Annotated in this window: 32 protein-coding genes and 1 pseudogene; 24 read left to right on the forward strand and 9 right to left on the reverse strand. The window is 59.3% G+C overall.

Going from position 1 to position 42,080, the window contains the following annotated elements:
* The first annotated feature begins 115 nt into the window (after positions 1-115).
* The 12 genes from VFO93_RS02060 to VFO93_RS02115 all read left to right on the forward strand — a co-directional run bounded on the left by VFO93_RS02060 (position 116) and on the right by VFO93_RS02115 (position 15,488).
* Positions 116-625, forward strand: a complete 510-nt coding sequence (locus VFO93_RS02060) for a GNAT family N-acetyltransferase (RefSeq protein WP_325132645.1) — start codon at positions 116-118, stop codon at positions 623-625.
* 145 nt (positions 626-770) lie between these two features.
* Complete coding sequence (locus VFO93_RS02065) at positions 771-1,982, forward strand: glycosyltransferase family 1 protein (RefSeq protein ID WP_325132646.1); 1,212 nt, start codon at positions 771-773, stop codon at positions 1,980-1,982.
* A gap of 110 nt (positions 1,983-2,092) precedes the next feature.
* Entirely contained in the window at positions 2,093-3,274 is a 1,182-nt protein-coding gene (gene glf, locus VFO93_RS02070; protein ID WP_325132647.1) for a UDP-galactopyranose mutase, read from the forward strand.
* A 457-nt stretch (positions 3,275-3,731) separates the two neighbouring features.
* Positions 3,732-4,019 (forward strand): hypothetical protein, encoded by a 288-nt coding sequence (locus VFO93_RS02075; RefSeq protein WP_325132648.1) that lies wholly within the window; start codon positions 3,732-3,734, stop codon positions 4,017-4,019.
* 147 nt (positions 4,020-4,166) lie between these two features.
* The gene (gene secA, locus VFO93_RS02080) at positions 4,167-7,592 is read left to right on the forward strand and encodes a preprotein translocase subunit SecA (protein WP_325132649.1); all 3,426 of its coding nucleotides are present in this window, start codon (positions 4,167-4,169) and stop codon (positions 7,590-7,592) included.
* 186 nt (positions 7,593-7,778) lie between these two features.
* The gene (locus tag VFO93_RS02085; RefSeq protein ID WP_325132650.1) at positions 7,779-9,437 is read left to right on the forward strand and encodes a T9SS type A sorting domain-containing protein; all 1,659 of its coding nucleotides are present in this window, start codon (positions 7,779-7,781) and stop codon (positions 9,435-9,437) included.
* A 220-nt stretch (positions 9,438-9,657) separates the two neighbouring features.
* A complete protein-coding gene (deoC, locus tag VFO93_RS02090) occupies positions 9,658-10,332 on the forward strand; it encodes a deoxyribose-phosphate aldolase (protein ID WP_325132651.1) in 675 nt (224 codons plus the stop codon).
* A gap of 4 nt (positions 10,333-10,336) precedes the next feature.
* A complete protein-coding gene (locus VFO93_RS02095; protein WP_325132652.1) occupies positions 10,337-10,897 on the forward strand; it encodes a hypothetical protein in 561 nt (186 codons plus the stop codon).
* Between the two features lie 84 nt (positions 10,898-10,981).
* On the forward strand, positions 10,982-12,169 hold the full coding sequence (locus tag VFO93_RS02100; protein ID WP_325132653.1) for a M20 family metallopeptidase: 1,188 nt from the start codon (positions 10,982-10,984) through the stop codon (positions 12,167-12,169).
* Between the two features lie 15 nt (positions 12,170-12,184).
* A complete protein-coding gene (locus VFO93_RS02105) occupies positions 12,185-13,066 on the forward strand; it encodes a hypothetical protein (protein ID WP_325132654.1) in 882 nt (293 codons plus the stop codon).
* 229 nt (positions 13,067-13,295) lie between these two features.
* Positions 13,296-13,739 carry an Hsp20/alpha crystallin family protein gene (locus VFO93_RS02110; protein WP_325132655.1) on the forward strand — a complete coding sequence of 148 codons (444 nt, stop codon included), beginning with the start codon at positions 13,296-13,298 and terminating at the stop codon, positions 13,737-13,739.
* A gap of 237 nt (positions 13,740-13,976) precedes the next feature.
* Complete coding sequence (locus VFO93_RS02115) at positions 13,977-15,488, forward strand: Do family serine endopeptidase (RefSeq protein WP_325132656.1); 1,512 nt, start codon at positions 13,977-13,979, stop codon at positions 15,486-15,488.
* Between the two features lie 151 nt (positions 15,489-15,639).
* Here the strand turns inward: VFO93_RS02115 and VFO93_RS02120 are convergent, their stop codons facing one another.
* Entirely contained in the window at positions 15,640-15,903 is a 264-nt protein-coding gene (locus tag VFO93_RS02120; protein ID WP_325132657.1) for a hypothetical protein, read from the reverse strand.
* Here VFO93_RS02120 and VFO93_RS02125 point away from each other — a divergent pair.
* Both VFO93_RS02125 and VFO93_RS02130 read left to right on the forward strand, forming a co-directional pair.
* Complete coding sequence (locus VFO93_RS02125) at positions 15,902-16,324, forward strand: hypothetical protein (RefSeq protein WP_325132658.1); 423 nt, start codon at positions 15,902-15,904, stop codon at positions 16,322-16,324. The genes VFO93_RS02120 and VFO93_RS02125 overlap by 2 nt on opposite strands.
* Before the next feature lie 133 nt (positions 16,325-16,457).
* Positions 16,458-18,056, forward strand: coding sequence for an aldehyde dehydrogenase family protein (locus VFO93_RS02130; protein ID WP_325132659.1), 1,599 nt, complete (start codon positions 16,458-16,460; stop codon positions 18,054-18,056).
* A 54-nt stretch (positions 18,057-18,110) separates the two neighbouring features.
* On the opposite strand, the gene VFO93_RS02135 is transcribed toward VFO93_RS02130, so the two are convergent.
* The 3 genes from VFO93_RS02135 to VFO93_RS02145 all read right to left on the reverse strand — a co-directional run bounded on the left by VFO93_RS02135 (position 18,111) and on the right by VFO93_RS02145 (position 19,782).
* Complete coding sequence (locus tag VFO93_RS02135; protein WP_325132660.1) at positions 18,111-18,668, reverse strand: hypothetical protein; 558 nt, start codon at positions 18,666-18,668, stop codon at positions 18,111-18,113.
* Positions 18,669-18,803: 135 nt separating this feature from the next.
* Complete coding sequence (locus VFO93_RS02140; RefSeq protein WP_325132661.1) at positions 18,804-19,391, reverse strand: DUF4252 domain-containing protein; 588 nt, start codon at positions 19,389-19,391, stop codon at positions 18,804-18,806.
* A gap of 103 nt (positions 19,392-19,494) precedes the next feature.
* On the reverse strand, positions 19,495-19,782 hold the full coding sequence (locus VFO93_RS02145; RefSeq protein ID WP_325132662.1) for a hypothetical protein: 288 nt from the start codon (positions 19,780-19,782) through the stop codon (positions 19,495-19,497).
* 105 nt (positions 19,783-19,887) lie between these two features.
* On the opposite strand from VFO93_RS02145, the gene VFO93_RS02150 reads away from it, so the two are divergent.
* The 8 genes from VFO93_RS02150 to prfB all read left to right on the forward strand — a co-directional run bounded on the left by VFO93_RS02150 (position 19,888) and on the right by prfB (position 28,840).
* A complete protein-coding gene (locus VFO93_RS02150) occupies positions 19,888-20,469 on the forward strand; it encodes an NUDIX hydrolase (protein ID WP_325132663.1) in 582 nt (193 codons plus the stop codon).
* A gap of 219 nt (positions 20,470-20,688) precedes the next feature.
* A complete protein-coding gene (locus VFO93_RS02155; RefSeq protein ID WP_325132664.1) occupies positions 20,689-21,459 on the forward strand; it encodes a lysophospholipid acyltransferase family protein in 771 nt (256 codons plus the stop codon).
* A 245-nt stretch (positions 21,460-21,704) separates the two neighbouring features.
* Positions 21,705-21,986 (forward strand): Asp-tRNA(Asn)/Glu-tRNA(Gln) amidotransferase subunit GatC, encoded by a 282-nt coding sequence (gene gatC, locus VFO93_RS02160; protein ID WP_325132665.1) that lies wholly within the window; start codon positions 21,705-21,707, stop codon positions 21,984-21,986.
* 152 nt (positions 21,987-22,138) lie between these two features.
* Complete coding sequence (locus VFO93_RS02165) at positions 22,139-24,907, forward strand: hypothetical protein (RefSeq protein WP_325132666.1); 2,769 nt, start codon at positions 22,139-22,141, stop codon at positions 24,905-24,907.
* Between the two features lie 24 nt (positions 24,908-24,931).
* Positions 24,932-25,672 carry an ABC transporter ATP-binding protein gene (locus VFO93_RS02170; RefSeq protein ID WP_325132667.1) on the forward strand — a complete coding sequence of 247 codons (741 nt, stop codon included), beginning with the start codon at positions 24,932-24,934 and terminating at the stop codon, positions 25,670-25,672.
* A 149-nt stretch (positions 25,673-25,821) separates the two neighbouring features.
* Positions 25,822-26,373 (forward strand): cob(I)yrinic acid a,c-diamide adenosyltransferase, encoded by a 552-nt coding sequence (locus VFO93_RS02175; protein WP_325132668.1) that lies wholly within the window; start codon positions 25,822-25,824, stop codon positions 26,371-26,373.
* A gap of 154 nt (positions 26,374-26,527) precedes the next feature.
* Entirely contained in the window at positions 26,528-27,595 is a 1,068-nt protein-coding gene (locus VFO93_RS02180) for a branched-chain amino acid aminotransferase (RefSeq protein ID WP_325132669.1), read from the forward strand.
* 167 nt (positions 27,596-27,762) lie between these two features.
* Positions 27,763-28,840 (forward strand): peptide chain release factor 2 gene (prfB, locus tag VFO93_RS02185; RefSeq protein WP_325132670.1). Its coding sequence is split into 2 segments (ribosomal slippage): positions 27,763-27,822 and positions 27,824-28,840, totalling 1,077 coding nucleotides; the frame shifts between segments, so codons are not numbered across the junction.
* A gap of 71 nt (positions 28,841-28,911) precedes the next feature.
* On the opposite strand, the gene VFO93_RS02190 is transcribed toward prfB, so the two are convergent.
* A complete protein-coding gene (locus VFO93_RS02190) occupies positions 28,912-30,582 on the reverse strand; it encodes a SusD/RagB family nutrient-binding outer membrane lipoprotein (protein ID WP_325132671.1) in 1,671 nt (556 codons plus the stop codon).
* Between the two features lie 13 nt (positions 30,583-30,595).
* Entirely contained in the window at positions 30,596-33,838 is a 3,243-nt protein-coding gene (locus VFO93_RS02195) for a SusC/RagA family TonB-linked outer membrane protein (protein WP_325132672.1), read from the reverse strand.
* Between the two features lie 761 nt (positions 33,839-34,599).
* On the opposite strand from VFO93_RS02195, the gene VFO93_RS02200 reads away from it, so the two are divergent.
* Both VFO93_RS02200 and VFO93_RS02205 read left to right on the forward strand, forming a co-directional pair.
* Entirely contained in the window at positions 34,600-37,755 is a 3,156-nt protein-coding gene (locus VFO93_RS02200) for a SusC/RagA family TonB-linked outer membrane protein (RefSeq protein ID WP_325132673.1), read from the forward strand.
* 31 nt (positions 37,756-37,786) lie between these two features.
* Entirely contained in the window at positions 37,787-39,385 is a 1,599-nt protein-coding gene (locus VFO93_RS02205; protein ID WP_325132674.1) for a SusD/RagB family nutrient-binding outer membrane lipoprotein, read from the forward strand.
* A gap of 79 nt (positions 39,386-39,464) precedes the next feature.
* Here VFO93_RS02205 and VFO93_RS02210 read toward each other — a convergent pair whose 3' ends face one another.
* The 3 genes and pseudogenes from VFO93_RS02210 to VFO93_RS02220 form a co-directional block, all read right to left on the reverse strand.
* Positions 39,465-40,214 carry an SDR family NAD(P)-dependent oxidoreductase gene (locus tag VFO93_RS02210; protein WP_325132675.1) on the reverse strand — a complete coding sequence of 250 codons (750 nt, stop codon included), beginning with the start codon at positions 40,212-40,214 and terminating at the stop codon, positions 39,465-39,467.
* 102 nt (positions 40,215-40,316) lie between these two features.
* Positions 40,317-41,729, reverse strand: a complete 1,413-nt coding sequence (gene hslU, locus VFO93_RS02215) for an ATP-dependent protease ATPase subunit HslU (RefSeq protein WP_325132676.1) — start codon at positions 41,727-41,729, stop codon at positions 40,317-40,319.
* A 114-nt stretch (positions 41,730-41,843) separates the two neighbouring features.
* Positions 41,844-42,080 (reverse strand): annotated as a pseudogene (locus tag VFO93_RS02220) (hypothetical protein); the annotation flags it as partial.

The raw sequence follows: 42,080 nt of genomic DNA on the forward strand, positions 1-42,080 counted from the left end.
AGCGGAGTCGAAGCATCTCTACCGCTTCGTTGCTAAACGTAAAGGTTAGTTCAGCGATAGAGATGCTTCGACTCCGCTGCGCTCCGCTCAGCATGACAACTAAAAGCCGAGTACCATGACTTTAAGAGCCCTCGAACCCGACGATTTAGAATTTTTATTTGCCCTCGAAAACGACCCCGACCTCTGGGCCGTTTCCGACGTGCTACCGGCCCCTATTTCGCGGCACGCGCTGCGCGAATACCTGCGCCACAGCGCCGCCAGCCTCGCCGAAGCTGGACAGATGCGCTTGATTATCAGTAGTGAGGAAGATAAGCCCGTGGGTACGCTCGACCTCTATGACTACTCGGCCCTGCACCAGCGGGCGGGCGTAGGCATCACAGTGCTCAAAAACGAGCGGCGGCGCGGCTATGCCCAAAAAGCCCTGCTGCAACTGCTGCCGTATGCCCGTGAGGCCCTGCGGCTACACCAGCTTTACTGCACCATTTCTGAAGACAATCTGGCTAGTATCAGCCTGTTCGCTAAAATTGGGTTTCAGAAAGTAGGCGTGCGCCGCGACTGGCTTCGTGCTGCAACCCCCGGCAGGTGGATAAATACAGTGGAAATGCAATTACTACTGAGCGAGTAGGAGGAAGGCTACGCAAAAACTACTATTTTACGTCCAAGTGTATCCTTTTGGACAATAGTATCGTAGAATTACACAAGCGTTGCCCGATAGCCGGACGATTTACCCGGCCCCGCAGCTCCCAAAGCCATTTCCTGTCCTTTTTTTCATGCCGCTTTCTACTCCGGCAGAAGCACCTGCGCGTGCCGATGCTACCGCTCCGGCTGCGGGCCAAGCCGACTCAACCCCCTTTACTTACTCTCTGCCCGACCTGGTTTGCTTCGCGCATTTGCACTGGGATTTTGTGTGGCAGCGCCCCCAGCACCTGCTGTCGCGCTTCGCGCAGCACGGCCGCGTTTTCTACGTCGAAGATGCCTTCTACCACGCCGATGACCTCATCGAGCCGCACCTGGAAGTGAAGGAGCGCCAGAATGGCGTGAAAGTACTGGTAGTACACCTGCCCCAGCGCCTGCGCGGCGACGAAGCCGCCGCCGACGCGGCCCAGGTGGAAGTTCTCAAGCAGTATTTCGCCGAAAACGAAGTTGATACTTACGTTTTCTGGATTTACACGCCGATGGCCATGAGCCGGGCGCGTGATTTTCAGCCGGTGCTCACCGTGTACGATTGCATGGATGAGCTGGCCCAATTCAAGTTTGCGCCGCCCGAGTTGCGCCAGCGCGAACAGGAATTATTTGAGAAGGCCGACCTCGTGTTCACGGGTGGTCAGCGCCTCTACGAAGCCAAGCGCGAGCAGCACGATGATGCTCACGCTTTTCCGAGCAGCATTGATAAGCAACACTTTGGCCAGGCCCGCAACCCCGAGCTGGCCGAGCCGGCCGACCAGGCCAGCATTCCGCACCCGCGCGTCGGCTTCTTCGGCGTGGTCGATGAGCGATTGGACATTGACCTGCTGGGCCAGTTGGCAACCAACCATCCCGAATGGCAATTCGTAATAATCGGGCCGGTGGTTAAAATCGACCCCGCCACGCTGCCGCACAACGCCAACATCCACTACCTCGGCGGCAAAAACTACCAGGAACTGCCCGCCTACCTGCGCGGCTGGGACGTGGCTACGCTTCTATTCGCTCGCAACGAGAGCACCGAGTTTATCTCGCCCACCAAAACGCCCGAGTACCTGGCCGCCGGCCGGCCCGTTGTCAGCACCAGCATCCGCGATGTGGTGCGTCCCTACGGCGACATGAACCTTGTGCAGATTGCCGACGACCCCAAGGAGTTTGGCCAAGCCATCGCTACTGCACTCGAGCAGGGCAAAGACGCCAACTGGCGCACCCGCACCGACGACTACCTGGCCACCATCAGCTGGGATTTGACCTGGCAGAACATGGTGAACCTCATGCAGGACCGCCTCGCTAAGAAATAGGTTTCTGGTTTCTCGTTGCTGGTTTCTGGTTAAAATTTTCAACCAGAAACCAGCAACGAGAAACCAGAAACAACAAAAAATACACTCCCCCATTTTCTAACTCCCCATTTATGTTCGATTATCTCATCGTCGGGGCCGGCTTCGCTGGCAGCGTCCTGGCCGAGCGCCTGGCTACCCGCAGCAACAAAAAAGTGCTCATCATCGACAAGCGGAGCCACATTGCGGGTAATGCCTACGACTGCTACAACGACGATGGGATTCTGATTCATAAATACGGCCCGCACATCTTTCACACCAACTCGAAAGACGTGTTCGACTACCTTGGTAACTTCACCGAGTGGCGTCCTTACGAGCACCGCGTGCTTGCCTCGGTAGATGGCCAATTGGTGCCGATGCCGATTAACCTCGACACCATCAACAAGCTGTACGGCCTGAACCTGACCAGCTTCCAGGTGGAGGAGTTCTTCCAGTCGGTAGCCGAAGACGTAGCGGAAATCAAAACGTCGGAAGACGTGGTGGTGAGCAAAGTAGGCCGCGAGCTGTACAACAAATTCTTCAAGAACTACACCAACAAGCAGTGGGGCCTCGACCCCTCGCAGCTGGATAAGTCGGTGACGAGCCGCGTGCCCACCCGCACCAACCGCGACGACCGCTACTTTACCGATACCTACCAGGCCATGCCCCTACACGGCTATACCCGGATGTTTGAGAACATGCTCAACCATCCGAATATTAAGGTAATGCTGAACACCGACTACCACGAGGTAGTGAAGTTCATTCCTTTCAAGGAGATGATTTTCACTGGCCCGGTAGACGAGTATTTCGACTTCAAATTCGGCAAGCTGCCCTACCGCTCGCTCGAGTTCAAGCACGACACGCTGAATAAAGAGCAGCACCTCGCCGCCCCGGTCGTAAACTACCCCAACGAGCACGCATATACCCGCATCACGGAGTTTAAGGCCCTCACCGGCCAGAGCCACCCCAAAACGGCCATTGTGTACGAGTACCCGCAGGCCGAGGGCGACCCCTACTACCCGATTCCGATGCCGGAGAATGCCGAACTGTATGCCAAGTACAAGAAGGCCGCCGACGAAACGCCGGGCGTGCACTTCGTAGGCCGCCTCGCTACCTACAAGTACTATAACATGGACCAGGTGGTAGCCCAGGCCCTGACGCTTTACAAGAAGCTGACGGAGAAGGAAGAAGCCGCTAAGCCCGTGCGCCCGACCATCGTAGCCGGCTCGACAGCCTTGGTGGAGAAGCTCATCAACCGCGAGCCCGCCAAGGAGTAGCAGGTGTTATACCGATTGTCTGAGAAATGCCCAGCCGCAAGGCGGGGCATTTTTTATTATCCTAGATGCCTAGCTGAAAAGTGCTTCATGCTTTAAGTCATAATAATTATCGTTTTCTGCCTAAATTCAGGTATGAAACGGCTGCTTATCTGTTGGTTGCTCTTTTTTATCGGGTGCGCTTATTGCAGCCCGGTTTTGGCGCAGCGCCGGCCAGGACCGGCAATGCGGACGCGGCCCTCGGGGGCGCGCTACCAGCGCTCGGCGGCCTACCGCGATTATTTCCGGCCGGGTGGCCAGCGCTATCAGTACGGGCCATCGCGCCGGGCCTATCACAATCGGCAGCCCTACCAGCCGCACACGTATTATCGCCGCCGGGCTGCTCCCCGGCTTCAGCCACCGCAACCAAAATCACGTTTAAAGTAGTTGGCGGCGCTTTCTTACTTTAACGATTAAGAATATGGTGCGTGTACTTGTAATGTTGCTGCTGGCGGCCGGGCTGCTACTGGCCGATGCCGGCCCCGCCCAGGCCCAGCGCGGCCGGGGCTACTACCGGGGGCGGGGCCACTATGGTCGGCCGGGACCGCGCTACTACGCGCCGCGTCCCCGCTATTATGGTCCGCCGCGTTATTATGCGCCGCGCTACTACCATGCGCCGCCCTATCGCTACTATGGCCGCCGCTACTACTACCGGCCCCGGCCGCGCTACTACGGGCCGCCCGGCCCGGGCATTATTATCCGGCCCTGACGTTACTGCCAATATTGCCGGCTCGTAAAACCCTGCACTCTTTTTGAGTGTGCGGGGTTTTATAGTTTACGGCGGGTGGCCCGGTTCGGCGGGCAGGCCTTAAATTTGTCCAGAACGCGCTGTCTTTTTTAGTCAATTCTTTACCCAATGTTAGATTTCTTCGGCAAAACCGTCGCCAAGCTGTTTGGCTCCAAAGCAGAAAAGGACCTCAAGGGCGTGGTGCCCTACGTGGCCCTCATCAATGCGGAATATGCCAAACTGGCCGACCTGAGCGACGACCAGCTGCGCCAGCGCACCCAGGAGGTGCGCCAGCAAATCGACGGCAAGCTCGCCGGCATCGACGGCCAGATTGCCGGTTTGCAGGGGCAGATTGACTCGCAGCCCAACCTCGACGTGAGCCGCAAGGAGGCGATTTTTGAGCAAATCGACGCCCTCGAAAAGCAGCGCAACAAAGACCTCGAAGTAGCCCTCACCGACGCGCTGCCCCAGGCCTTTGCCATCGTAAAAGAAACCGCCCGCCGCTACGCCCAAAACGGCCAGCTCGTGGTAACGGCCACCGACGCCGACCGCGAAATCGCCCGCACCAAGGGCAACGTGACCATCCAGGGCGACAAGGCTACTTGGAGCAACAAGTGGCTCGCGGCCGGCGCGGAAATCACTTGGGACATGGTGCACTACGACGTGCAGCTCATCGGCGGCGTGGTGCTGCACCAGGGCAAAATCGCGGAGATGGCCACGGGTGAAGGTAAAACGCTGGTTTCAACCCTGCCGGCCTTCCTCAACGCGCTCGGCGGCCGTGGCGTGCACTTGGTGACCGTCAACGACTACCTCGCCAAGCGTGACTCGGAGTGGAATGCGCCGCTGTTCGAGTTCCACGGCCTCACGGTGGACTGCATCGACAAGCACCAGCCTAACACTGATGCGCGCCGCAACGCCTACCTGGCCGACATTACCTACGGCACCAACAACGAGTTTGGCTTTGACTACCTGCGCGATAACATGGCCCGCGACCCCGCCGAGCTGGTGCAGCGCAAGCACCACTACGCGATGGTCGACGAAGTGGACTCGGTGCTGATTGACGATGCGCGCACGCCGCTTATCATCTCCGGCCCCGTGCCTAAGGGCGACGTGCACGAGTTTCTGGCGCTCAAGCCGCGCATTCAGCGCCTCGTGGAAGAGCAGAAAAAGCTGGTTCAGAGCTACCTCGTGCAGGCCCGCAAAGCCATTGCCGAAGGCAAAACCGGCGCGGTGGAAGGCGGCAAAGACGGCGACGGCGGCTTGGCTTTGTTCCGCGCCTACCGCGGCCTGCCCAAGAGCAAGCCGCTCATCAAGTTCCTGAGCGAATCGGGGATGCGGGTGATTTTGCAGCAAACCGAAAACCACTACCTGGCCGACAACTCGCGCCAGATGCCGGAAGCTGATAAGCCGCTGTATTTCACGATTGACGAGAAAAACAACCAGATTGAGCTGACCGAAAAAGGCATTGACCTGATTACGGCGCAGGGCGAAGACCCGCACCTGTTCATCATGCCCGACATCGGCGTCGAAATCGCCAACATCGAAAAGGCTGATGCCCTGACTGCGGAAGAGAAGCTTCAGCAGAAAGAGCAGCTGATGAGCGACTACCAGGAGAAATCGGAGCGCGTGCACACCGTGAACCAACTCCTGAAAGCCTACACGCTCTTCGAGAAAGACGACCAATACATCCTGAGCCAGGAAGGCAAGGTGATGATTGTGGACGAGCAAACCGGCCGCGTGATGGAAGGCCGCCGCTACTCCGACGGCCTGCACCAGGCCATCGAGGCTAAGGAAGGCGTGCGCATCGAAGACGCGACGCAGACCTACGCAACGGTGACGTTGCAGAACTTCTTCCGCATGTACCACAAGCTAGGCGGCATGACGGGTACGGCTGAAACCGAAGCTGGCGAATTGTGGGAAATCTACAAGCTCGACGTGGTAGTGATTCCGACCAACCGCGGCATTTTGCGGAAGGACGACCACGACAAGGTGTACCGCACGGTGCGCGAGAAGTACAACGCCGTAGCCGAGGAAATCCAGACGCTGGTGCAGGCCGGCCGGCCGGTGCTGGTGGGTACTACTTCGGTAGAAATCAGCGAGCTAGTAAGCCGCATGCTGAAGCTGCGCGGCATCAAGCACCAGGTGCTGAACGCCAAGCAAAACCAGCGCGAAGCCGAAATCGTGGCTGCCGCCGGCTACCCCGGCACCGTGACCATCGCCACCAACATGGCCGGCCGTGGTACCGACATCAAGCTGCGCGAAACCTCGCGCGAGGCGGGTGGCCTGGCCATCATCGGCACCGAGCGCCACGAAAGCCGCCGCGTGGACCGCCAGCTGCGGGGCCGCGCCGGCCGCCAGGGCGACCCGGGCTCCTCGCAGTTCTTCGTGTCGCTCGAAGACAACCTGATGCGTCTGTTTGGCTCGGAGCGCATTGCCAAGCTCATGGACCGCATGGGTATGGAAGAGGGCGAAGTGATTCAGCACTCGATGATTACGTCCTCGATTGAGCGGGCGCAGAAGAAGGTAGAGGAAAATAACTTCGGCACCCGCAAGCGCCTGCTGGAGTACGACGATGTCATGAATGCCCAGCGCGAGGTAGTATATCGCCGCCGCCGCAACGCCCTCTTTGGTGAGCGTCTGGAGTTGGATATTCTCAATCTTATCTACGACGTGAGCGAGGACATCGCGGCCGGCCACAAGGTCAGCAACGACTTCGAGGACTTCAAGCTGAGCATCATCAAGGACTTCGGCTACGACACGCACATCACGCAGGCCGAGTTTTCGGCCCTCACGGCCGAGCGCCTGACGCAGAAGCTCTACGACGAGGCCACTGGCTACTACGAAAGCAAGAATGAGCACATCGGCCAGAACGCCATGCCGATGATAAACGACCTGCTGAGCCAGAACACGCCCTACGAAAACATCGCCATTCCCTTCACCGATGGCCACAAGCACACGCAGGTAATTGCCAATCTGCGCAAGGCGCAGGCCAGCAATGGCCTGGATATTATCCGCCAGATGGAAAAAGGCGCGGTGCTTTCGACTATCGACGATGCCTGGACCCAGCACCTGCGCCAGATGGACGACCTCAAGCAGGTGGTGCAAAACGCAGTGTACGAGCAGAAAGACCCGCTCTTGGTGTACAAGTTCGAAGCGTTCGAGCTGTTCAAGCGCATGCTGAGCAAGGTGAACCACAGCACCAGCGGCTTCCTCTTCAAGGCCGACGTGCCGGTGGCCGCCGAGCCCGGCTTTGCCGAGCCCGACTTCTTCTACGAAGATGATATCGTGGAGCCCCTGCCTAAGCTGAAAGCCGAAAAAGCCGTGTCGGACGTGAGCCTCGGCGCGGGCCAGGAAGACCTCGACCAGGCCGCCGAGCTGGGTATCGGCGTAGCCCCCGCCATCAAGCAGGAGCCCGCCCGCAGCCAGAAGGTAGCCAATCGCAACGACAAGGTGACGGTGCAGTACATGGACGGCACCATCAAGCGCGACGTGAAGTACAAGGCCGTGGAGGAAGACCTCGCCGCCGAGCGCTGCGTGCTGGTGGAGGAGGCGTAAGGCTGCTTCAATTTAAATAGAAAAAAGGCCCGCGCAAGCGGGCCTTTTTTTGTGGTTGACAAGGAGATATAGCTAGTGAAGAAAAGGGTGTGCTATTTCAGAGTTGCCGCGCAACCATTGAAGAGCGTGTTCGGTCATCGGCCTGTACCCACTCACTTTTCTTCGTCACGCTTACCTCTTCAACGCATGAAAATCACCTTACGCAGCATATGGTCGCTGGTGCTGCTTCTGGCTGCCAGCGCTACCGCCCTGGCGCAGTCCCCAACCTGGCGGGCCGTTACGGCCATCAACAATACAAATGCGGTTTACTCGCGGGTGCGGGCAGTGGCTGCCGATGGCAACGGCAACCTGTACGTAGTCGGCAGCTATTCCGGCACCATTGTGCTGGGGGCGCTGTCGCTCAGTCATACTGCGGGGCTAAACACATTTGTGGCGAAGTGGAACATCGCCACTAGTGCCTACGTGTGGGCGCAGGCGTGCGGAGGAGTAGCGAATACGCTGACCGTGAGCGGCCCCAATGTCTATATTGGTGGCGTAGTATGGGCGGGCTCTGCCAGCTTTGGCCCTTACACCGCTAGCAATACCGGCAACAATGCCTTCGTGGCTAAGCTCACCGACAACGGCAGCAGCGGCAGCTTTGCGTGGGTGCAGCAGTTGGGCGGCGAAAGTTTTGCGGGCGTGCAGGCGCTGGCGGTAGCGGGCAGCAGCGTCTATGCCACGGGCGCGTTCAACTCCGGCACGGCCAGCTTCGGCTCGTACACGCTCACCAATGCTACGCCCGGCTATACGACCGCGGGCGAGTTGTACGTAGCCAAGCTTACCGATGCGAGCACCAGCGCTTCGGTGGCTTGGGCGCAGCAGGTAGCCGCCGGGCAAACGGGCAAGCAAGGCTACCCGCGGGGCCTGGCCGTAAGTGGCTCCAGCGTCTACGTCACCGGTTTCCCGGCCTTTGTGGCCAAGTTTAGCGATGCGGGCAGCTTTGCTTGGTCGAAGCCCGTTGGGGGGGCGCAGGTATACCCGGCCAGCCTGGCGGCGCGCGGGTCCGATATTTACGTAACGGGGCGGTTTACGGGGGCTACGGCCACTTTTGGTGCTACCACCCTGGCGCAAACCACCGGCTCGCCTACTTTCAGCGGCGACGTGTTTGTGGCAAAGCTCACCGATGCCGGCACCGCCGCTACCGATGGCTGGGCGCTGCAAGCCGGGGGCACCCGAAATGACAGTACCACGGCCATCGTAGCCAGCAGCAGCGGCCTCTACGTAGCAGGCAGCTTTAGCAGCCCCACCGCCAGCTTCGGTGCCACTACGGTTGCCAACGCTAGCACCAGCACCAACTTCTTTAACGGATACAGTGCTTTTGCGGCACGCATCGTCGAAACGGCCACCGGGGCCAGCTTTGCCAGGGCACTGCCGGCCGGCGGCGCTGGTGGGGCCCGGGCCACCAGCCTGGCTGCTAGTGGCAGCAGCCTCTACGTAGTTGGCTCGCTGGAGGGCACCAACGCCAGCTTTGGCAGCCTGACAGTCCTTGGCAATGTGAATAGCGGCGCCGGCTTTCTGGCCGAGATAGGGGGCGCAGCGCTGGCTACTCGCGCTGTTTCAGCGCTGGCCGAAGATGCTCTGTATCCCAACCCGGCCGCCCACGGCGCTGCTATGGTGCGCGTGCCAGTCGCAAAAGGCACCGCTACCCTTACGCTACTCGACGCCCTGGGCCGGGTAGTACGCACGCAGCCGGCTACCCCTGGCACCGAGTGCCAGCTCAATCTGGCGGGCCTCCGCGCTGGTGCGTATCTGGTGCGTGTGCAGGCTGGCGACCTCCTGGCCGTGCGCCAACTGCTGGTAGAATAGCATAACTGCCGAAACGTGCTATGGAAGAGGCCCGCACAAGCGGGCCTCTTTTTATGGGTGGCTAAGGGGGGGCGGGATGATGACTTTGCCTTAAGTGAAATAATTTTCTGCGTAGCATACGTATAGCTCCCGGCTTTGCCCATATATGGCCCACGTAGGCGTTACGTAACCAGCACCTGCCTGCCCCAACTACCCGTTACCCTCGCCGTACCTTTGCCCCATGCCCGCCCCTCACCTCGCCGCCCGCCTCGACCATACCCTGCTGCGGCCCGACTGCACCGAAGCCCAGATAAGCCTGCTGTGCCAGGAGGCCCGGCAGCACGGCTTTGCCAGCGCCTGCGTGCCGCCGTGCTACGTGCCGGTGGCCGCCCGCCTGCTCAGCGGCTCAGGCGTGGCCGTGTGCACGGTCATTGGCTTTCCGCTGGGCTATAGCAGCGCACGGGTAAAGTTTCGCGAAGCGGAAATCGCCCTGGGCGAAGGCGCCACCGAATTGGATTTGGTGCTCAATATCTCGGCCCTGAAATCGGGCAACTGGGACGCCGTGCGGGCCGAGGTCGAGGACATCGCCGACCTCTGCGACGTAAACGATGCCCTACTCAAGGTTATTATCGAAACCGCCCTGCTCACCGAAGAGGAGATGGAAACGGCCGCCCGCCTCTGCGCCGAGGCTGGGGCCAACTTCGTGAAAACCAGCACGGGCTTTGCCAGCCGGGGTGCGTCGGTGGCCGATGTGGAACTGCTGCGCCGCGTGCTACCCCCCGAGGTGCGGATAAAGGCCAGCGGCGGCATTCGCACCCGCGCGCAGGCGCTGGCTTTGCTGGCCGCCGGGGCCGACCGCCTGGGTACTTCTAACAGTCTGGTTATTATTGAAGACGATGCGCCTACGCACTCCTAAGGCTATGCTGCTTTTGAGCCTGCCGCTGCTGGTGGCTTGCGCCACCACGGCCCCCACCGCGCCCGTGGCCACCAAGGCTGCGCCCACCGACACGGTGCGCAAAACCACGGCCCTCATGCCGGCCGAAGACCTCACTAAGTACCGGCCCACCTTTGCGCTGGCTGGCGGGGTGGCCGGGCCCGGCGCTACTACCGCCGCGCCGCGCCTGGCCACCCCGCCCGCGCCCAAAGCCGCCCCCGTGCCCACCAGCGCCGTGACGGCCCAGGTAGAGCAGCGCCTGCGCGACCAGGCCTTCACCAACCAGAACGTGAAGTATACCAGCGGCTACCGCATCCGGGTGTACCTGGGGCTGGAGCGGGAGCAGGCCATGACCATCCGCCGCCAGATAATCGGCCGCTACCCCGAAGAGACTGACTACCTCACCTTCAAGCAGCCCGTGTATCGGCTCTACATCGGTGATTATACCACCCGGCTGGAGGCGGCGCGCGGCCTGGCCCGCGTGCGCCCCTTTGCGCCCAAGGCCGAGCTGGAAGCCATGCAGGTATTATTGAATAAAACGCCCTAGCCAAGCTGTAAAACGGAGTGGCACTCCGTTCACGTTAGGTCTTGCCCAGACGCGGAAACGGAGTGCCACTCCGTTTTACCTGCCATGCTAGCTACTCTCAAAACCCGCGCGGCCGCTCTCGCCCCCGAGCTTTCAGCCCTACGCCACCACCTACACGCGCACCCCGAGCTGTCGTTTAAGGAAACCGAAACGGCGGCCTTTGTAACCCAGAAGCTGACCGAAATGGGCCTGCAACCCTACGCCGTGGCCGGCACCGGCGTGGTGGCCCTCATTGAGGGGCAGGCGGGCGGGCCGGTAGTGGCCCTGCGCGCCGACATGGACGCGCTGCCCATTCAGGAACTGAGCGACGTGCCCTACAAATCGACCCGGCCCGGCGTGATGCACGCCTGCGGGCACGACGTACACACGACCTGCCTGCTGGGCGCGGCCCGGCTGCTGACGGAGCTAAAGGGCGAATTCAAGGGCACCGTGAAGCTCGTGTTTCAGCCCGGCGAGGAGCTGCTGCCGGGCGGCGCTTCGCTGATGATAAAAGACGGCGTGCTCGAAAACCCCGCCCCGGCCGAGATACTCGGGCAGCACGTATTTCCGCGGCTGCCGGTGGGACAAATAGGGCTGCGGCCGGGCCGCTACATGGCCAGCACCGACGAGCTATACCTGCGCATCAAGGGCAAGGGCGGGCACGGTGCCATGCCCGAGCTCAACCTCGACCCGGTGCTGGTGGCCGCCCACCTCATCGTGGCCGCCCAGCAGATAGTGAGCCGCCGCGCCAACCCCAAAATGCCCTCGGTGCTGAGTTTCGGCAAAGTCATCGCCAACGGTGCCACCAACGTCATCCCCGACGAGGTGTACATCGAAGGCACCTTCCGCACGCTCGATGAGGCGTGGCGCGACGAGGCCCACCAGCACCTGCGGCAACTCTGCGAAGGGCTGGCCGCCAGCATGGGCGCGGTGTGCGAATTAGAAATCCGCCGCGGCTACCCCTGCCTCGACAACAACCCCGCCGTGACGGCCCGCGTGCGCGCCGCCGCTGAAGCTTACTTGGGGGCCGAAAACGTGATTGAGCTCGACCAGTGGCTCGCAGCTGAGGACTTTGCCTACTTCTCGCAGGCCGCGCCGGCGTGCTTTTACCGCCTGGGCACGCGGGCTGTGGATGGCCGCTTCGCGGCCTCGGTGCACACGCCTACCTTCGATGTCGATGAGCAGGCGCTCAGCATTGGGGCGGGGCTCATGGCGTGGCTTACCTTGCAGGAGTTGGCTGGATTAACCGCCTGATTTACTAGTGTGCTTATGCGTAATAGCTTATTCTCTTTAACCTTGCTGGGCGGTCTGGTAGCTGGCAGCCATACGGCTTCGGCCCAATACGACCCCAACGTGGCCCAGCGCGTGGTGCGGCCGCTGGAACTGTGGCCCGAGCTGCAAGCCGAGCTGGCGCTGAAGAACAGCGACTATTTACTCTTGGTGCTACACGGCGAGCGTGGCACTGGTCAGTATGCCGTTCGCAACCCACCGCTGGGCTTTGATACTCGCCGCGCATTAGTTGCCTACGAGCACTTCTGGAACCTAAACTGGAGCTGGGGTGGAACCCTGCGCTACGAAGCAGATGGTAATTTCGAAACCAATAGCTACTACAGCAATCTAGTAGTGCCCGAGGTAGTGGTACGCCACCGTTCCACCATCTTCGGCGGCCTCACCTTTGGGCAGCGCCTGGGGGTGGAGCGCCAATTTCTTGTAAGCCGGCAGCCGTTGGGCTTCTCCGCACCCGATGGTCAGTTCTGGACGCGCCTGCGCGTGGATGTAGAGCGGTTGTTTCCGCTGGGTGCCAAGGCCGATGGCCTAGCCCTACGCCCCCGCCTGAGCTATATGGCCAGCACGCATCTGCGCCTCCAAAAAGACGATAACGCGCCCGCCGAGCGTACCATCCAGTGGACTAGCCTGCGGGCCGAGGTGGGCGTGCGGCTGTCGTCGGTTATCGACTTTACGCCTTGGTTTGCCTACCAGACGAGCTATAAGCAGTCGCTCGTGTTCACCGATGCCAATGGTAATCCAGTGTCAGGCGGTAAGACTAATTACGTGTTCCCCACGCTGGGGCTCGATGTACGTTTTACTATCCCTTCGGCTGGAGGTAGTGGAGCCAAGACTGACCATTCGCAATTGCCGACCCAGCACTAAGAAACGGCGGCTGTCAAAATGACCGGTTTTGAGAATATTGTAAAGCGCCTCTCCAGAACGGAGAGGCGCTTTTTTGTGGTGTGTTGTCAAACAAGCATTTTGTATAAATGTAAAATCCGGACTTTTTGGCGTATCTTGGTAATGGCATAAAGTTTATAGGTAAGAGGAGTGTCGCCGCGCAGTAACGCGGCTTTTCAACCCCAACTCAACCAAAACCTATCTACTTATCATGGCAACTTTGCTGTATAACCGCCCCGCCCTGGCCCCCGCCCGCGCCTTCAACTCGCTGCTCAACGAAGTGCTGCGCGACACCCAGCCCGCCGCGCCCCAGCCCTCGACTTCGTTTGTGCCCGCCACCGACATCTTCGAAACCAGCGCCGGCTACGAGCTGCACCTCGCCCTGCCCGGCGTGGCCAAGGAGGCCGTCAGCATCGACTTCCAGGAAGGCCAGCTGGTAGTGACCGGCCACCGCCCGGCCCCGACCACTGAGGGCGACGACGCCCCCAAGCTGCGCCGCGTGGAGACGCGCTTCGGCGAGTTCAGCCGCACCTTCCGCCTGCCCGAGACGGTGAACGTGAAAGCCATCACGGCCGAGCTCACCGACGGCCTGCTGCGCGTAAACCTGCCTTTCGACACCGAGAAGAAAACCAAGCAGCGCATCGAAGTGCGCTAGGCCCCGGCTTCGACACTGAAAAAGGCACCCTCTGCGGGTGCCTTTTTTGGTCCGGGAATTGTATAATTGCTTTCGGCGACGCAACCCTCGGGCACGAAAAATCCTCTCTTTGGCGTTGAGCTTCGTAAGACCGTACCGCAGCGGGCCGGCCCCGAAAGCGACCCGTAGCCCTTGCCTGGTTCCGGCGCTTTTTGTTACTTCGCAATCCTTTCTTTCCCCTCTTTAAAAACAACCCCAATGCAAGCTAAAAACATGATGCTCGGCCTGCTGACTTCTGCCGTACTAGGCGGCGGCGTGGCCGTAGGGGGGTATAAGCTGCTGGAAACCGAGCCGGGCGTGGCTCAGACGACGGTGGCTTCCGACCCCCAGGTGCGCTACACGTCGGCCATGCGCAGCAGCGCCTACGCCGCCCCCGAAGGCCTCAACTTCGTGGCCGCCGCCGCCGCTACCACCCCGGCCGTGGTGCACGTCATGACAGAGTACAAGGCCGAGCCCCAGCGCCAGTCGCGCATGCAGATGGACCCCTTGTTCCGCCAGTTCTTCGGCGACCAGTTTGAGGACCAGTTGCGCGGGCAGCGCCAGCCCCAGGGCGGCGGCGAAGGCTCGGGCTCGGGCGTTATCATTGCCGCCAACGGCTACATCGTCACCAACAACCACGTCATCGATAAGGCCTCCAAAATAACGGTGGTGCTCGACGACAAACGCAAGTTCGACGCCGAGCTGGTGGGCACCGACCCCAGCACCGACCTGGCCGTACTGAAAGTGAAGGCCGACAACCTGCCCTTCATCAAGTACGGCAACTCGGACGAGGTGAAGGTAGGCCAGTGGGTGCTCGCCGTGGGCAACCCCTTCAACCTGAACTCGACCGTGACGGCCGGTATCGTGTCGGCTAAGGGCCGCAGCATCGGCATTCTGGCCCGCGACCAGGAAATGGGCATCGAGTCGTTTATCCAGACCGATGCCGTGGTGAACCCCGGCAACTCGGGCGGCGCGCTCGTGAATACCAACGGCGACCTGGTGGGCATCAACTCGGCCATCTCCTCGCACACCGGCTCGTTTGAGGGCTACGCCTTCGCCGTGCCCAGCTCCATCGTGAGCAAGGTGGTAGATGACCTGCTGAAATACAAGGTAGTGCAGCGCGCGCTGCTCGGCGTTCGCATTCAGGAAGTGGATGCCCGCTTGGCTTCGGAGAAAAAACTCAACACCCTGAACGGCGTGTACGTGCAGGGCCTCACGCCCGGCAGCTCGGCCGCCGCGGCCGGCCTCAAGACGGGTGACATCATCACCGACATCAACGGCATCAGCGTCAATACCTCGGCGCAGTTGCAGGAGCAGGTGTCGCGCTTCCGCCCCGGTGACAAGATTAAGGTAGGCTACCTGCGCAACGACAACAAGGAGGTGGCTACCGCTACTCTGTTCAACGCTTCCAACACCACGGCCGTGGTGAAAGACATGCCCGCCACGGCGGCCGTAAGCTACGAGGGTGCCAAATTTGGCCCCGTATCGGCCCGCCTGCAAAACGAGCTGGGCATCGATGGCGGTGCGCAGATTAGCGGCGTGCGAGGCTCCAACTTCCGCGAAACCGGCATGGCCGAAGGCTTCATTATCACGCGCATCGACAAAAACCCGGTGCGCAAGCCCGCTGATGTGAAGAACTTCCTGGAGCAAGCCAAAGACAACTCGGGCGCGCTCGTGGAGGGCGTGTACCCCGACGGCCGCAAGGCCTACTACCCCATCGGCCGCGAATAGGTAGCCGTTAGCAAATGCAGAAGCCCTCGCCAGTAGCTGGCGGGGGCTTTTTTATTGAAACTTTAAGTGCTGAGTGTTGAGGCTTGGGCTTGCAGCGCTGGCCAACTCAACACTCAAAACTCCACGGCCGCCTACGGCCCTATCCAGCTTTTCACGCCCGAGTACTGCGGGTGGTAGAGCCCGCCAGCGCGGCGGCTTCTACAAAGACGCGGGTGCCCGAAGCGAATAGGCCCAGCTTGCGGCCCCCGCCCACGGCCACGCCGGCATCTAGGGTGGCCACGGCCGCTTGCAGGGCCGGCAGCAGCGCGCTCCCGTTGTGTAGGGGCTGGCTGCCACCCGTAGCCGCCGCCGCGCCCACCTGAGCGGCCGGCGCAATACCTTTACGACCTGCCACCCCGCTTTTGCTGCCGCCCATGAACCTGCCCGTAGCCCGCTACCCCGATAGCTTTACCCTCGCCTACCTGCCCGACGAGCGCCTGCTGATAGGCCGCTGGCTGCGGCCCGTGACGCTGGCCGAGCTGCAAGCCCACTACCAGGAAACCCTGCACGCCGCCCTGGCCCACGACAACTGCCGCCACTGGCTGCTCGACGTGCGCCGCCGCGCCATCAACGACCCCGAGGCCAAGCGCTGGTTTGGGGAGGAGTTTGGCCCTACGCTGCCGGGCGTGCTGGGCAAGCCGGTGGTCATCGCCTACTTTGCGCGGGTGGGGCAGGAAACGGCCACCACCGACCCCGTGCTGCGCGAAAACATCCGGCAGGGCGAGCAGCAGGGGGCGCGCTACCACTACTTCGACCAAGAGGGCGCGGCTATGGCGTGGCTGGCCGAGCAGCCGTAAGCCTGGCGGTGATTTTGAGTTAAGCGGGAAGAGGTAGGGGGAGCTAATTGCTAGGGGCGTTGCGTAGGTAGCCCCAACTCCACGCAAGCGCGTAGCTTTGCCCGGTATCCTTCCTTTCCCCTCAGCCACCCCCATGAAGCAGGCCCTCGAAGAAGCGACCACCCCCGACGTAACCGTGGCCCACCCCCACGCCGACCCCCACGGCATCCAGGATGTGCTGCGCCAGCTCGGCATCGAGCCCCACAACCCCGCCTACAGCACCGGTCGCGTGTGGGGCGGCACGGGCGAAACCAAAGCCATCGTATCGCCGGCCGATGGCCGCGAAATAGCCACCGTAGCCCTGGCCACCCTGGCCGACTACGAAACCGTGGTGCGGGCCGCCGACGTGGCTTTCCGGCACTGGCGGCTGGTGCCGGCTCCCAAGCGTGGCGAAATAGTGCGCCAGATTGGCAACGAGCTGCGCCACCACAAAGAAGCCCTGGGCAAGCTCGTGAGCTACGAGATGGGCAAGATATTGCAGGAGGGCCTGGGCGAAGTGCAGGAGATGATTGACATCTGCGACTTTGCCGTGGGCCTCTCGCGACAGCTGCACGGCTTCACCATGCACTCCGAGCGGCCGGCCCACCGCATGTACGAGCAGTACCACCCGCTGGGCGTGGTGGGCATCATTTCGGCCTTCAACTTCCCGGTGGCCGTGTGGAGCTGGAACGCCATGCTGGCCGCCGTGTGCGGCGATGTGTGCGTGTGGAAGCCTTCCGAAAAGACGCCGCTGGTGGCGGTGGCCATTCAGCACATCCTGCACAAGGTACTAGCCGAGAATGACCTGCCCGAGGGCATTTTTAACCTGGTGCTGGGCGGCCCCGAGGTGGGCGAGGCCATGGCCAAGGACGAGCGCGTGCCCCTGGTGTCGGCCACGGGCAGCACCCGCATGGGCCGGGCTGTGGGTGCGGCCGTGGGCCAGCGCCTGGGCCGGGCGTTGCTGGAGCTGGGTGGCAACAACGCCATCATCCTTACCCCGCAGGCCGACCTCGAAATGGCCATGCGCGCCATCGTGTTTGGGGCGGTGGGCACGGCCGGGCAGCGCTGCACTACCACGCGGCGGCTCATTATTCACGACAGCATTTTTGAGGAAGTAAAAACCCGTTTGGTGGCCGCCTACGCCAATTTGCCCATCGGCCACCCCTTGCAGGCCGGTACGCTGGTAGGCCCACTCATCGATGCCGACGCCGTGACGCTCTTCACCAATGCCATCGCGCAGGTGCAGCAGGAAGGCGGCACCCTGCTGGCCGGCGGGCAGGTGGTGAGCAGCGCCGAGCTGCACGGTGGCCACTACGTGCTGCCCGCCCTGGTGGCGGCCGAAAACCACTACCCCACGGTGCAGGCCGAAACCTTCGCGCCCATTTTGTACCTCATCAAGTACAGCGGCGGCGTGCAGGATGCCATCGCGCTGCAAAACGACGTGCGGCAGGGCTTGTCGTCGGCCGTGTTTACTGACAGCCTGCGCGAGGCGGAGGCTTTCCTGTCGGCCGCCGGCTCCGACTGCGGCATCGCCAACGTGAACATCGGCACCAGCGGGGCTGAAATCGGCGGGGCCTTCGGCGGCGAAAAGGAAACCGGCGGCGGCCGCGAGTCGGGCTCCGACGCCTGGAAAGTATACATGCGCCGCCAAACCAATACCCTCAACTACGGCACCGAGCTGCCGCTGGCGCAAGGGATAAAGTTTGACATTTAGGCTGGAAGGCCCCTCTACTACCGCGCATAAGCTAGCCGTAGAGGGGCCTGGGCCTTATTTTTCAAACTTGAGGTCGCCGTGGCCCCGGTAATAAACGTGCTTACCAGGCTCATAAATGACGTAGTACAGCCGGTAGAAGGTAGGCGGTGAGTACTTCACGGGGTCGAGCCGGGGCATGAGCATCAGGCTGTTGGCCTGGAGCTCGTGGTCAAAAGCCAACTCTACCTTGTAAGTGGCATTGACGATGACCATACTCACCCGCGTGTTGCCCGTGGGCAAGGTAGTCGAGCTGGGGTTGGGCGTTATCGAGAACGTGCAGCCAACGTCGCGGTTGCTGGGGTTGGGGTACACCGTCGTTTCCCAGGTGCCGGCGGCTAGTTGCGGGGCGTCCAGGGGCAGGTTGAGCTTGGCAAACAGAGACCGTTCGGTGGCGTTCCAGCTGGGGTCGCTGGTCCAGTCGGTGGGGTCGATTTGGCCGGTGCGCAGGTTGGCACCATCGCGCGCGGTGAAGCCACCGTTGGGGCCAAAGTCAATGGTTGGCTCTTGGTTGTCTTTGTGGCAGGCCGTAGCCAGGCCTGCCAGCGCCAGCAGCAGCAGTAGTTTTTTAGACATCAGGAAAGTAGCTATCGAAAAAGGAGCGTGACTTTACGAAGATGCGACGCCCAATCCCAAAAAAACGCCCGCCCTGCTTTTAGGTAAAGCAAGGCGGGCGTTTTGCCGCGTGGGAGCAGGAGCGTGAGCGAGGCGCTACTGCCCGGCCGACTGCACGGCCTGCGGCAGCACCTTGGCCAATGCCTCGGCCTGGGCGCGGGTAAAATTGCCCTGCACCTGCACCAGCACGAAGGAATCGGCGGCATTGGGCAGCGCGCCCGTAGCCACGATTTCGCTCACCTTGTCGCCCGACATGCGGATGACGGAATTATAATTGCCAGCCGACGATGTGCCCGAGGTGAGCGGGGTGTACTTTTCGGCGGCCAGCAGGCCGTTGACCTCGCCCAGCAAGCCCTGCTGCGACAAGTCGAGCGCCCGCGTGCTGGTAGGCGCAAACGTGAGCGCCCGCGCCGAGCGCACGCCGGTGATGGCATTGGTGAGCTCGGAGCCGCCAAACAGCTTGGCTGCCTGCACCAAGGCCAGGCGCTGCAAGATGCTGGCCGACCACTCGGTGGTGCGGAAGCCCGAGCGGTTTTCGTATTTGTTGAAGAACGCCGCCACGGTGCGGGCGGGCGTGGCCGGCCCGCTGGCTCGGCAAGCCCCCAGCAAAGTGAGGGCCACTAGCAGCGCCGCCAGCGCCAGGCGGGCGGCGGGGGCGCGGTGGGTAAGGGAGGAGAAGCGCATAAGAAAAGGCTATGAAAGAGCGGCAGCAACAAACGCAACGGGGCAAAGCGCGTGCCCGATTTCGTTTGTTGCTGCCGCTGGCTTTAACATAAAAGAGGCAAGGCTAGCTGTGCGCCCCGGCCGTGGAGCCCTCGTCGGTGGGGTCCGTTACGCCGCGGCGCTGGCCCTGGCTATCAACGGGGCCTTCGGCGGCCGTGATTTCATCGTCCTCGTCGGAGGTCACGTATTCGTTGGAAGTGGGGCCGAGGCCGCCGTTTTTCTGGGCCAGGTCGGCTTCGGCCTGGGCAAACTTGAGGTTGAGCAGCGAGTCGTCGCCGGTAGCGTCGGGGGTAGTGTTTTTTTGGTCTTGAGCCATGAGGAAGCGCCGGCCGGCCGGGATGTGGGCAGCCACCGGGTAGGCTATACTACGCGCCGGCCGCGCCGGGGTTGGGGGGCCGTGGGCAAGGCGGGCCGTCGTAGTTTTGGGTTGTTTTACGCCATTCCTTCGTTGCTACCCATGACGCCGACTACGCCGCCCACCGATTTTGACCCCCTGCACAACCCCTGGCAAACGCACGGCACGGCCGTGGTGTATGAAAACCCCTGGATAAAAGTGCGCCAGGACGAGATAACCAACCCCAAGGGCGGGGCGGGCGTGTACGGCGTGGTGTCGATGAAAAACAAGGCCATCGGCATCGTGCCCCTCGACACCGAGGGCAACACCTGGCTGGTGGGCCAGTACCGCTACACCCTCAACGAATACTGCTGGGAAATACCCATGGGCGGCGGCCTGCTCGAGCACACCCCACTGGAGTCGGCCCAGCGCGAGCTGCGCGAAGAAACCGGCCTCACCGCCGCCCGCTGGACGCGCATCGCCCGCTTGCACACTTCCAACTCGGTTACCGATGAAGAGGGCTTCGTGTTTTTGGCCGAAGACCTGACCCAGGGCGAATGGGAGCCCGAAGAAAGCGAAGACCTGCGGGTATGGAAATTGCCCCTGGCCCAGGCCGTGGCGATGGTGATGAACGACGAAATCACGGACGCCATCAGCGCGGCCGGGCTGCTGAAGGCCGAGAAGTTTTTGGCGGCGCGGGGGTAGGGGAGGGCTGGCCACGCCCGTTGTGCGGCGAGCCGCGCCCGTCATGCTGAGCGAAGCGTAGCGCAGCCGAAGCATCTCTACCGTTTCGTTGCGGGCGTCAGGAGTTAGTTCACTGATAGAGATGCTTCGACTCCGCTGCGCTCCGCTCAGCATGACGGGCGCTGCCCGCTGCTCAACAGATGCGGGCGCAAAACAGCCCCCCAAACTTACCTTTGCCCCATGCCTGCGTTTCTCCGCTACATCGGTCATCGCCTGTACACCACCTGGGCCACGTTCTGGTTTGTAGTACCCTTCGTGGTGACCTACCCCGTGCAGTGGCTGCTCAACCGGCTGGGCTACCGCCGCCAGCTACACACCCTGAATCGGGGCTGGGCCCGGTTTTCCATCTTCATGTGGGGCGTGCCGGTAGAGGTAGTGCGCGAAAGCCCGGCCCCCGCGCCGCAGCCCTGCCTCTACCTATCCAACCACGGCTCGTATGTCGACATCATGCTCATGTTCAAGACCATCCCTGGTTTCCTGAACATGATGGGCAAAGACTCGCTGGCGCGCACGCCGCTGTGGGGGCCGCTTTTCGCGGGCACCTACGTGGTAGTGAACCGGGGCAGCGCCGTGGCGCGGGGCCGCTCCTTTGCCCAGGCGCGCAAGGAACTGCTGGAGGGCCGCTCGCTGGCCGTGTTTCCGGAAGGCACCATCGGCGACACGCCCGGCGAGGCGCTGGGGCCGCTGCTCGATGGCGCGTTTCAATTGGCCATCAGCACGGGCACGCCCATCGTGCCAGTAAGTATGCCCTTGAACCATAAGTTTATGCCTTCGGTGAAGGGCCTGCGCGTGCGCTACGCCAAATTGCGCATCGTCTTCCACGCCCCCATCGAAACCAAAGGCCTGACCCCGGCCGACATCCCCGCCCTCAAAGCCCAGGTAGCCGCCCAGATAACCGACGACTTCGTGCCCGAGGGCGGGGGCATCCCGGAGCCCAGCCGCTGGCGATGAGTAAGTTTGGTGATGAGTGGTTTGTTGGATGAGTGGATGAGTGGGCACCCGTCATGCTGAGCGTAGCGAAGCATCTCTATCGCTTCGCTGAGCGGTTTGGAAGAAGCGGCAGAGATGCTTCGGCTTCGCTCAGCATGACAGTACTCCTCATCCGTTCATCCGCTCATCCAAAAACCTACTCACTTCGAAACCCACCCATCCGCCACCCACTCATCCACTCCTCCCAACATCCACTCCTCCATCATATGAACACCGAAACCCTGCGTGGCCTCGCGCACCTGGCCCGCCTCGAATTTGACCCCGCCCGCGAAGAGCAGATGCTCAAAGACCTCAACGGCATCCTGGACTGGGTGGCCCAACTCGAAAAGGTAGATACCGAGGGCGTGGCCCCGCTGGTGCACCTCTCGCACGAGCTGAACGTGCTGCGCGACGACGTAGCCCGCAACACCATCACCCACCAGGAGGGCCTCAAAAACGCCCCCCGCAAGGACACCGACTACTTCCGCGTGCCCAAGGTGCTGGACTAAAAAGGTGAAGATGAGCGTTGATGTGCAAGATGTGGAAATGCCGTGCGCGGTGGCTGGCTCAGCGTAGCTTGGCGGCTGCGCCTCACACTTTGTGAATTTCACATTTTCATATCTTCCACATTCCTCACATCAATCATCTTTCCCGATTTTCCTTGGCTGACTTCTCGTTTTGGCGGCGCTCGGCGGCGCTGCCGATGTTGCTGGCGGTGCTGGCCGTAGGGCTGGCGGTGTATTACTACTTTGCCGGTGAGGCGGCCACGCTGCCGCTGGTGCTGGTGCCGCATCTGGCACCCACGCCCCTGGTGCTCGACTCGGTGGCCGTGGGCGCCACCCACCTGCCCGTGCCGGCCAATGGCTACCTCACCACGCTCACCCACGACTTTGGGGGGCCGTACACGCAGCCGCTGGCGGCGGGGCTGTGGCTCGGGCTGCTGGCGGCGGGCCTCGCGGGCTGGCTGGCGGTGGTGAGTATGCTGGCGCGGCCGGCCTTTATCGTGGGCACGGTGCCGGTCATCTTTTTGCTGATGTCGCTGAGCGTGGACGGGCTGGGCGTGGTGCCCTACGGCGAGCAGGGTTTTCTGGTGCTGAGCCTGGTAGTGCTCTGCGGCACGGCCTTCGGCCTGCACGCCTACGGCGAAGAGGTGGGCATTCGGAAGCGGGTGCTGCTGTTTGGTGCCTTGGTGGCGGGGTTGGCAGCGCTCATTTTCAGCCGCTCAGACCTATCTGCCGACGAAACGCTGCTGCACCTGGCGGCCTTCGGCACGCCGGCCGGCGCGGTGCTGGTAGCGGCGTTGGTGCTGTGGGTAGCCATCGAAAACGTGCGGGCCCTGGTGTGGTTCAATACCCAGGCCGCGCAGCCCGACGGCCGGTTTGGGCTACTGCCGCTGCTGCTGGCCAGCGGGCTCTACCTGGGCGCGCTGGGCTTTTACTGGTGGAATAACGGCGAGGTACGGCTGCTCTTCGGCCTGCGCCTCGACCCGCTGGTGCTGCTGCTGCCGGCCGTGCTGGCGGGCGGCCTGGGGCTGGCCCGCCGCCAGCCCAGCTACGGCGAGTGGGTGCCCTACGTGGCGGCCCGCCCGCTGTATTGGCTGCTGGTAGCGCTGGCCGCCAGCGCGCTCAGCTACATGCTGGCCACGGCCAATGCGCCATTGCTCGATGCCGCCCGCGCCTTCACGGTGCTGGCCTTGCTGGGGCTGGGCGGGGCCTTTCTGCTGTACGTGCTCATCAACTTTGGGGCGCTGCTGCAACAGCGCCTGCAAGTGTATAAGGTGGTGTTTGAGCCGCGCCGGCTGCCGTTTTACACGGTGTACGTGCTGGGGCTGAGCGTGCTCATCCTGGTGCAGCTGCGCAACAACTGGTCGCTGCTGAGCCTGGTGAAAGCGGGGCAATACAACCAGCTCGGCGACCTCACCCGCCAGCAAAGCGAAACCCGCCCCGACGACCTGGGCCTGGCCGGCCTGGCCGAGCGCTACTACGCCGAAAGCAGCGACGTGCTCGACCGCTTCAACCGCCCCGGCCAGCTGGGGCGGGCGGCCCTCTACCGCTTCCGCGACCAGCGCCAAAACGAGCTGAACGCCCTGCGCCGCGCCAACCGCCGCCAGCCCGACGCCAAGCTGAGCTTGCGGCTGGCCGCGCTCTACGACGGGCCGGCCGACTTCTTTGAGGCATTAGAGGTACTGCGCGAAGGAAGGCGTGATTTTCCGCGCAATGCGGCGCTGGCGTCGGACCTGGCGCAGCTGTTCACGCGCTCGGCGCTGACGGACTCGGTTGTCTTTTACCTGGGTCAGGCCGAAAAGCTGGCCCCTGGCTCTTATGCTGGTAAAACCAATCAGCTGGCCTTCCTGACCCAACAACACCTGCTACCTGCCGCCGACAAACTAACCGCGCAGCTTGCCGCCCAACCCGACGAGCCCGCCCTGCGCAGCAACCAATACTTGCTGGCGCTGCTGAGCGCCCGCCGCCCAGTCGCGCCGGCCCCGCCTACGGCGCTGGTGCTCGATGCGGCGTCATTTGCTGAGCTCTACCACGGCGCGCTGCAAGCCACCCAGCAAATAAGCAAAGGCAAAACCAACCTGCTCAAGCCCTGGCTGGCGCAGGTGCAGCAAGCCGCCGCCCGCCCCGAAAACGCGCCATATTACGAGCAGCTCCTCTTTTTGCAGGCGCTGCTGCTGCACGCGGGCGGCCGCGAAGTGCTGGCCCGGCAGGCGCTGGCCCCGCTGGCAGTGGGCAACGGCCGCACGGCCGGCTACTACCAATACGTATTAGGTATCTGGCAATTGCAGCAAGGGCAATATGCCACCGCCGCCGCGCAACTGGCGCTCGCCGCTGAGCACGGCCTGCCGCTGGCGCAGCCAGCGCGGGCCTGGGCGTTGCAATTAGATGGGCAGCCCGACTCGGCGCGGGCCGTGGCGCAACGCCTGGCTACCGGCCCCGACTCGGCGGCACGGCCCACGGGCCAGCGGCTGCTGGCGGCGCTGGCCGCGCCGGCTACCACCACGCCTAAGCCAAAGCGCGTGGGCGATGCGCTACTAGCCAAAGCCCGGCAGGCCGAAGCCAACCCTGCGCAGGCCAGCAAGTTATATCAACAGCTACTAGCCGCCGCGCCCTTCAATGAAGCGGCCGTGCTGGCGGCGGCGCGCTTCTACACCGCGCAACGCCGGCCCAGCGATGCCTACGAAGCCCTGCGCCTGGGCACGGCCGAAAACCCGGCGTCGCTGCCTTTGCAGCAGGCTTTTGCGCTGGCCGCCGCCGATGCGGGCCTGGCCGAGTTGGCCGAGCCGGCCCTCGCGCAGCTGCGCCCACGCCTCGACCCGGCCGCCTACGCTAACTTGCTGGCGCAATTTGCGGCCCGGCGGGCGGCCTACGCGGCAGCCCGCGCGGCCTTCTCGGCCGATGCCGCGCCGACCTTGCCCAGCCGCTAACCTTTTTCTGCCTTTTCCTACGTCATGCCTCCCGTTTCTACCTCGCCCTACGTCATCCAGACCACCAACATCGCTAAGGAATACGTGATGGGTACCGAGCACATTCACGCATTGCGCTCGGTGAGCATCGACATTAAACGCGGCGAGTACGTGGCGTTTATGGGGCCGTCGGGCTCGGGCAAAAGCACGCTGATGAACATCGTGGGTTGCCTCGACACACCCAGTAGCGGCCAGTACATCCTCAACGGCCAGGACGTGAGCCGCATGAGCGACAACCAATTGGCCGAGGTGCGCAACAAGGAAATCGGCTTCGTCTTCCAAACCTTCAACCTGCTGCCGCGCTCCACGGCCCTCGAAAACGTGGCTTTGCCGCTCATCTACGCCGGCCTCAGCAAGCGCGAGCGCACCGAACTGGCCCTTGAATCGCTGCGCTCAGTGGGCCTGGCCGACCGCGCCGGCCACCGCCCCAATGAGCTATCGGGCGGGCAGCGCCAGCGCGTGGCCATCGCCCGCGCGCTCGTGAATACGCCCAGCGTGCTGCTGGCCGATGAGCCCACCGGTGCCCTCGACTCCAAGACGAGCTACGAAATCATGGGCCTATTTGAGGCGCTCTACGCCAAAGGCAACACCATCATCATGGTGACGCACGAGGAAGACATCGCGCACTACGCCCACCGCATCGTGCGCCTGCGCGACGGCCTCATCGAAACCGACGAGACCAACCACAACGTGACGCAGCCCGCCATCAACTCGCTGGCCGGCTAAAAGCTAGTAGCGCAGCCAGAAGCCTGTTCTGAAAGCGAAGCGCCAATCCAGCGAAAGCGACCAAGCCCCGCGCCCAGATAGCCAGCCCGCGCAGCGGGCGTATCCGTTAAATCCTAAAAATCCGTTTGAATCTGCGGTCTGTTCTTGCCATGAGAATCTATACAAAAACCGGCGACAAAGGCCTCACCTCGCTCATTGGCGGCACGCGGGTGCCCAAGTCGAGTTTGCGCATCGACTGCTACGGCACCGTGGACGAGCTAAACAGCTACGTGGGTTTGCTGCGCGACCAGGAAGTGAACGCCGCGCGCCGCGATTTGCTGAAGGAAATCCAGGACCGGCTGTTTACCATTGGCTCGCACCTGGCCACCGACCCCGACCACGAAACCCACAAGCGCCTGCCCGACCTGCACGCCGCCGACGTGGCCCTGCTCGAAACCGCGATGGACGAGCTCAACGAAACCCTGGCCCCGCTGCGCGAATTTGTGCTGCCCGGCGGGCACCCGTCGGTGTCGTTTGGGCACGTGGCGCGCTGCGTGTGCCGCCGCGCCGAGCGCCTGGCCGTGCACCTGCGCGAAGAGTCGCTGGTTGAGGATTTGGTGATAATGTACCTCAACCGTTTGTCGGATTACCTGTTTGTTCTTAGCCGGGCCATGGCCCACGACCTGGGCGTGGCCGAAGTAACCTGGAAGCCCCGGCTGTAAATGATGTGAAAATGAGGTAGAATGTGCTAAATGTGCAGATGGAAATTGGTGGGGCGTAGGCGACAGCATCGCTACCTCACCTTTCAGCCTTCAGCACATTTACCACATTTCGCCTCATCTCCACTTTCTACCCATCCTCTTTATTCCCAAGCTTATGAGCGAGACGTTCGCCCTCGATATTCAACCCACCACGGCTTCGCGCCTGGCCGAGCTCGACCCTAACAACATGGTATTCGGGCAGCTTTTTGCCGACCACATGTTCGTGGCCGAGTACGCCGACGGCACCTGGCAGGCGGCGCGCATCGTGCCCTACGGGCCGCTGCAAATCAGCCCGGCTACGTCGGCGCTGCACTACGGGCAGGCCATTTTCGAGGGCGGCAAAGCCTACCGCCAGGCCGATGGCGGCGTGGCGCTGTTTCGCCCCGATGCCAACTGGCAGCGTCTCAACGCCTCGGCCGCCCGCATGGCCATGCCCGAAATCCCGGAAGAGCTGTACATGCAGGGCCTGCAGGAACTGCTGAAGCTGGATGCCGCCTGGGTGCCTGGCGTGCCCGGCAGCTCGCTCTATTTGCGGCCGTTTATGTTCGCTACCGATGGCTTTTTGGGCGTGCGGCCTTCGGCCGGCTACCACTTCGGCATCATTACGTGCCCGGTGGCCGCGTTCTTCAACCAGCCGCTACGGGTGCGCTTCGAGCAGCACTACGTGCGGGCGGCCCCCGGCGGGGCCGGCTACGCCAAAAACGCCGGCAACTACGGCGCGGCCATGCTGCCCACCAAGCTGGCCCAGCAAGATGGCTACCACCAGCTGCTGTGGACCGATGCCTCGGAGCACCAGTACATCGAGGAGTCGGGCGCAATGAACGTGATGTTCGTTATCGACGGGGTGCTGACCACGCCGGCGCTGTCCACGTCCATCCTCGACGGCATCACGCGCCGCTCGGTGCTACAGCTGGCCCGCGACTGGGGCGTGCCCGTGGAGGAGCGCCGCGTGTCGAGCCGCGAGATAATGGCTGCCCTGGAAGCCGGCACGCTCGCCGAAGCCTTTGGCGTGGGCACGGCGGCTACCGTGGCACCCATCGCTACCATCGGCTACGAGGGCCACGACTACGCGCTGCCCGCCGTGGCCGAGGATGCTTTCTCGCGCCGGGTAGGGGCGGCGCTCGACGCCATCCGCACCGGCCAGGCCCCCGACCCCCACGGCTGGATGGTGGCGGTGAAGTAGGGAGCTGCGAGATAGGAAGTAGGGGAGAGCTTGAGCGCCTTGCGCTACCCGCCCGCCACAACCTAATCAGCAAAAAGGCTGGCCGGAAGACCCGGCCAGCCTTTTTTGTTCGACCTTTGCCGGGTGAACAAGCTTATTCACCCGTTCACTACTCACTATTTTATCACATGACCCAAGACCAGATAAAGGACTTGAGGGGCCGCGCCGAGGCCCTGAGGAGGTATCTTTGACTACGATGCCCGCAAAGAGCAAGTAACTATTGCGGAGGCTATAACCCTGGCCCCCGACTTCTGGGACGACTCGAAGGTGGCGGAGGCCAAGCTCAAGGAGCTCAACAGCATCAGGACCTGGACCGACGACTACGAAGCCGTGCAGCGCGCCATAGCGGACACGGAGGTGCTGTTCGACTTTTACCGCGAGGGCGAAGCCAGCGAAGACGAAATTCAGGCTGAGTACGAGGCTACCCAGCAGAAGGTAGAAGCGCTGGAATTCAAGCGGATGCTTTCCGATGAGGAAGACCAGCTACCCGCCATCCTCGACATCAACCCCGGCGCCGGGGGCACCGAAAGCCAGGATTGGGCCGAGATGCTGATGCGCATGTACATCATGTGGGGCGAAAGCAAGGGCTTCACGGTGCGGCAGGTGAGCTACCAGCCCGGCGAGGGCGCGGGCATCAAGTCGGCCTCGCTAGAGATAGACGGGCCGTTTGCCTACGGCTACCTCAAAAGCGAAATCGGCGTGCATCGGCTGGTGCGTATTTCGCCCTTCGACAGCAGCGGGCGGCGGCACACGTCGTTTGCCTCGGTGTTTGCCTACCCGGTGGTGGATGATACGATTAACATCGAAATCAACCCCGCCGACATCAGCTGGGACACCTTCCGGGCCGGGGGCGCGGGCGGCCAGAACGTGAACAAGGTCGAAACCGCCGTGCGCCTCACGCACGCGCCCAGCGGCATCGTCATCGCGGTGCAGATAGAGCGCTCGCAGCTCATGAACAAAGAGCACGCGCTGCGGATGCTCAAGTCGCGCCTCTACCAGCAGGAGCTCGACAAGCGCAACGCCGAGCGCGATAAGGTAGAAGCTGGCAAAAAACGCATCGACTTCGGCTCGCAGATTCGCAACTACGTGCTGCATCCCTACAAGCTCATCAAAGACCTGCGCACCGGCATCGAGCGCACCGATGTGCAAAACGTGCTGGATGGCGACCTGGACGAGTACATCAAGGGGTATTTGATGCAGAGTTAAGCAGTGCCGAGCAATAAAAAAGGCTGCCTAATTAGGCAGCCTTTTTTATTGCTCGTTCTTGAATTACGGATTTACGGATTAGTGCTATCGACTACATCCCAGAAGATTTTAGACGTATTTGTTACAGCTGGGATATTAGCAGCGTTCGTTGATACCTCACTTTGCGGGTAGAGCAGGCGAGTTGGAAGTTTATCAGGGCGGCTAGTGAGAGAGGTTTCGGTCGATACGCGGAACTTGGGTAGCCCAGTGCGACGATAATCATCCCAAGCCTCAATACTACCTACCGTATTCATGGCCAGATATTTCTGATACATGATGACCGCTTGCTTGCCCAGCGTACCGTTGGAAGTAGCCAAGTCATAGTTTACTAGCGGGTTGGTCGAGTTGTTGGAAATATAGGTGTTATATTCCGTTACGCCAGATGTTACCGAAGTGGCTGCTGCGGTAGCCGGACGGTAGAAATACGTGAATGAAGCTTGAATACCGCTCAAGAAGTCAGTTTTTGCAGCAGCATCGCCACCCGTGAGCAACCCACGAGTTTCGGCTTCAGCCCGCAAAAAGTAATACTCCGACATCAGCATTAGTGGCGTAGGCATATTGAATCCTTTCAATAGGCCACCTCCATTTCGGAAGCGTGAGGCACGGTTACCTGCCCACGGGTTTGAGTATCCAAGGTCTGCCCCGATATAAGGACGCAGGTTACCAGTGATAGTAGTGCCAAAGTAGTTATAGCTATAATCCCAGTCAGAAGCAGGGCGAGGTGTTACCCCGTCAGACTGCAAAGTGGGGGCATTCGCATATAGCTGAGCTACGCGAGGGTCGCGGTTGTTTACATACTGTTCCAGGATGAAGCTGGTGGGCAGTTGGTAGCTATACTCGGCTGTGAATGAGTTGCCAGCCGGTACTACGCCATAGCGGTCGAAGAAGGGGTTTTGCTTGCCAGAGGTCTGCAGGTAGCCCGGTTGGGCTACTACATCGGCCGTGATAAAGCCATCAGGAGTAGTGGTAGCGCTACCCAGCTTTGCCAACTCCGATTGTACAAGAGACAAAGGTAGTTCCGTGGGGTTGTTCGATTGCGAAGCCCGCATCAGAATGCGAAGTTTCAAGGTGTTAGCGAACCGCTTCCAGTTCGTCATGTTGCCTTGAAAAACGATATCTTCCGAGCTAACCGCAATCTGCGCCGGGTCAGCTACTGCTTTATTAATGTCAGCAATAGCGCCATCGAGTTGAGTAAGAAAATCACGGTAGATAGCCGGAGCCGAATCGTATTTAGGCGTAAGGCTAGCGTCCAGTCCTTTCAGGGCGTTGAAGTACGGAATATCACCATATTCATCAACCAGCAGTAGAAAGTTATATACTTTCATTATGCGAGCGATTGCAGCGTGGCGGCCATAGCCAGCAGCCCCGTTCTGAATAATTTGATAGTCCTCTAGGTTGTTGTAGGTATTGCCCCACAAGCCTTGGTAAAAGTTACTCGTGTAGGTGTACGTGCGCTCAGTGCCGTACCCATTAACGGTACCCGACTTTGCCCAATACCCTGCAGTCCAGCTGCCGTAGCTGTTATAATTGGTACCACCACCAGTATAGTTGGAGGCCGTAACCGAAAGCGCCTGTGCTAAAATAGTATTAGGCGTAGCGCTAAGAGGGCTATTCGGGTTGTTATTAACGTCTAGAAAAGACGAGCAACTGCTGACGGAGGCCAATAATACCCCCGAGGCAATCAATTTGGCAAATTGCTTCATATAAGATGATAGGTTAGAAAGTGGCCGAAAGGGTAGCGCCATAGAACTTGGTCGGCGGCGTCTGGAAGTTGTTATTTATACCGATGGCGTTGCTGCTGCTGAGCGTAGAGAAGTTGAATTCGGGGTCGGTGTAAATGTTTTCTTTGGGTACCCACGTAAACACGTTACGACCAAAAACGTTCACCGACAGACCTTTTACTAGGCCCAGCTTGGATACCAACGCAGCTGGTAGGGTGTAGCTCAGCGAAAGCTCACGAATCTTGAAGAAATCACCTTTGGTGATATAGTTCTCAGCTACCGTGCGGTTGTATGCGTCGTTAGCCCAGAATTCCGAGCCGCCGGCCGTCAACTGCTGCGAAGTAGTGGGCGTGTAAGTTACGTTACCGCTAGCATCGGTGCTAGCAACTACCGAGTTGGGGAATACAAAGTCTTGGCGGTCGTAGGTTACGCTGCGTGCGCCCGAACCCGTGAAGTCGAGGTCGCTACCAATACCGTGGTAAATTACGTAACCCGTACGGTATTCGCCTTGGGCCGATAGCACTAAGCCTTTATAAGTAACATTGGCATTGAAGCCATAGCGGTATTTAGGAACCGTGTTGCCAAAGATTTTTTGGTCAGCCGCTTTGCCCGGGAAATAATAGATACCGTGACCAGTGTCAGTGCGATTCAGGATGACGCGGCCTTGGGGGTCGCGGGCGTAGTAAGAGCCGCGCAATACTGGCAGCGATTGGCCTTCAATGGCCACGATTACAGGGTCGCCAGAACTTAGAGCTAGTTCGCGGGTATCGGGCAGGATTTGGTCAACGATGCTATTGTTATAGTTGAAGTTACCACCGACCGTTACGCTGAAGCCATTGTCCAGACGAATCGGCGTGAGGTTCAAGTCTACTTCAACCCCCGTATTGCGGGTTTGGCCAGCGTTCAGGAGATAGCTGGAGAAGCCGGTGGAAGGTGCAACGGCAGCGGAGAGGGTGAGGCCAGTGCTCTTCTGGTTGTAATAGGTGAAGGCAGTGCTGATGCGGCGCTTGGCAAAGCTCAATTCGATACCAGCTTCAATCGAGCGAGTGTTTTCCGGCGTCAGATTGGGCGAAACAAGTTGGTCGCCGAAGGTGAACGAAGTCAGTGAGCCAAAGGGGAAACCAGCACCTAGTGAGAAAGGGGTAGCAAGGCGGTAAGCCTGCAGACCACGGTACACGTTGAAAGCGCTATTGGGGCCAGTGCCATCACCGAGGTTAGGCTGGCTTACTTTGGTGATACCACCGCGCAGTTTAGCATAATCCAGCCACGATACATCTTTCAAGGCCGGGATGGCATTGCTCACGATAAGCGATGCATCTACCCCAGGATAGAAATAGCTCCGGTTGTTGGCAGCAAGAATAGAGATGTTGTCGTTACGACCCGAACCATGCACAAAGAAAAAGTCTTTGTATCCTAAGGTCAGGTCGGCGTAGAATGAGTACTGGCGTGCTTCCGAGCGCGCGTTGCTACCCACAAGCTCGCCGCTGCGGTTTTGCAGGTTGTACAGACCGGGCGTCGAGAGGCTGGTCGAAGCTACATAGTTATAACGGCTGTCGGCCACCTGTACGTTGTTGCCCAGTACGGCTTTAACGTTGATGTCACCGAACGTTTTGTCCATGCTGATAAACGCATCCGAGTTAATACGGCGCAGGTTGCTAGCCACATCTTGCACATAGCCAGGGATTGAGGTGCCGGGCTTATTGGTATTAGCAATGGTGTAAGCTGAATAATCGAAGCGGTTTTGCGTCGAGATAGCGGCCTCATCGATGGCTGTTAGACCAATGCGGTATTGCACACGCAGCCAATCGTAGATACGATATGACAGGTCGATATTGCCGAGCAAGGTATTGCGACGGTCTTTGGTGCGGTTGTTATCAATAACCCAGTAGGGGTTATTATAGAAGGCGTTGTAATAGCCGTTGGGAGTGGCAAACTCATTATTTTGCCAGTCTTTATACGACGTCAACGGAGCCATCACCGTCGTATTGAGCACGTTCCAATATACCGATTGATTGGCGTCGTTATTGGTAGTAGCATCAGTTTGAGCCAAGGAGTATGATAAGTTAAAGCCAGTCGTTAAACGGCCAAACTCTTGCGAGGCATTGAAGCGGAAAGTATTCCGGTTGTACTGGTCTTTGGGGACGATACCATTGTTATGCACGTTCTGGTATGAAGCAAAGAACTTGCTGCGCTCGTTGCCACCTGCGAAGGTTACCCCATTCTGTACCTGATAGCCATTATTAAAGAATTTGCGACGTTCGCCGGGCCGAGCTTCGTAGGTAAGGTATTGGGTGTTGCCATTGATAGTAGTTTCGCCGAAAGGGCGAACAGAGCCATCAAAGCGTGGGCCGTATTGCTGATTTTCAAAACCTTGATACTGGGTATCGTAATTTGAGTCTGGAGAGTTATCCGCCGTGAATACCGGGAAATCTTTGGTATAGGTCTGAGCGCCCGGGCCAAAGTCGCTTTGGAATTTTGGCAGGAAGGCGATTGACTCAAACTGCGAGGTGTGCGAGAAGGTAACTTGTGGAGTGCTATTACCCTTTTTAGTCGTTACAATGAACGCACCGTTTGCAGCCTGCGAGCCGTAGAGTGCGGCGGCATTTGCACCCTTCAGGATAGAGATGGAGGCTATATCATCGGGGTTAAGAGCTGCCAAAGCCTCATTTGGCGAAATGATGCCATCAATAACGATTAGGGCTTCGTTATTACCCGTGATAGAACGGGTACCACGTAGTGTGATGCGCACTTGCGGGTTGATACCAGCGCTGATAGTCTGAACTTGCAAACCCGACACTTTGCCTGCCAAGCCGTTTACTACGTTGGTAGGGCGGGCTTGCGTTAGTTCTTTGGTATCAAGCGTAGCAGTAGCGTAGCCCACTTCCCGTTCTTGGCGCTGAATGCCGAGAGCACCGGTTACGACTACTTCGCCAATCTGCTGAATGTCACTCTCAAGCGCTACGTTCACCGGGCCGTTGCCAATAGGCTGCTCACTGGGTTTGAAGCCAATAAAGCTGAACACAAGCGTATTAGCCGTAGACGGTACGCTAAGCGTAAACGTACCATCGTTGCTGGTGGCTGTGCCGAGCGTGGTGCCTTTAACCAGTACAGTTACGCCAGGTAGGCCCTGGCCATTAGCACGGTCCGTAACCCGGCCGGATATACTCCGGGTCTGGGCCATAGCCACTTGGGAGAGGCCTGCCGTGAGTAAAATAGCTAAAGGGGTAAATTGTCTCATGTGGAGGGGAAAAAGTGATAATAGTAGAAATACACCCTTCAATCGACCAGATTGAGCGAGCAAGTTATTCACAAAAAATTAAACTGCTAGCAGTGTAGTTTAGTAAAAAGGCTGCAAAAACTGAATGTAATATAATGACTACCTGAACGCTAATGCACTTTGAGAAGAGAGGCGCTTATCGGCGGCTCACCTACCTGCTTAGTATGTAAGTGCTACTCAGTAAGTCAGCACTCCTTCGGAGTGTTGCTACCGGCCCCTAAGCGCTGTTGGAGGTAGCAGTTGGCTGCGACCGTCGGGCAATCCAAAAACTACAAGTACTGATTAGTTAATACTGGCTGGCGGCTAAGAAGCGGCCGGCGATTGGTGCGAGTCCCTGGCATCGTATACAGCTGCCTTTGGCTGATGGCTTGGCGGAGTCGTGAGCAAGTAGGTGCCAAGCTAGCCATCCTCTGATTGCAGATGCTGAGACCAAGCTTCGCCAGAGCTTTAGTAAGCTGGTCGAATAGCCGGGCCGCGCTCGGCTTTCATTAACGATTCGCCTCCAGTTTAAGAGGGTTTTTATGTGCCGAGCCGAATGTCCATTGCGTGAAAAAACCGGGGGGTAACTTACGATATGGTGTTAATTACATGTTATCTGTGCGTTGGATGATAAAGTTGTGTAGCCTATATTGCTCATCTTTTTTACAGAAATGCCCGGTGCTGTCAGCATTCTGTCGCTACACTTACCCAATCCTTCTTACCTACACTTACTCTTTTTTTAAATGAGAAAAACCTTACTGATGAGCATCTTGCTCATTACCACTTTGTGCCAGATGGCATGGGCGCAGTCGCGCTCGATAACAGGGCGCGTAACAGACCAGAAAACCAGCGAAGGCCTACCGGGCGTAACAGTACTATTAAAAGGTACTTCCGTTGGTACATCTACTAGCAATGAAGGTAACTATACATTAACTGTTCCACAAGCAGGCGGAACATTAGTATTTAGCTCGATTGGGATGGTTGCGCAGGAAAAAAGCATTGGAAGTCTGTCGACTATCAATGTGGCGCTGACTCAAAATACTGTTCAAACGGGTGAAGTAATTGTTACCGCCTTAGGTATTGAGCGTGACCGCAAGTCGCTGGGCTATGCAGTCCAAACATTAGAGAACAAAGAGATAACTCGCGCAAGCGAGCCCAATCTTATTCGCTCGCTACAAGGACGAGTAGCTGGCGTGCAGATAACCAGTGCCTCCGGGTCTGCTGGCGGTGCCACACGGGTTCAAATTCGGGGCCCGCAGTCTTTCACGGGTAACAACCAGCCAATCTATGTAGTCGATGGCAACGTAATCAGCAATACGGCGCTGACTACAGCATCTGGCACGGGCGGTGACCTGAACAATGGAGTGGACCTGCCCAACCGGGCCGCTGATATCGACCCCAACAACATAGCATCTATCACTGTGCTGAAAGGGCCGGCTGCTGCCGCACTTTACGGTGCGCAGGCAGCTTCGGGGGCTATTATCATCACTACTAAAAAAGGTGGTGGGCTCAATGGACGTTCACAAATTAACGTTATCAGCTCGACTACCTTAGACCGAGTAAATCGGTTGCCCAATTTTCAGAATACCTACGGCTCGGGTAACAATGGTGTATATAGCCCCGAGAACAATCAAAGTTGGGGACCAAAAATGCTCGGTCAGAACGTGGCAGACTGGCGCACTTATACAATAGCGCCTTCCGGCGCTGCCTCGGTAGATTCAGTTGCCTTAGTGCCTCATCCTGATAACGTGCGGAATTTTTTCCAAACCGGGGTGACGTATAATAACGCGGTTAATTTCTCGGCGTCTAATGCGACCTCTAACTTCTACGCCTCGGTAGCCGATGTGCGCATCAAGTCATTTATTCCCAATACCGATTACCAGCGTACTACGGTTGCTGTGAATGCTTCAACCCGGCTATTTAATAAACTGACGGTTGGTGGGAACATGAACTACATCAACTCGGGTGGTAATCTGGGTACGCAAGGGCAGTCGCGCGGTAATATCATCCAAACGATTGTAAACACGCCCCGCGACATTGAAATCACGGACCAGAAGGATTACAACGACCCCCGTTATAACCTGACGGGCTACTACCTGGCGGGCTTTCGCAACAATCCGTATTTCTTGCTAGATAACAACTTGTTGACCAACACAGTCGACCGTTTTCTTGGCAATGCTAACCTGAGCTACGACCCCACCGACTGGTTAAATATCACGTTTCGCCAAAGCGTTGATACTTACTCGGACCTACGCCAGCAAAAAATTGCCACCGGAACGATTGCTAACCTAACCGGCCGCTACACGGAGGATAACATCAATGGTCGTAACCTCACTACTGACTTCCTGGTAAACGTTACTAAGAAGCTTAATGACAATCTGGTTCTGAAAGGTATACTTGGGTCTAACTATCAGGAGCAAAAAATAAGCCGTCTGACAGTTGATGGTCCTGGAGGGTTGGTTATTCCCAACTTCTTCGATGTAAGCAACTTTTCTGGTAATCCTAGCACTGTGAAAAACGACTCTAAAGTGCGCTTGCTAGGAATATTTGCAGATATACAGTTAACCTATCGTGATTATCTCTCCTTGGACGTAACCGGCCGGAATGATATAGCCTCGACGCTACCTTATAAAAATCGTTCCTTCTTCTACCCAAGCGCCAACGCGAGCTTCGTTTTCACGAATGCTTTCAAGATTCAGAATAGCATCCTGAGCTTTGGTAAAGTTCGCGCTAACATTGCTTCGGTAGGTAAGCAAGCTCCTTTTGGTATCCTCAACCCCATTTTCGCACGTTCTGGAGTAGATGATGGCTTTAATGGCCAGTATGCACCTCCCTTTCAGAATGGCGTTGCTGGCTTCCGGGTAGGCAACTTCTTGTCAAATCCCGACCTGAAGTCGGAGCTTACTACTTCTTATGAAGTAGGTACTGAACTGCGTTTCTTCAAAGACCGCCTGAACATCGACGCAACTTTCTACGATTCGCGTAGCAAGAACATCATTGTGGCCGTACCAGTAGCCAGCACATCAGGCTTTACTTCGGTTTACACCAATGCTGGTACCATGCGCAACCGTGGTATCGAACTCCTGGTAGGTGGCACCCCGATAAGCACGGCTAGTGGCTTTACCTGGGGCGTAAACATTACGTACACCCGCAACCGCAACGAAGTACTCGAAGTAACCAATATCGTTCCCAACGTCAGTATTGGTGGCCTGAGCAACCCGGTACTTGAGGCCCGCCTAGGGCAGCCCTACGGCAGCTTCTTTGGCACCGCTATGCAACGTGACCCCAGTGGAAACATTGTAGTAAGCGCTACTACCGGCCTGCCGCTGGCCGCCGGCGCCACTACTACTCTTGGCAACATTCAGCCAAACTATCTGGCTGGCCTGAGCAATACGTTTACTTACAAAGGATTGTCGCTCAATGTGCTGTTTGATGCTAAGCAAGGAGGTAAGTTCTGGTCGAATACTATTAATACGGGCCTCTTCACGGGCAATCTGCAAGAAACGACTGCCAATGACCGTCAGCCTTTCCTCGTGCCCGGCTCAGTGGTTCGGAATAGTGACGGAACCTTTTCGCCCAATACGAAGCTTGCTGACCCATACGCTTACTGGACAACCATCAACAACATTGGGGAGAATGCGCTCTACGATGCTTCTTACGTGAAGCTGCGTGAAGCCAGCCTGTCGTACTCACTACCTTCTACTTTGGTTAGCAAACTTAAACTGACGGGCATTCAGGTTTCGCTCACCGGCCGTAACCTTTTCTTGTGGACGCCGGCTTCGCAGCCGCACCTCGACCCAGAGGTTAGTGCATTCGGCAGTGGTAACACGCAAGGATACGAGTTCTACTCCTACCCCTCTACCCGCTCAATGGGGGCTAGCATTCGCCTCACGCTGTAACCTAAGTTCATAAGTCATTTCTAGAGCTATTATGAAATCTACTCGTATTGCTTCTTTGGCACTGCTCGGCTTGCTTTTTAGCACCGGCGCTTGCAAAAAGGAATTTTCTGACATCAACGTTGACCCCAACAACCCGCTTACTGCTGACATTAACCAGGTTCTGCCTTCAGGGCAGGCTTTTGTGAGCTTTATAGTGGGTGGCCAATACAATGTGATAGGTGAAATCTTATCGCAGCAAATGGGTATCCCTTCGGGCGGAAACCAGTACCGTACCTGGGACCAGTACAATATTCCAAGCAGTACCTTCGACGGGCGGCAGTTTCAAGGGTTGTATGCTGGTTCTCAGCAAGACTTTCAGTACGTTATTAACCAAGGCACCGCGCTACAAGAGTGGCGCATGGTGGGTATTGCGAAGATTCTGAAAGCACACTCTTTTCAAGTGCTTACCGACTTGTACGGGGATATTCCGTTTTCAGAAGCATTGCAAGGACCAGCTATTCTGACGCCGAAATACGATAAGCAGCAGGATGTGTACGCTGGTATTCAGGCACTACTGGATGATGGTATCAAGGATATCAGAAAGCAGTCGGGACGCTTCCCGGGCGCTGCTGACCTCAACTACGGTGCAACTGATGAAGCGGGTATGAGCAAATGGGTTCGCTTAGCCAATACACTGAAGCTCCGCTCTTATATCCACATCAGTACGAAAGACCCAACTACAGCTGCTGCTGGTATACGAGCCCTATATGCAGCTACTAGCAGCACCGACCGTTTCATGCAGGCTGGGGAGAGCTATCAGTATGCAAACTTCGCTGCCACAAACAACGATAATCCTTTCTACCAGACCAATTTCCGGTTGCAAAACAACCTGGCGGTGAGTTCAACTCTCGGTAATCTGATGACTACCTTGAACGACCCGCGCCGCCCGGTCTTCTTTCTGGATGCCGACTTGCGCGTGCCGGCTGGCCAAACGACCAGCCCCATCGATTACTTATTCGTAGAGCCTGGCCAAACTACCCCTTACCCCAACAACTATACTTTTCCAGGTACTACCAATGCCGTCAATCGGTTATCTTACCCTGGTACTTGGTTCATTGGGTCTGCTTTCAGCAACGCAGGAGCATTGGGTTCTACCTATGCAGGTATTTCAGCTACTGATGCAGCTGCTAGAGCGCGGCCAACCCTGCTGCTGACATATGAGGAAAGCCTCTTTCTGCGGTCTGAAGCAGCTGTGCAGGGTTGGGCAACCGGCGAAAATGCACAAACCCTTTATGAGTCGGGCATTACGGCCTCACTTACCCGCTACGGAGTAGCCACTAATGCTACCACTTACATAGGGAGCACGGGCGTGAATTTCGCGGCCGCTACTACTAATGCTGATAAGTTGAAGCTCATCTCAACTCAAAAGTATATTTCTTTCTTCGCAACCAACGGCGCAGAAGCGTGGACCGAAAACCGACGCACGGCAAATCCGACGCTGAAATCGCCACTCACCAATGTATTGGGTGCTAATGTATTCGTTAGACGCCTGCCATACGTTGATTCAGAGTTGTTGCGTAATCCTAATGTGGCCGCTACGGGCATTGCTCCTGGCAACCTCACCACATCCGTATGGTGGGACATTCATTAATAATTGGGTAATGCATAAAAAAGGAGTTTCGGCTTGTCAGCCGAAACTCCTTTTTTATGTCCTGTCTAGAAAAAAAGCGCTACCTCGTATTAGTGCTAGCGTGTATGTCATTGATATGAATTAGTGGTATATACTTATCAGTATTGCCACATAGCCACTGCCAAATCTTCTGAGCAACTTGAGCAGGCGCTTGCAACTCACCATCTTGCTGATATTCCACAAACTTCTCCGCCTCGCTGAACTGCGAAACTTCCGCCGTGCGGATGTGCGCCTGCATCGCTGTGTCGACTATGCCCGGCGCCAGCGCCCACACCCGCACCCCGGTGCCGCGTAGCTCCTGCTCTTTCTGCGCCGTTTCCGACAGCGCGTTCAGTGCCGCCTTCGAGGCGCAGTAGGCGGCCCAGCCATCGACCGGGCGCTGGGCCGCGCCGCTGCTGATGTTGAGCACCGTGCGCGAAATCTCCTTTTGCCCACCGTAGGTGCTCAAAAATGTGTTCATGAGCATAGCCGGGGCCACTACGTTCAGGTCAAAGACGAACTGAAAATGCTCGTTAGGCAGTTCGCCCACGTAGCCGATTTCGCCCAGCGTGCCCGCGTTGTTGATGAGCGTGAGGCTTTGCGCGTCGGGACGGGGTAGGAAGATTTTGCCCAGGTTATGCCCGACGGCCTCAATATCGGATAAGTCGAGCGGCTGGTGCTGGTAGCGCGGATGTGTGATGGTAGCGTGCCGCGAGATGCCCAGCACCTGCGTGTCGGGGCGCTCCAAGATGGCTTCGGCCAACGCCCGGCCCAGGCCCTGGCTGGCCCCGGTGATGAGGTAGTAATGCACAGCGTTGAGTTTTGAGTGAGGAGTTTTGAGTTCTGAGTTAAGACTTACGCGCATTCGGGCGCTTGGGCTGCAACTCAGAACTCTTAACTCAAAACTCTTAACTCACAAAATATACTGGCTCAGGTCGCGGTTTTTCACCATGTCGCGCAGGCGCTCTTCCACCAGCTGCGGCGTCACGGTGAGGTGCGTGCCGGCCGGTAGCTGGTCGGGCACGTCGAAAAGCAGGTCGTTCAGCAGCCGGCTCATTACGGTGTGCAGGCGGCGCGCGCCGATGTTCTCTACCTCCGAGTTCACCTCAAACGCGATTTCGGCCAGGCGCAGCAGCGCCGCGTCGTCGAAGTCGAGCTGCACCTCCTCGGCCGCTAGTAGCGCCTGGTACTGCTTGGTGAGGGCGTTTTTGGGGTCTTTCAGAATGCGGTAGAAGTCGTCCTTACCCAGGCTTTGTAGCTCGACCCGGATGGGGAAGCGGCCTTGCAGCTCGGGAATGAGGTCGCTGGGCTTGCTGACGTGGAACGCCCCGGCGGCGATAAACAGGATGTGGTCGGTGTTCACCACGCCGTACTTGGTGTTCACGGCCGAGCCTTCCACGATGGGTAGCAGGTCGCGCTGCACGCCCTGGCGACTCACGTCAGGGCCGCCGCTTTTGCCGCTGCCGCTGGTGGCTACCTTGTCGATTTCGTCGATGAAGATGATGCCCGCATTTTCGGCCTGCCGGATAGCTTCCTCCTTCACCTCGTCCATGTCCACGAGCTTGGCCGCTTCTTCTTCGAGCAGCAGCTTGCGGGCCTCGGCTACCGATACCTTGCGCTTGCGCGATTTCTTGGGCAGCATGTTGCCCAGCATGTCTTGCAGGCCCGACATGGTAGCCTCGTCCATCATACCCGGCGCGCCCATGATGCCCACGCTCGGCGCGCCCTGCGCCACGTTTATCTCGATGCGGCGGTCTTCGAGCTCGCCGTTGCGGATTTTCTGGCGGAAGCGCTCGCGGGTGCGCTCGTTCAGCTCCTGGTCGGAGGTAGGCGCGGCATCGGCGGTGCCGGCGTCGCTGCCATTGCCGAAGCCCAGGCTGCTGCCGCTGCTGCCCGCGGGCGCTTTCATGGGCGGAATGAGCGCGTCCAGAATGATGTCTTCCACGGCCTGCGCGGCCTGGGCTTTCACTTCTTCCTGGCGGCGCTGGCGCAGGCGGCTCACCGACTGCTCGGCCAGGTCGCGCACCATGCTCTCCACGTCGCGGCCCACGTAGCCGACTTCCGTGAATTTGCTGGCTTCTACTTTCACGAAGGGCGCGTCGGCCAGGTGGGCCAGGCGGCGGGCTATTTCGGTTTTGCCCACGCCGGTGGCGCCTATCATCAGGATGTTGTTGGGCACTATCTCCTGCTGCATGTCGAGGGGCGCGTGCAGCCGCCGCCAGCGGTTGCGCAGCGCAATGGCCACGTGGCGCTTGGCCTCGTGCTGGCCGATGATGTATTTATCAAGCTCGGCCACGATTTGGGCCGGGGTAAGGAAATCTTTCATGGTATCGGGTTTCGCGCAGTGTTACGGGGTGTTAAAACGCAGTGTTCCGCAGTGTTTTGCTGAATGACACTGCGGAACACTGCGCTTTGACACTGCGAAACACTGCGCGAACTACTATGGTTTGGCCGCGCCGAAGCGCCGGCTGAGGGTAAAATAATTGCTCGACCCTGCCGCCTGCAAGGTAGCGTGGGTGTAATCAAGCTGAAACTGGCTGATTTTAAGCATCGCTCCGAAGCTAAAGCCCGCCGACCCGCTCGTATTATCCAGGCGCAGCTCGCGGGCCTGCAAGTGGTTGTAGCCTGCCCGCAGCCGGAAGCCCGCCCCCAGCAGCAGCTCGGCCCCCACCGTGAA

Origin of the sequence: Hymenobacter sp., assembly GCF_035709525.1 — a bacterium.
Lineage (GTDB): Bacteria > Bacteroidota > Bacteroidia > Cytophagales > Hymenobacteraceae > Hymenobacter.

Coding starts and splice junctions, on each gene's coding strand:
- VFO93_RS02060 (WP_325132645.1), top strand. CDS start 116: ATGACTTTAAGAGCCCTCGAACCCGACGATTTAGAATTTTTATTTGCC.
- VFO93_RS02065 (WP_325132646.1), top strand. CDS start 771: ATGCCGCTTTCTACTCCGGCAGAAGCACCTGCGCGTGCCGATGCTACC.
- glf (WP_325132647.1), top strand. CDS start 2,093: ATGTTCGATTATCTCATCGTCGGGGCCGGCTTCGCTGGCAGCGTCCTG.
- VFO93_RS02075 (WP_325132648.1), top strand. CDS start 3,732: ATGGTGCGTGTACTTGTAATGTTGCTGCTGGCGGCCGGGCTGCTACTG.
- secA (WP_325132649.1), top strand. CDS start 4,167: ATGTTAGATTTCTTCGGCAAAACCGTCGCCAAGCTGTTTGGCTCCAAA.
- VFO93_RS02085 (WP_325132650.1), top strand. CDS start 7,779: ATGAAAATCACCTTACGCAGCATATGGTCGCTGGTGCTGCTTCTGGCT.
- deoC (WP_325132651.1), top strand. CDS start 9,658: ATGCCCGCCCCTCACCTCGCCGCCCGCCTCGACCATACCCTGCTGCGG.
- VFO93_RS02095 (WP_325132652.1), top strand. CDS start 10,337: ATGCTGCTTTTGAGCCTGCCGCTGCTGGTGGCTTGCGCCACCACGGCC.
- VFO93_RS02100 (WP_325132653.1), top strand. CDS start 10,982: ATGCTAGCTACTCTCAAAACCCGCGCGGCCGCTCTCGCCCCCGAGCTT.
- VFO93_RS02105 (WP_325132654.1), top strand. CDS start 12,185: ATGCGTAATAGCTTATTCTCTTTAACCTTGCTGGGCGGTCTGGTAGCT.
- VFO93_RS02110 (WP_325132655.1), top strand. CDS start 13,296: ATGGCAACTTTGCTGTATAACCGCCCCGCCCTGGCCCCCGCCCGCGCC.
- VFO93_RS02115 (WP_325132656.1), top strand. CDS start 13,977: ATGCAAGCTAAAAACATGATGCTCGGCCTGCTGACTTCTGCCGTACTA.
- VFO93_RS02125 (WP_325132658.1), top strand. CDS start 15,902: ATGAACCTGCCCGTAGCCCGCTACCCCGATAGCTTTACCCTCGCCTAC.
- VFO93_RS02120 (WP_325132657.1), bottom strand. CDS start 15,903: ATGGGCGGCAGCAAAAGCGGGGTGGCAGGTCGTAAAGGTATTGCGCCG.
- VFO93_RS02130 (WP_325132659.1), top strand. CDS start 16,458: ATGAAGCAGGCCCTCGAAGAAGCGACCACCCCCGACGTAACCGTGGCC.
- VFO93_RS02135 (WP_325132660.1), bottom strand. CDS start 18,668: ATGTCTAAAAAACTACTGCTGCTGCTGGCGCTGGCAGGCCTGGCTACG.
- VFO93_RS02140 (WP_325132661.1), bottom strand. CDS start 19,391: ATGCGCTTCTCCTCCCTTACCCACCGCGCCCCCGCCGCCCGCCTGGCG.
- VFO93_RS02150 (WP_325132663.1), top strand. CDS start 19,888: ATGACGCCGACTACGCCGCCCACCGATTTTGACCCCCTGCACAACCCC.
- VFO93_RS02155 (WP_325132664.1), top strand. CDS start 20,689: ATGCCTGCGTTTCTCCGCTACATCGGTCATCGCCTGTACACCACCTGG.
- gatC (WP_325132665.1), top strand. CDS start 21,705: ATGAACACCGAAACCCTGCGTGGCCTCGCGCACCTGGCCCGCCTCGAA.
- VFO93_RS02170 (WP_325132667.1), top strand. CDS start 24,932: ATGCCTCCCGTTTCTACCTCGCCCTACGTCATCCAGACCACCAACATC.
- VFO93_RS02175 (WP_325132668.1), top strand. CDS start 25,822: ATGAGAATCTATACAAAAACCGGCGACAAAGGCCTCACCTCGCTCATT.
- VFO93_RS02180 (WP_325132669.1), top strand. CDS start 26,528: ATGAGCGAGACGTTCGCCCTCGATATTCAACCCACCACGGCTTCGCGC.
- VFO93_RS02190 (WP_325132671.1), bottom strand. CDS start 30,582: ATGAAGCAATTTGCCAAATTGATTGCCTCGGGGGTATTATTGGCCTCC.
- VFO93_RS02195 (WP_325132672.1), bottom strand. CDS start 33,838: ATGAGACAATTTACCCCTTTAGCTATTTTACTCACGGCAGGCCTCTCC.
- VFO93_RS02200 (WP_325132673.1), top strand. CDS start 34,600: ATGAGAAAAACCTTACTGATGAGCATCTTGCTCATTACCACTTTGTGC.
- VFO93_RS02205 (WP_325132674.1), top strand. CDS start 37,787: ATGAAATCTACTCGTATTGCTTCTTTGGCACTGCTCGGCTTGCTTTTT.
- hslU (WP_325132676.1), bottom strand. CDS start 41,729: ATGAAAGATTTCCTTACCCCGGCCCAAATCGTGGCCGAGCTTGATAAA.